This is a genomic window from Sphingobium sp. IP1 (genome assembly GCF_002708645.1).
Lineage (GTDB): Bacteria > Pseudomonadota > Alphaproteobacteria > Sphingomonadales > Sphingomonadaceae > Sphingobium > Sphingobium yanoikuyae.
In genome coordinates this window covers 1-57,671 of the sequence record NZ_NOIW01000028.1, presented here as the reverse complement: position 1 = coordinate 57,671, position 57,671 = coordinate 1, and the positions used below count along the sequence as shown (strand labels likewise).

Sequence of the window (57,671 nt, the reverse complement as noted above, 5' to 3'; positions counted from 1 at the left end):
GGATCGTCCTCGCCACGCTGCTCGCAGAAGCATCCGATGCCCTGCAACGCAGAGATTATCATGCACTGCGATGTTTGTCCGGCGTCGCGCCGATCACCAAACGCTCCGGTAAGAGCCGGATCGTCATTATGCGCCAGGCCGTTCATGTCCGCAACGGCGTCTATCATTGGGCACGCGTCGCCATTCAGCACGATCCACGCAGCCGCGCAAAATACACAGCTCTACCCGCTCGCGGGCATGGTCATGGGCGCGCCCTGCGATCTGTTGCCGACCGCCTGCTCGCCGTCGCCTGCACAATGCTGCTCAATCAGACCAGCTTCGACCCGGCGCTCGCTTCCAAGACTATCTGAGCGCACCTTCCCAAACTGCATGTCGTTGCGCAGCAGGCTGCGTAGCGTAGCCTCCGGCTGCGCGAAGCGAAGCAGCCTGCTGCGCAACGACATTGGTGCTTGCCAAATGGTGGGGAGTCCCCCCCGCCCCGCAAAAATGTCGATCGGATCATGGTCGCCCCATAATCGAGGCGCGCAACGCTTCTTAGCGCCCCCCGGCACCAGCCAGAAAGTACGAAGGAAACATGAAAAACAAGTGGATGGGTGACTCCAACGCCCAGATTCTTGGGGAACTCAGACGCGTTGAAGTCTTTGCCAGGATAGGCCAGAACATCTCGATGTCAACACGCGATTGGGCGTGGAAAAGGTGCCTCGCGCTTTGGTGTAAAGGCTGAAAGCCGCGCGAGGCCTGCAAAGGACGCTTCATACTCGATAAAGTTCCCTTCCACTCACCAGCTCCGCGCTATACTTGCCCAGTCAAATATCTACATCAAGCACGCAACGCACTCGCCGTCGATAATCAGGGCTGCCAGACGTCAGGCAAGGGACAGTTCCTGATGAGCAACCATCCGCAAACATGGCCGCAACTCGACTGATCAGACACAAGGCGCCGCCGCCCCATCAGGCCCAACGAAAAGCTCAGGATCGGCGAAGAAAGCGAGCATCGATCAATTCGTAGATTTCAGGATTGCGGTACAGATCGAACTTCCTGGCAAAAAGCTTGTCGCTCTCAGCCAGACATTCAATGTCTCGCGCCTTGAAAATGGCGGGATAAGGTGGCTCGGGCCTATCCCAGATCACTAGCCGCAGATCGTCGCCAGCAATTGCGCCGCGAAAGCGCGAATTACCCAGAAGCGTCTGGAAATAGCTTTCATCAGGCAAAAATACATTGCGGAAAAATCGCGGCAAAGCGGGATGTTTGCGCGCGACATCGGCAATAAGCTCGAGTGCCGGCCTTGTGAGCGTCCACCATTGCCCCCCTCCCCAAGGTTCATATCCAAGCGGCAGACGCCGCCGCCAGGGCGATCGCCAGGCCCTTGAACGAAAGCGAACATGAAACCAGTCTACACGCGAGGCTCCGTGATAAAGGCCTTCATGGTTGCTCCAACGATTGGGAGCATGCAGCGGAAAAGCTTCGATAAACTCGGCATCGCCCGCATTTTCGAAGAAAGCGTTGATATGCTCCTGCGACTTGATGGGATAATCCGCACCTGACAACAAGGTGGCGCGATCAAACGCCTCGCCGCTCGCGAGGGCGGAAATTATAAGCTGGTTGGTGGCCTTGACGATCCCATAGCCACTCCAGAAACAACGATGTCGCGGGACGAAATGAATATGCGCCCGCAAATAAGCAAGCTGATGAATCTCCGCATGGACAGCAGCCGAGGTTCGCGCATCAACATGGATGAAGATTGGAGAAGATGGCGGAAGAGCCATGACCAGTCGGCGTATCTGGGCCGGCTGCCCGTGACACAATATCAGATATGCAATTCTCAAGCCTGCCCCCCTGGCTACTTCTGCGTCCCCAGTCCTCGAACAACATATATCGCCACCAATGCCAGGCATGCGATCACAGGACAATCAGCCACCTACCCTGGAGTGCCGGTCCGCCACGGAGACCGAGGTATCAATTTCGCGCCGACGCAACCAGACGCTGAGTGCGCGCGTAACCGGCCGTTCAAACAATAGATAGACCATGAGCCCCGCGCACAGCGAAAGCGCAAACGCACTGACCACCGAAAAAAGGCTGAGCGGCAGCCCTAATTTTGCCAGAATCGCAGGCGGCAGCGGCGCTATCAGGGGATGGATTAGATAGAGGGAGTAGGAGGCCGCTCCCAGAAATAGAAGCCAGCCCGGCAGGCGTGGCGCGAATATCTTCTCCAGTGATACAGCCCCGAGTACTACGCAAGCTGCGAGCAACGTCACCGCCAGCGATTCCATCAGGGTGAGATCGTAAACCTTGGGATAAGGGCGAAAGAGAAGCACAAGTCCGCCAAGCAACAACATGAAGGCCAACCAGCTTGGGAGGCTTTTGCCGGTCTGAAGCCAACGCGCAATCAACATGCCAGCCAGAAAATCCAGAATGACAGGATCACAATAAAGATAGGCAGGCGCTGGCCATGCGTGAGACTTGAACTCCGAGGCAATGGTCAAAACCAGAAAGAGCGCGGGCAGAAGCCGCAGAGGGTGCATCCGCAGCGCCAGCGCAAGTGAGAATAATGCGTAGAAGAAAATCTCTATATTGAGCGTCCAGCCCACCGCCATGAGCGGCTGGACCACGCCTTCAGTATTATAGACTGGAATGAAAAGGAAGGAGCAAAGGGCAACGACCCAATCCAGCTTGGCATGCAGAACGACGGACGGCAGAGCAATCAATGCTGCCAGCTTGACTGCGGTGACAGCCCAGTAAAGCGGTACGATCCGTACAATCCGTCGAGCCGCGAAGCCGCGCCAGACATGCCGCCCTCCAGCGAGCCTGGCGGTGGAAAGCATCATGACAAGACCGCTTATCACGAAGAAAAGACGCACTCCATTGGCGCCTGCTGTATAAAGCGTGAGAGTGGGATCAAGCCGCTCAGACGTATAGAATGTGGAATGCAGCAGCACTACAGCAGCAGCGGCAACGAAGCGCAGTGCCTGTATCGTCGTAAAATGTACCGCTGCCCCCTGTGTCTGAGCCCCCAAAATTCCCCGACCCCTTGCAACATCGCCGCCTCCCGATTGACATCGGGCTTGAGCAGAATCTCACGGTGATTTCTGGCACATTCCCACGCTGCAATATAGGCAAATAATCATCACCATAAAAATCATGCGCATTGAAGATTGCTTCTTCGGTGCAAAAGTCCCGTCCTCAAGTTCAACAATGAGAAATTCTCATCGGCCCTCGTCATGTCGATGCTGCCGGTTGCACCCGAAGCCAAATTCGCAGGAAGGTTTGCAAGGGTCAGAATTGTCTATAATGGGCCTGAGCATCCGGGGCACGTGGGGGCCTACAACTTCGTCGAGGGGCGCACGCACGACGGCCGCAAGTTTCGCATCCTGACGATCATCGACGAGGCCAGCAGGGAATGTCTGGCGTTCATCGTGGCACGGCAGCTCAAGCATGAGGATGTTCCCGCGGCGTTGGCCGACCTGTTCATCTCGCGCGGCCCTGCGGCACATATACGATCCGATAACGACCTATGTTGGGAAGCAGTGGCGGGAACAGGCCAGCAGATCTTGTTTTCCCAAGTGTCATCTGCGCTGATGATTTTTATGATCCAGATGGCTTCCATCGTCAAGGAATGCGCTCTTGACCATAGCAAACACAGGATCCGGCGGCCGTGTAGGTCGTGGTCCTCATCCTTGCGCCGTGACGCGAAAAGACAAGCTGGCATGGCCGACCTCAAGCCGGGCAAGCTGTCCGACGGAATGCCAGTGAAACTGGCAATCACGATCACTCCCGATTTGCAAGCAGCCCTTCAGAGCTAAGCTGTGATCTACGCCCAGACCTATGGCGTCGAAGAGCCGGTCGACGATCTCACACGCGATGCTGGCCGCATTGCTCAAAAGCGACCGCGGGTCCGCGCGGGAACGCGATGCGCGGGGGCGGAGTGAGAAATGATCGAGCGCGCCTGGGAGCAGAAGATCGAGCCGCTGACGGTTCGCGTCTCCACCACCGTTCATATCACGGGCCTTAGCCGCTCACAAATCTATGAGCTCATTGAGTCCGGCGACCTCCAGACCATCAAGGCGGGGCGCGCGACGCTGGTGCAGTATCGCAGCCTCAAGCTGCTGACGGGCAATGTTGTCCCGGGCGCCGGCGAGACGGCCGACTTGCGTCAGAGTCCGCCGGGTACGCCATCGACATAGCCTTCGAACGCGTATTCATTGAGGAAATGGCGCCGCCAGAGAAAGGCGCGATCGACCTCGGCCAATTCTGCTTCGTCGCAGTTGCGCAGCTTTGCAATGTCAATGCTTACAAATGCCCCTCTCTGCTCGACCATGACACCTTCTCCGCGATAGCGAAGGCTCGGCACCTGTGCCGCCCCGGCCACCACAGTGTAAGCGCAGGGTCGCCCTCAGTCGCTCAGCGGAGATACGGTCTTACTTTCCTCCGGAATGAAGGTAACTAGACGGTGCGGCGGCCAGAACACGCGCCGCGGGTCACGCGCCCAGCGTCTCCAGCAGTTTTTCGGACAAGGCACGGAAGGTGAATGGCTTGGCGAGGAGGGCCACCCCCGCATCGAGCTTGCCGTCGTGGACGATCGCGTCCCTGGGGTAGCCACTCATGAACAACACCTTCAGGTCCGGCCGCAGCAGCCTTGCACGATCGGCGAGTTCCCGGCCTGATGGTCCCGGCATGATGACATCGGTCAGAAGGAGGTCGATCCGCTGTTCCTCCCGTTCCAGAATAGGCAGCGCACTCGGTGCGTCCTGGGCCTCGAGCACGGTGAAACCCTGCTCCTTGAGACATTCGACCGCATAGGAGCGAACCCCTTCGTCATCCTCGACGACGAGGATCGTCGCCGCCTTGGGCAGTTGCGAGGGCCGCACGGGCGGGGACGGGATTTCTCCGCTTGCCTGTCCAATGATCCGCGGGAGATAGATCGAAACGGTGGTACCAAGACCCACTTTTGACCTGATCGCGACGTGTCCACCGCTCTGCCGGACGAAACCATAGACCATCGAAAGTCCGAGGCCTGTTCCTTTTCCCTGCTCCTTGGTCGTGAAGAACGGCTCGAAAGCGCGCGCAAGCACCTCCGGCGGCATGCCCGCACCCGTATCGCCGACGTCGATCTTGACCCAAGTTCCCGGCGCCATGCCCGGCGCGGGCCGGGGATCGGTCTCGCCCACCAAGGCATCGCCGGCCCGGATCATGAGGCTACCGCCCGAGGGCATGGCATCGCGCGCGTTGACTGCCAAGTTGAGGAGCGCGCTCTCGAGCTGATTGGCATCGATTTCGACCATCGAAAGGTTGGTGTCGAGATCGAGAGTTACCTGGATCGTCTCGCCGATCGAGCGCTCGAGAAGATCACGCATGCCCTCGACGAGCGCACCGATGGCGACTGGCTTTGGTGCAAGCGGCTGGCGCCTCGAGAAGGCGAGCAGGCGCTGGGTGAGCGCCGCCGCCCGGTTCGCGCCGACCATTGCATTGCCGAGCATCTTGTGAAGCTTGGCGTCGGAATTGCCCGACTTCTCTAGCGCCCGCGCGGCCAACTCGACGCTGCCCATGATGATCGAGAGGAGATTGTTGAAATCGTGCGCGATCCCGCCGGTAAGCTGGCCGATCGCTTCCATCTTCTGCGCTTGCCTCAAGGCTTCCTCAGCCTCCTCTCGTTCAGCGATGGCGTGGGCGATACGCTGCTCCAGCGTGTTATTGAGATCGCGAAGCTTGCTTTCGGCGCGCACCCGGTCAGTGATATCGACCGACGCTCCGATCAGCCCGATCACAACACCATCGTCGCCACGCAGGGGCGCCTTATGCGAAAGCCATATCGCCGGCTGTCCATCCGCGAAGTGGACATGCTCGACGATCTGCTCGCCTATGCCGCTATCCATGATGCGCTGGTCGTTCGCCATGACCGCGCGGGCCTGATCTTTGTCCTCCAGATTCTCGAAATCGGTGCGGCCGACGAATTCCTCCGCTGCCAGGCCCAGGAGCTTGGCAGTGCCGGCATTGCCCATGAGCATCCGCCCCTCCCGATCCTTGGCATAGACAACGCCGGGGACAGCTTCCATAACTGTCTCGAGCAGTCGATGCGCGGCATCGCGATCCTGCTCGAGCGACCGGCGATGCTCCATGTCGAGCAGGACGCCCGGGAAGCGCAATCTGCCATCGCCTGTTCGCTCAACACGGCCGTTGGCCTCAATCCAATAATATTGCCCGTCGGTGCGTCGCACACGATATTGGTGCGCATAGGAGCCGCCCCGCGCAATCACTTCGGCAATGGCGGCCGACAGGCCTTCCTGGTCATCGGGATGGACAGTCTGCGTGATCCGCTCCAGGGGAATGCCGCTGCGGTCTGCGATCCTTTCGATACCGAAAGCTTCGGCGAACTGATCGTCGATGCTGAATTCGTCGGCTTCGATGTCCCACACCCAGGTGCCGATGATCGCACCCGCAGCCAAAGCGAGCTGTACACGTTCGCCATGAGCCAAGGCTTCCGCAGCGCTCTCCTGCGCCGCGCGCTGGATCGCCCTCTGTTGGGTTACGTCCTGGACGACGCCGACCATACGCACCGTCTTCCCGCTGGCGTCACGCTCGAGCTCGGCACGCCGCGCAATGAACCGCACCTCGCCGTCGCTCGGCCTGCAGATGCGATACTCGACATCGAGCATCATGTCCCCGCTCGCACGCCGCGTTTGATCTGAGGCGAGGGTTCTGTCCTCCGGCAGAACGAGCGCCTCAAGCTCCTCGGCCGGCAATCCGTCGGTGACCGCGATCCCGAAGATCCGGCACGCTTCGGCGGTGGGTTCGAGCCAACCGCTGGCGACATCGATCGCGAACACGCCGACATGCCCTGCTTCCTGCGCGCGGCGCAGCCGTTCCTCGGAGCGCCGGAGCGCGAACGAGGCCTCGTGCTCATCGGTCCGGTCACGCAGGACTTTCACGAAGCCGCTGATCGCGCCCTCATTGTCGAGGATCGGTCGCATTTCACCGCTTGCCCAGAAGCGTCCGCCGTCCCGGCGCAAACGCCATCCCTCGCTGAGCCCATGCCCCCTGGCCCGGGCCTGCCGCATCTCTTGCGTAAACTGATCCTTGGTCGCTTCGTCCTCGAACAGACGCTCGAGCCCTTGCCCGGCCATTTCGAGGGCAGTCCATCCCAGCAGCTTTTCCGCGCCCTGGTTCCAGAAGGTAACGGCACCATCGGTGGCGAGCGCGATGATCGCGTAGTCGGTGGCCGCGTCGATCACTTGGCGATAGAAGGCCTCGCTGCGCTCCAGGGCCTTGGCCGAGACATGGCGCGCGCTGACGTCGCTGCCTTCCACGAATATGCCTTTGACCGTCCCGTCCGCGTCCCGGATCGGCTGATACACGAAATCGAGCCATTGCGCCTGAGGCTCTTTCCCATCGCCCGTGTCGAGGAGGATCGGAACGTCGCGCGCCGAATGCGTCTCCCCGCTGGTAAAGACCAAGTCGAGAAGATCGATGAAGCCTTGCTCCACGACTTCTGGAAGGGCCTGGGCGACGGTGGTTCCTACAACTTGCCGTCCGCCGACGACCTGCCGATAAACGGCGTTAGCATATCGGAACTGGTGGCTGGGCCCCCATAGAACGGCAACAAAGGATGGGGAGTGGTCGAAAAGCTCGTGAAAGCGCAGGAGCTCGGTATCATCCGGCGTCATGACATCCCGTTTTGCGATTAGGTCTGCTTGGTACATGGCTCGCCACCTGGGGCGCTGCGCTGGCGACGAGCTTCATGCTTAATCCCCCTGATGGTTCCCCAACCCTATGGAACGCCCTCAATGCCATTTCGTTCCCGGCACGACAGATCACCCGCCGGGAGCATATCCCCGGGGCGCGAGTATTGAACCCGAAACGCGAATGGGGGTTCCCGCCTCCATGCCGATAGACGCCATGATGCCCATGAGAGCCACTGCGTGATGACCTGGTCGCTCGCTTCGCTCTATTTTGCTGCGGAGGCCTTGCATTCATGACAAGTCCGCTAGCCGCGTCCGGTTCGACGCTCTCTCTGCCCTCTTGCGTCATCGCCGTACAGGTCGCTAGGCAGGAGGCCCCGTTCTCGCGAGATCCAGTTCAGTGAAGAATTCAGCTCTAGTTTCCAGCTCACGCAGTCCAGCAGACCGGTGGTCCGTTGTCGGGCTGGTTGTCGGCTTAGTCTTCTTTCTCGTCAGCGGGGCTTCGGCCTATCTGAACATCCAGAACATTCGCGAAAGCGACGGCGCCATCCGTCATACCCACGAGGTCATACTTGCACTAGAAGGCCTCCTTTCGGCAGCCCAGGACGCCGAGACTGGCCAGCGAGGGTATTTGCTCACGGGCAATAATCGCTATCTGGAACCCTACACAGCCGCAGCCGCGAGCACCAGCCAGCGCATGAACGCCCTGGCGGCTTTGACCCGGGACAACCCGGTTCAACGCGAGAACCTGGCGGTTCTAAGACGCCACGTTGACGCAAAGCTCAGCGAACTTAGCGCGACGATAGAATTGAGGCGAGATGAGGGCTTCGCTGCGGCGCTCGCCGTGGTGGCGACCGATCGCGGCAAAACGGCGATGGACGCCATTCGGTCGCAGCTCGAGACGATGGCGCGCGAGGAATTAAGGCTGCGGACGTCGCGCATGGAAGATATGGGCTTGGCGTCCAGGACCGCGATGACAGGCGCGATCATGACCAGCCTCATCGGCAGCATCCTTACAATTGCGATTTTCGTCCTGCTGATGCGCGGCAGCCGCGCCCGCACCCGCCAGCAATGGCTGCAGACAGGGCAGGTCGGTCTCGCCAACGCCATGCGCGGCGACAAGACGATCACGGAACTCGCCGAGGCGGTTCTCGCCTTTCTCTGCGATAAGACAGGTGCCCAGGCCGGTGCGCTCTACAAAGGGGAAGCGGGCCGCTTCCACCGCAATGGCACCATAGGTGTCCCCGGCGACGCCCCGATGCCAGAGACCTTCGCGCTGAACGAGGGCCTTATGGGCCGGGTCGCAGCCGAAGGGAGGTTGATGGCTTTCAACGATGTTCCGCCAGGCTATCTCACCATTGGATCGGCGCTCGGTCGAGACGTCCCACGCCATCTCGTGATTGCACCTGCAAAAGCCGACGAGGCGGTGAATGCCGTGCTTGAACTCGGTTTCTTCGAGCCCGTGGATGACCTCGTCGTCGAATTGCTCGAACAATCGGCGGCCTCGATCGGAATTGCCCTGCGCTCGGCGCAATTCCGATCGCGGCTTCAGGACGCGCTCGAGGAAACCCAGCGTCAGGCAGGCGAACTCCAGGCGCAGAGCGAGGAACTGCGCGTATCAAACGAGGAGCTCGAGGAACAGGGCACCGCGCTCAAGGAATCGCAGGCGCGCCTAGAACTGCAACAGGTCGAACTCGAGCAGACGAATAGCCAGCTCGAGGAACAAACGCAGACGTTGGAGGCGCAGCGCGACGAACTGGAACGCGCGGGCGCTGCCTTGCAGCTGAAAGCCCGAGAGCTCGAACAGGCGAGCCAGTACAAGTCGGACTTCCTGGCCAATATGAGCCACGAGCTGCGCACGCCGCTCAACTCGCTGCTGATCCTCTCAAAGCTGCTCGGCGACAATGCCGACGGCAATCTCTCGGCCGACCAGATCAAGTTCGCCCGGACGATCGAGTCCTCGGGCAACGACCTGCTCACCTTGATCAACGACATCCTCGACCTCTCCAAAATCGAAGCGGGCCATGTCGAGATCCAGCCCGCGCCGGTCCCCCTCGACCGTATGACCGGCGACCTGCAGAAGGTTTTCCAGCCAATCGCCAACGAGCGCGGCCTTACCCTGCAAATCGACCTTCCAGGCGACCTCCCACGAACGATCGAGACCGATCGCCTGCGCCTGGAGCAGATTCTCAAGAACCTCCTGTCGAACGCGCTAAAATTCACCGAACGAGGCAGCGTGCGGCTTGCCGTTTCGCGCGTTGGCGACGACAAGCTCGCGCTGGCTGTCACGGACACCGGCATCGGGATCTCGCCGGAGCAGCAAGCCAATATTTTCGAGGCCTTCCACCAGGCCGACGGCACGATCAGCCGCAAGTACGGCGGCACCGGACTCGGCCTGTCGATTTCGCGCGAACTCGCCCGCCTGCTAGGCGGCTCCATCATGCTCGAGAGCAAGGTCGGCGAGGGAAGCCAATTCATCGTCACCATTCCCCTCGCCTATGATCCTGCGCTTGTTCCGGCACGCAAGAACGCGCCAGCGTCCGCGGCGGAAACGGTCGCGCCGGCCGCGACGTTCAGCGATCCATCCCCAAGGGTTTCGCCCTGGAGCATAGAAGATGATCGCGGCGCACTTGCGGAAGGGAAGCGGGTGCTACTGATCATCGAAGACGACGAGGTTTTCGCGTCGATCGTATGCGATCTCTCGCGCGAGATGGGCTTCCAGTGCATCGTCGCGGCCACCGGCCAGGAAGCCGTCGACCTTGCCCGCGAATTCCGTCCGAGCGCCGTCATTCTCGACCTGGGGTTGCCAGATCAGTCGGGCCTCACCGTGCTCGATCGACTGAAGCATGATGACGAAACCCGCCACATCCCGATCCACGTCATATCGGCGGCCGATCACAGCCAGACCGCCCTGGCGCTGGGAGCCGTGGGCTATCTTCTCAAGCCCGCAAAGCGCGAGCAGCTTGCCGAAGTCCTTGAAGGTCTTCAGGCCAAGCTCGCCTCGCGCATGCGCCGGATCCTGATCGTCGAGGACGACGAGGTTCAGCGCGACGCGGTCGCCAAGCTGTTGCGGACGCAGGATGTCGAAACCGTCGGTGTCGGCACCGCCGCCGAATGCCTCGAGGAGCTACGCCAGCAAACCTATGACTGCATGGTCCTGGATCTCTCGCTGCCCGACGCATCGGGCTTCTCGCTGCTCGAGACCCTGAGCGAGGATGGCGACCACAGTTTCCCGCCCGTGATCGTCTATACCGGCCGCGATCTCTCGGCGGATGAGGAACAGCGCCTTCGCCGCTATTCGAGTTCGATCATCATCAAGGGTGCCAAGTCGCCCGAGCGCCTGCTCGACGAAGTCTCCCTGTTCCTGCACCAGGTGGTTTCCGAACTGCCGCCCGAACAGCGCAAGATGATCGAGAAGGCGCGGCACCGCGACGCCGCGCTCGAAGGGCGGCGGATCCTCATCGTCGAGGACGATGTTCGCAACGTCTACTCGCTGACCAGTGTCCTCGAACCACGCGGCGCCCTCACCCAGATCGCGCGCAACGGCCAGGAGGCGCTCGATGCGCTCGAAGCCGTCGGCGACGATCCGGCCAGGACGATCGACCTCGTTCTGATGGACGTGATGATGCCCGTCATGGACGGCCTCACGGCCACCAGTAGGATCCGCAACGATGCGCGCTGGTCCAGGCTGCCGATCGTCATGCTGACCGCCAAGGCCATGCCTGACGACCAGAAGAAGTGCCTCGCAGCCGGCGCCAACGATTATATGGCCAAGCCTATCGACGTCGACAAGCTGTTGTCGCTGGTTCGCGTTTGGATGCCCCGCTGATGCGCGAAACCGTCGAGGACATCGAAATCCAGCTCCTGCTCGAAGCACTCTTCCAGCAGTACCACTACGACTTCCGGCACTATGCCCGCGCCTCGATCAAACGGCGCCTCGTCCAGGCCCGCGGGCAGCTTGGCTATGCCAGCTTCTCGGCCATGCAGGCGGATCTTCTCCACGACGAGACGATGCTTCCGCGCCTGCTCAATTATCTGACGGTGCAGGTCAGCGAGATGTTTCGCGATCCTGCCTATTTCCGGGCGCTGCGCGAGAAAGTGATCCCGCACCTGCGCACCTATCCCTCGCTCAAGGTCTGGGTGGCGGGATGTAGCAATGGCGAGGAGCTCTATTCCCTCTCCATCCTGTTTCGCGAAGAAGGGCTTGCCGACAAGACCCTGTTCTACGCGACCGACATCAATCCCGCCGCGCTCAAGGCGGCGGAGGCGGGCGTCTATCCGCTCGACCTGATCCGCACCTATACCGAAAATCACCAGAAATCGGGCGGGCACTCATCGCTCTCTGACTATTACACTGCGGACTATGGCCGCGCGGTGTTCGACAAATCGCTGCGCAGCCAGGTCGTTTTCTCTGATCATAGCCTTGTCACCGACGCCGTGTTCGGCGAGATGCACCTGATCTCCTGCCGCAATGTCCTGATCTATTTCGACCGCGTGTTGCAGGACCGGGCGGTGGGACTTTTCCGGGAGTCCCTCGCACGAAAGGGCTTCCTGGGCATCGGCGCGAAAGAGAGCCTGCGCTTTTCCGATCATGCGAGCGCCTTCAGCGAATTCGTCGCGTCCGAGAAGATCTACCAGAGGAACGAGCCATGAGCGAAAGGGCGATCGTCATCGGCACATCGGCGGGAGGCGTCCAGGCCCTTTCCCGTATCCTGCCCGGTCTGCCGGCGGGGTTGCCGATGCCGGTCCTCGTCGTCGTGCACGTGCCGCCCCGCAAGCCCAACGCGCTGGTCGAACTCTTTGCCAAGAAGTGCCCGCTCCCGGTCAAGGAGGCCGAAGACAAGGAGCCGCTCGCCAACGGCATCATCTACCTCGCCCCGCCCGATTATCATCTGCTGGTCGAGACCGAGAGCTCGCTCGCATTGTCGTCCGACGAGGTCATCAATCATTCGCGACCAGCGATCGACGCGCTGTTCGAGACCGCCGCCGACGCATTTGGGCCAGGGGTGACGGGAATCGTGCTGACCGGCGCCAATCATGACGGCGCCGCCGGGCTGAAAGCGGTCGGGCTCGCCGGCGGGACCGCGATCGTCGAAGATCCCGCCAGCGCCGAAGTGCCGACCATGCCCGCTGCCGCGCTCGCGGCATGCCCGACGGCCAAAGTCATGACACTCGACCAGATCTCCAACTTCCTGAAAGAGACCGCAGCGCAATGACGCCACCCGACCACCCTATCCGGTTCCTGCTGGTCGATGATCTCGAAGAAAACCTGCTTGCGCTGGCTTCGCTTCTCAAGCGCGACGGGCTCGACTTCCACACTGCCAAAAGCGGCGAAGAAGCGCTCGAGCTCATGCTGGTCCATGACTATGCCCTCGCACTCCTCGACGTCCAGATGCCGGGCATGGATGGCTTCGAACTTGCCGAGATCATGCGCGCGAACGACCGGTCGCGTCACATCCCGATCATCTTCGTTACCGCCAGCAATGCGGGCGTCTCGCGGCGCTTCCGTGGCTATGAAGCCGGAGCGGTCGATTTCATCCAGAAGCCGATCGAGGCCGATGTCCTGCGGTCCAAGGCCAATGTGTTCTTCGACCTCTACGACCAGCGGCGGCAAATCGTCGCGCAGCGCGATGAGCTTGCGGCACAGCGGGATGAACTCTCCGCTTTGACGGAAGCCCTTCAGAGCGCCCATCGGCAGAAGAACCGCTTCCTCGCCGTCCTCGGCCACGAACTGCGCAACCCGATCGCGGCGCTTGCCGCCGGCGTACAGCTTCTGGAGAAACGGGAGGGAACCGACGCCGCGCACAAGATCCGAACCGGCATGGATCGCAGTCTCAAGCATGTGACGCGTCTCATCGAAGACCTGCTCGATATCGCCCGCATCGACCAGGGCAAGATTTCGCTGAAGCAGGAGCGGATCCGTCTGCAGGAGGTGCTTGCTTTCGCGGTCGAGACGGCGCAGCCCGCGGTAGAGGCCGGCCGGCATTCTCTCCGACTATCCATAACGTCTGAACCGATCTGGCTGGAAGCCGACCCGGCCCGTGTTGCCCAGATCATCGGCAATCTTCTCGGCAATGCCGCGAAATACACGCCTCCCGGTGGTGAGATTGGTCTTGCGCTCCGGCAAGAGGGTGACTGGGCCATCATGGAGGTCAGCGACAATGGCATCGGCATTGCGCCCGAGCAGCAAAGCCGAATTTTCGAGATCTTCGAGCAGGTGGAACGGAGCGGCCCGGCCGGTCAGGACGGCCTGGGCATAGGTCTGGCTCTGGTCCGGCAGCTTGTGGATCTTCACGGTGGCACGATCGCGCTCACGCGCAGCGCTCCGACCGAAGGCAGCACTTTCGAGGTACGGTTGCCAACGTCTGCCTGACCCAGATTAATCAAACGTCCGGCAATTTCCTTAGGTTGCTACATTCCGCCTCGCATCCCAGCGCTGGGCCGCGTCCTTCCATGTCTTGGACGTGGGACGTTTGAAACCTGTTTGGCCGAACCTGCCGTAGACCATGTCTTCCGGCACATCGCAGTTGAAGCGCTGGGTGTTTCCTGAACTCGACAAGGCCGCCAGCGAGACTGCACCGAGAACGGCGACGGCGCTCATAAGAAGGGTCGAACCACCGTGGTTCCATCCGCAAAACAGCACTCCGGCAATACTGGCGATGGGAATCGGAGGTGGCGATAGCCACACAACTGCAGAAAAAAGACGCTGTAATGGATCCGGCTATACCAGGCTGCCAGACTGTCGCGCTTCCCAGGCAACCTTGGGTGCAGGGCCGCTAATCCATATTCAGCATCGCCCGAAGCTCATTCTCTCGGCGGTGGTGAAGCGTAAGAAGCCATTCGTGGACGGCGATCGCGGCATCGGCGCAATCTCCTGCGGGATCAAGACGGCTATAAGAGGCGATGATCTGCGCGGCTCACTCCTTAAAAAGGCCAACCGTTATGGCGCCTTGCCAGTGCCCTATGTGATCGCGGCAACGCCGCAGGAGATGCTTCGGGCGGGCGCGACCTGCTCGACGCGTTTCTTGGATCGACGGTCGGGATCTGCGCTGGACATCGCGGGGAAACGAAGGCACGTGGGAGAGCAGCCGGGACAATAACGGGATGCTGAATGGAGCTTCACTCGGATGCACCACTCTGATGGTCTTCGACCTGCCAAGTTCGCAACCTCCAATTTGTTGGTGTTGCGATGACCGGTTGAATCCGCCCAATATCTTGCGATGAACTATACCCAGCGCATGGCGGAAGCCAAGCTCGTTGCCTGGGTGGGCAGCGGCCATTCCTATCACAATACATTAGCTGAGACGATCGACAGCCTTTACAAGCCGAGGTCATCTGGCGGCGTCGGCCATGGCCAAGCGTTTCGGCCGAGGAAAATGGCAAGGCTGCGCTGGGTCGATTGGTACAACACTGATCGGCCCCTGGGCCCTATCGGGCACAACCCGCCCGCTGAGGCCGAGGACAATTACTATGCAGCCCTCGAGAACCTCTATATGGCTGCATAGCCCAATGAAAACTGCCTCCTGAAAAACCGGAGCGCTGCAACCCTTCCGCGGAGCAGGTGCGCACTTTGGTCGGCGACCGACCGACAGCTTTTTCCATCCGCGACCGATCCCAAGCCTTGAAAGAGGACGGGCAGCTATCGCGCACGGCCAGCGAAAGCTTCTCAGTCCGCGACCGATCAAACCCCGTCCTTCGCTCGTTGCCCGCAGTCACCGGTGGCTCTGGCCGCTTGGGAACCCGCCCTCGTGACAGATGAGGAAGAGTGACATCTCCCCCTGTGCCTTGGTCAAGATTAGAGCACGGCATCAGGCGCCCCGGCACGGCGCGCCTTTGCATCCACTGCACTCCCATCTCTCAACCAATCTCGATACTCCATGGTATTCGCAACCATCGTCGACTGATCAAGCAACAAAAGTCCCACCTTGCGCGCGAGGCCCGCCCCATCCTGGATGACCCGGCTTTCAAAAGTGATGCCGCACGCGCTGCGTGGCACGAAGAAGCCGCTAGGGTTGCCCCACCCAACCGTGCTGGTTGCGAAGTCAGCTCTTCTGAGGCGATCCGAAGCATCGGCACCAAGCAGCACTTCCGGAACGACGTGGTAATTCTCAACACAAGGATCCAGTGTCGGCCTGCTCGACGGAAGATTGGAAAGCAGCTTACCGAACCCCGAAACGCGCTTGCCGTCTGCACGCCAGTGAATAAACTGCTCGGCAGGCCGCCCGCCTGTGTAAAGGCGGCGATAGATTTCGAACCCGGCGGCATCGCGCGCAGCATCAAAGTAGCCGTTCGCCAGCGGCCCGGCACGATCGTCGAAGGAAATGCCCCGGTAGACACCTAACACTACAGGTTCTGAAGGCGGGTAACTCAGCCAGACTTTTACATACTCAATCGAATGAGCCGACGCGTCAGTCCGCGACGCTGTCAGCCAGATAGGCAGAGTGGCCGTTTCGAGCCAGTTGATCGTTTTGGTGTGGCGCTCAACATCATACCCCGCAGCCTGGAGAATCTTGGCGGCTTCGTCGGCTCCCAAGCCCAGATGAAGCCCCGCAACTTCAAATTCGGAGCCCGTCGCGCCCTGCGCCATGCCTCCACACAAACCGGGCAACACCACGGCGCCAAACAAAATTGCCACCTGCGCTAGCCGCGCCAATATGAGTTGTGGGAGCGAGAACCATGTGCCCATTAATGCCTCCGATGAGATTGCGCCACGGGCAATTAGGATCAACGGTGATATTTAAAATTGCAATCCCTCCATTGCCACTTGACCGGCAGCAAGCGTTGGCGGTCGAGGAAGAAACAGCTTCATTTTCAGCTCTCATCTCAACATGGCAGTTGTTTCCAGGTTCAAAATACGAAACTTCAATCATTTTATAAGAGATTATTAGGCCTACCCAGATTTGAATCAGAATGCATGCATTCTTACTGTTAAAAATTCACAGACCAATATCGGAAATGGTTTAAGAAGTGCAAAGGCGGAACTTCTTATTGGGCGATCGGCCCAGACGTCCAGCATGCTTCATCTTGCAGGCAGCAACAGTCCGCATGAACCTGCGCGATGACGACCATGCATAATTCTTTAATATCTGAGGCCTAAAAGTCTTCTGGAAACACCATCTTCAGCGGGAAAATCTGGGGGCATTATGATTCGAACAGCGGTTTACGCAGCCGTATTTGCAGCATCATCGGGCGCCTATGCCCAGACCGAGGGCGCGCTGCCCGCCAGCACGCTGATCACCGTCACGCCGAACGAAGAAATCACTTCCAAGAAGGTGGAGGTGGGAACACGGGTTCTATTTTCGGTAGTCAATGACATCGTTGAAAACGGCGTAGTTGCGATTCCGCGCGGTTCACAGGTCGCAGGAACAATTGCCTGGAAGACCGGCAAGGCCATTGGCGGCAAGTCAGGCAAGTTCGAAGTGAAGTTTGACAGCGTGAACGTTCGCGGCAGGAATTATGCGCTGCGGGGGGTACATCGCCAGGAGGGCAAGGGCAATACTGCGGCAGCGCTGCTAGGTTCAATATTAGTAAGTGGGCGATCGGCGCAGATGCTGCCGGGGCAAATGGCGAACGCCTTTACCGCTGAACCGATCCCATTCGCAGTCGCACGCTATGCGCCAGCAGGCGCAGCGCCCGCCGTCGCAGCAGCGCCTGCCGCAGAGCCCGCACGCGCCCAGGTGCGCGCTCAAGCACGCGCGACAGCCACTAAAGCCCCACGGCCAATGGTCGACAAGTCCCTGGAGATCAATCCGCGATAAATATTGTAGACGACATCACTACTGCCCCGCGACGCTCGAGCGTCGCGGGGCTTTATTGCGTTTAATCAATCATGGAGTATCGTTTCGCGCCTGCCCGCCTCCTGTTCCAAACTCGCGCTCCTCCTGCCTGATCGCGATGCGGTGCGTCCCGCCCATCTTCCTCAACCAGGAAATCAACGGACGCTCGACAAACAGGAAAATTCCGATTGTCGCAGCCAGCGTCAAGAGGATCGTAATACCTAAGGCGATCAGCGGCGGCGCATCCAGCCCAAGCTTTGCGCGAATAGCCAATATCCCCGCCAGCAAGTGCAAGTGAAATAGGTAGATGGAATAGGATGCATCTCCCAGCAAGCGCCCGATCCTGGTCAACCAGCCGTTCACACAGACCAGTCGTGCGCCCAATTCGACAAGGAGCGCGCCCCCTACCCCCATGAAAAGCACCGAAGGTAGGGTCTGGATGGCAACACCCAGATACCACCATGCTCCCACCAGCATCACAAAAAGCGTCAGCATCAGAAGGAAAGGATGGACGCGCGGCAATATAGGCGAACGGGCTCCATATTTTACCCATGCCGTGCCAATCAGAAGGCCCACGCCGAACTCTATGTTGACCGAGCTCATCACGATTGACCAGAAACTGTCGATATAGGCAGTCGTTGCCCAGAAAGATCCCAATGACGCGACGAAGGCGACGGGCGCCAGAACCCAGGCCAGGATCAACCAACGCCAGGCCGGCCACGCGATAAAACAAGTGGCAAAAAGAATGTAGAACAGGAATTCCTGACGCAATGTCCAGATTATGTCTGGCTTCACGTAAGAAAATGGCAACAGGAAAAAGGCTCTGAGATAAGCACCCACATCAATTAAATCGCGTGCGAACAACTTCTGGAGCAGAGCGTATGAAATGATGGCGATCCACATCATCGGCACGATGCGAAGGAAGCGCTTGCGCATGAAATCCCCAAGCGAAAGCGCTGGTCTGAGCCCTTCGCCCCTGAGGGCAACAACCGGCATGATGAACCCGCTGATAACGAAGAATATGTCTACGCCGAGCGATCCACTTTCCATCGCACCGCCCCAAAGGGAGAAGCCACCATATTTGGGGTCAGCCAACATGGCTGCACCATGACCGAACACCACGCCGAGCGCGCACAATCCGCGCAGAAACTGAATGCCAACCAGTTCCTCATGTTTCCTCATGATCCCCTCCCAGCGCCGCGCATCTTTCTTCCCCAGCAAGCCGTTCGTCATGGCGCCTTCCAGTCAGATCGAACGATTGATCACCAAAAAATGCGCGCGCAAGCGCAAGGCTGAACTAGCAGGGGCATGTCCATCAGATCACACCCCACCCAACTCCCACCCCGTCCCATGATGACGCAGTCATCCGCTCGATAACGGCAGGGCGGAAATCGCTAATTGATCCAATATTGACCACTATCGGATAGCCAGTCAGCCCCGCGCCTTGACTATGCGCATCAGGTCGTCCCCCGCCTGCGACCGTTTAGTCTTGCGAACGCGTCGCCCCGCCACTGATCGAGTGAAGGCCACAGTCAACAGCAGGAAAACGCCCACCATGGTATCACGTGCGAAGAGCGAACTTTCAGTGACATTATGTCCAATACAGAAAATGAGCATCGCCGCGATCAGTGCGCCTTCCTGTGGCTTGATCGTTTCATCGGCAAGGAGGGTCCACAAAGGCCAGACGACCAGCGCGAAAACTGAAAGCAGAAGCCCGGGAATGCCAACAGTCACCAGAAGGTCAAGATAGCCATTATGACCCACGGCAAGCTGGGTCAGAAAGCCCGTGCCATATTGATAGACCGGACTATAGGCCCCGATATCCCAGAATGATCCAAAGCCAGCCCCGGTCAAAGGGTGCTCGATGGCATAGCGCACCAGCATGTTCCAGATATAACCGCGTCCTGTGAACGATGAGGGGGCCAGATAATTGAAGATCAGTATATCCTTGTAGGCGCTCAAAATCATCCAGCCCAACGATGCAAGGATGACGATTGCCGGCACCGCATAATTGCGAAAACGCCTGGAGTAGAAAATGAATGTAGCGCCAGCCATGCTGGCCAGCACGACCATCCCCGCCGATGTTTTGGATTGCGAGCGAAACAGAAAATATCCGGCCAGCAAAATGACGACAAAGCGCCACGACTTCGATATCTGCTTGGCATCAAATAGAAAGATAATGATGGTTATTGCACAAATTGCACCAGCATTATTCTTATGCACAAGGAATCCGCGCCAATTCCCGATAAGGGCCGTCGACATGGACGCGTCCTTCATCATGTGAATTCCGGTCATGGGGTCGACAAATACAGTGATATAATTTGCGACCAGAGCGACGACCAGAACCCCCCGCATGATATCGAGCGTGGAGCGATAGCCCATCTGCTGGACCAGAAGAAATGCCGTCCAGACAACAAGCGTTGTAAGAAGCAGGCGTCGTACCGCAATATCTGGTGCGATCGCCCACGCAATACTTAGCCAGCACCAGCCCAGTGCAAGCAGCACAGGGATCGGCATCGCAATCAGCTTCCAGCGCGCGATGGCCGGGCGCGCGCCATAAATGGCAAGGGCAAGGACAAGCAAATAGCCGATCTGCCGTTCAGAACTGCCCTCGCCCGTCAATGGCAAGTCGCTATAGGTCAGATATGGCATGACCAGCGTCACAACCAGCAAGAGACAGGTCGCCAGATAAAGCGCCCATTCCCGGCGGCTCCTCCTGGAGATCGCGACGAAAGATGCAGGTCCATTATCCTGCAACTGATGTAAAAATGAGCGCGAAGATTGCTGTGCATCGTCCATGATCAACGGTCCTAGCCGGCTTTTTCGCCACAATCACGCATTGGATGATCCATGCAAGAATTAGTTCGCATGGCCGCTTCCGCTTTGATCATCGATATAGAAGTACTGGCCCACTTCCGCCGGCTCATCATCGAGCTTGAACCCGAACACATCCAATCTTGCGCAGCAAGAGCATGGGCAGGGACTGACTGCCCATGCTCGTGCCGCCCTCCCCCCGGACGCGACACACCCCCAACCCTGCGCCTGCACGCACCAAGGCTTCAATGGGGTAAGTCATTATGGTTCCATTATATCAAAGCCAGTCAGGCCGCGACCGACACTGCGCCAAGACCAAGTTCGGCCTTGGCGAAGTCGCGGATATGGAAGCCAATATCTTCGCGCTCCAACGCCAGGGCAAGGTTCGCCTCGACATAGCCGGCCTTGGAGCCGCAGTCGAAACGACGGCCATCAAAGGTGACACCATGGAAGGGCTGCTTGCCGATCAGCGACGCCATGGCATCGGTCAGCTGGATCTCGCCGCCCGCGCCCTTTTCCTGGGTTTCCAGAATCTTCATGACGTCGGGTTGCAGGATATAGCGGCCGGGTAGGATGAGGTTGGAAGGGGCGGTGCCAAGCTTGGGCTTTTCCACCAGGCCCTTAACTTCAGTCAGGGCGCCGTCGCGCGCGCCCGGATCGATCACGCCATAGCTGGGCGTCTGGTCCATCGGGATTTCGAGCGCGCAGACCAGATTGCCGCCGACCTTTTCATAGGCCTCGACCATCTGCTTCATGCAGCCATTGCCAGGCGCGCCCTTCATGAACTCGTCGGGCAGGATGATAGCGAACGGTTCGTCACCGACGATGTCGCGGGCACACCAGATGGCGTGGCCAAGGCCCAGCGGCTCCTGCTGACGCAGGAACACCGCGTGGCCGGGTGCCAGGCGCGTCCCTTCGAGCGCCGAAAGATCCTTGCCGCGCTCTCGCTGGGTGATCTCGCATTCGAAGGCGATGTCGAAATAATCCTCGATCGCGCCCTTGCCGCGCCCGGTGACGAAGATCATCTGCTCGATCCCGGCCTCGCGCGCCTCATCGACGGCATATTGAATCAGCGGACGATCGACCACCGGCAGCAATTCCTTGGGCACCGACTTGGTGGCGGGCAGGAAGCGCGTGCCAAGACCGGCGACGGGGAAGACAGCTTTACGGATCGGCTTGTTCGACATGATACCCCATTCTCATGAATGATCAAAGAATCACGACATGACCCAGTCACGTCATCGGCCAATAATGGCCATTCCTTTTCCGACCCGCATTTGTCCGCATCCAAGGAAGCAAACATGACGCCGATCAAAATGCATTGCGATGAACGATGACCCCGAGCGTACGAATTAGGATCGACGCATCGAGCCACAGCGACCATTGGCTCAGATATTCAAGATCTGCCGCAAGTCGGTTCTTTAGATCAAGCTCCCTGGCAGTTGCACCACGGTGACCACGTACCTGCGCCAGCCCGGTGATACCCGGCTTGCACGCATGGCGATGCCAATATGCAGGGTCCACCTCCCAGAACAACTTGTCCTGAGCGGTGGAGTGAACAGCATGGGGACGCGGCCCGACGATACTCATATCCCCCGTCAGGACGTTGATCAGCTGGGGCAGTTCATCGATACTGGTCCGACGAATCAAACGCCCCACGCGAGTGACACGATCATCATCCCGAGCGGTAGAGATTACGCCACCCGTATCGCCACGATCATCTCGCATAGAACGAAATTTATAGATTCTAAACAGCTTGTTCTGACGCCCGATACGGGGCTGACGGAAGAAGATCGGCCCCTTGCTGTCGAGCTTGATGGCGCACGCAGTGAGCAAAAGTAGCGGCAGCAAAACCAGAATCGCTGCCGATGCAAAGAGGATGTCGAACATCCTCTTGACCATCCGATCGGCCAGTCCCAGCGGACCACTGGCAACGACGAGGGTCAGTTCATCACCCACCCGGCCAATACCCAGGATCGTGCCATCATCAAGCTCAGTTGCGACAATCTCTGCATGGACATTCATGCCATTGAGAATATGGGTCCAGCGAGCCCGGCGATGGGGATGGCAGCGCACCACAGCCCGGTCAGTACTACCAACCAATTGCGCCAGCTCATGATAGCCGGCAGGATCATCGGTTTCGATATCCCAACTCAGCCGCACGGCCGGCTGGTTCTGCGAACCATAAAAAAGCACCTTCTCACCAAGGTCATCAATTTGAACGGTAGCCAGCAGCTCCCCATCGAGAGCGCGACGTGAATAGCTCACAACCGCAAAACGCCCGAACATCAAGAAGAATAAGGCAAGGAAGCCGCCTAGCCCGACCTGTACGCGCGAAACATCATCACTCTGCTGGAGGACGAAAAGCAACATGAGCAGCAGCCCCATGCCCACGGCAAAAGCAACCGACGCCAGGCGCATCGAGGTTGCTCGCTGGGTAAGTGCCACGCCCCAAAATGCCTGCAGCACCATTCCACTCAAGAAATAAAGTGGTGTTACGGCGAACGCGAAAGAAACAGGCTCAACAAATGACGCGCCAAAGCGGACAAAGCCAGCCAAAAATGCTGCAGCGAGAATCGCAGCCACGTCCGCCACCAAAAGCGCACAAGTAAGCCGCACGCGCAAATGCGATTTTGCAATTCGCGATTTTGCTCCGGGTCCCGTAATCTGAACCCCCTCGATCGCAACAACATGATTCATTAGACTCTCCGTCTAATTAACCCAACCACCCCAGCGCGACCCAAGAATAATTTGAATCGCTTATGATCATGCTGCATTACGATATCAAGCATTTTCTGCCGCTTTTCCAAGCGACAGAATATCCGACTCGCGTGATTAAATGCATGGACTCCAGTTCGTTAGAATCCGACACAATGCGCATGAAGCCAATCCGCCACGATATTTTTGCTTCATCGGGATATTTCCCGGATTGACGAAAAAATCGATCATTGCGCGCCATCGCAATATATATTCGCGATACAGCGAAAATTTCATCCGGCTCGCGACGAAGCGCGCTGGATATTTCTATCCTATTGGCCCAATGAATCTGTGACTTGGGTCACACGACAGAATTTTCGGGCACTCGATATTCATCCACAAATGCAGCCATCAGGCAGCGCATCCCTGAATCCGACCATTTCTTCAAATTAATCGCCGATAACTTTTCCCGGAACATGACCCCGACAGATTTTGCGCTGGCCAATAAATCATCTTCAGTGATAGCTGCAGCGCAACATAGTCCAAGATGAGCAGGCGCCGTCCGCCAGAGGAGCTTCATGCAAGCCATTTCCCTTAGCCGCTTCCTTATAGAACAGCAGCGACTGAAGGAGGCCCTTCCAGCAGAACTGCGGCTCTTGATCGAGACAGTTGCGCGCGCATGCAAAACCATAAGCCATGCCATATCCAAGGGCGCACTGGGCGAGGTGCTGGGCAGCCTGGGAAGCGAAAATGTCCAGGGCGAAGTGCAGAAGAAGCTCGATGTCATAGCAAATGAGCTGCTGCTCGATGCCAATGAATGGGGCGGCCATTTGGCCGCCATGGCTTCGGAGGAAATGGAAACCATCCATCGCATCCCGAACCGTTACCCTAAGGGAGAGTATCTGCTGCTGTTTGATCCGATCGACGGATCGAGCAATATCGATGTAGCTCTTAGCGTTGGCACGATTTTCTCTGTGCTCAAGGCCCCTGAGGGGAGCGCCGGCAGGGAACTGACAGAGCAGGATTTTCTGCAACCCGGCAATCGCCAGGTTGCAGCCGGTTACGCCATATATGGGCCGCAAACGTTGCTCATGCTGACCATCGGGGCTGGCGTTTACGAATTTACTCTTGATCGTGAAGTGGGATCATGGCGCATGACAGATGGCCCACTGCAAATGCCCCAGGGCAATCGTGAGTTCGCGATCAATATGGCACGTCGGCGACAATGGCCCCCAGCTATAGCAAATTATATTGAGGAACGAATTCTTGGAGCTGAGGGGCCATTGCGCAAGGATTATAATATGCGCTGGACCGCCTCGATGGTGGCCGACGTCCACCGCATCCTCAAGCGAGGTGGCATCTTCCTCTACCCAGCAGACGCGCGCAGTGGCGGCAGCGCGCGTCTTCGCCTCATGTATGAAGCAAATCCGATGGCACTGCTCATCGAGCAAGCCGGAGGCGCTGCACATGATGGAGAACAAAGGATTCTCGACATCATTCCTGCGACCCTGCATCAGAGGGTAGGCGTGATCCTGGGAGACCAAAGAGAAACCGACTTCGCCCGTACATAGAGCCACCACGCCATCGACCACCCAGAGCCAACGCCTGCCCGCCGATCGGTTCCAGGTCACACCGTATGATGGAGACAGACAGGCGCTGCTAGTCCGTGTGGGACAGCTTTCCAGGTGAGAAGTATCCAGTCCGATCAATGTGTTGCCTGCGGGGCAGTGTGACAAACGCCTACACTGCCCCACGGGCCGAACGTCCTGCTGGAGCGTGCGTCGGCGGTCGATCGGCCGATCTGAAAGTGCCTTTCGTAATCGGGACGGTCGGAAATTGGCGATGCGTCGGCGGTTGGCACTGCGGGGTCGGCTGATAGCGTTGCTCTAGCGAAACAGCGACGGAGACGAACGATGGAGTATTTCTGCGGATTGGACGTGTCGATGGACAATAGGGCGGCGTGTGTGGTCGATGACAAGGGCGAGGTGCATCTGCGCACGTCGGTCGTGACGGATGCGGAAGCGATCCGTGCCGCGCTCGAACCCTTCCTATAGCGCCTGCGCCGGGTCGGTCACGAAGCGGGCGCGTTGTCGCCGTGGCTGCATCCCGAGATGCTGCGCCTCGGCCTCCCGGCGATCTGCCTGGAAACCCAACATGCGCGCGCGGCGCTCAAAGCGCAGCGCAACAAGACGGACGCGGCCGACGCGCTCGGCCTGGCGCATATCATGCGCACCGGCTGGTTCCGGCAGGCGCATATCAAGAGTGAGGGCTGCTACCGGATGCTGATCCACCGGCGCAACCTCAAGCGCAAGTTCCTCGACCTCGAAAACGTCATTCGCCTCTCGTTGAAGGCGTTCGGGATCAAGCTGGCGGGCACGTCGCGCGGCAAGTTCGCTGCCGTCGTGCGCGAAATGGTGGCCGACGATCCGCTGACCAGCGAACTGATGGACGCGATGCTGAAAGCCCGCGCGGCGCTGTGGAAGGAATATTGCCCGCTGCACGACATGGTGGTGAAAGCCGTCGCCGGCAGAGAACTGTGCCGGCGCTTCCTGCAAATCCCCGGTATCGGCCCCGTCACCGCGCTGAACTTCATGACCGCGATCGAGGATCCGTCGCGCTTCCGCCGCTCGCGCGACGTCGCCGCCTACTTCGGCCTGACGTCCCGGCGCTGGCAGTCGGGCACATCGATCGACGTGCAGGGCCGCATCAGCAAGACCGGCGATCCGGACGTGCGGCGTTCGCTGTACGAGGCGGTGCAGGCGCTGATGACCCGATACCGGGCAAGGACAAGGTTCGCGCATGGGGCATGTCGATCGCCAAACGGTCGAGCCAGCGCAAGGCGATCGTCGCGGTCGCGCGCAAGCTGGCGGTCATCATGTACGCCATGTGGACCGATGGAACCTTCTATGTCGGCGATCCCGATGCCGACGCGAAGGACACCGTGACGCGGGCCGCGCGCAAGGATCGCAAGCTTCTGGGCGCGCACGCATGAGTATGCTCGGATCAACTCAAATGCCGCTGCTCGTCATGGTGACGGACGCCTGTTGGGCAAAGGAGCTCCGCTTCGGCGGATGAGGACTGGTGCAGACCAAGGACACGGGACGCACGATATCTTGCCTGTGGCCGACACCCTTCGGGGCCCGTCGGACCACGCCCGAGTGCCTGTGATGTGGCCCCGTGAATCCGATCAGAGGATGCGCCGCGACGGTTCGGACGCTGCCTGCGGGCTGGCGATAAACCCCGTCGATAAGCGCGGAAGAGTGTACGGCGCACCAGAACTCGAACGCCCGTATGTGGAGCATATCCTGGCGTGGATCAGGCGGCTGCGAAGGTGTATGGAGGAGAAACGAAGATGGCGAAGACAGCCGAGAAGAAGACCCCCATTAAGAGGACAAGATAAAGGACGACAATCATCCGGTTCATCCAGGCCATGCTGGGACACGCCGAACTCTCCACCGCGCAGATCTACACCCAGATCAACATCCGGATGCTGAAGCAGATCCACAGCGCCACTCACCCAGGACGCCCGATCGCCACCGCCTGCCAGCATGGCGACACGGGCGAGGCTCATGCCCTCCTGGCCGCCCTCGATGCCGAAGCTGACGACGACAAAGAGTGAGAGTGCCATCCGCACCCTCGCCAAATGGCGAAAAACCGCCGTTCCGACTCACGCGCATCCCATGACGGTCCAGATAGCATCCACTCAAACCCGCAGAAAAGCGTCATGCACCCGTGCGTGAGGTGTGCTGTGAATAGACAGCATTTTCGTTAATTGGAGGGTCGTGCGGATCGGCTTCGATCCGGCCCGGATTATCGTTTCCAGTGAGACGGTTGCGCGCGTCTGACTTCGCGCAGAAGACCGCATCAGCCCTTGTTGCGGCCGCCTTCTATTCCCGATTTGTGCCGAATTGGGGACCAAATAGCCATCATCGATAGACCATCTCGGCGAGGCTATTCATCCATCAAGCCTTTCTCGATCAGTCGGCGAATTGCCTCCGGTCGGCTCGGTTGGCCGAAAGCGTTTTCGCGCCATTTGTCGATCCGCTCGACGAGCTCGATACCCATGGTGAGATGCTGCGCGACGGCCTTCTTTTCTCCGTTTGTCTTAGTGCCTGACTCAGAAGTTTCTCAAGCGTAGCAATACCTTGCAGTTCTGCGGGTGAGCATGCGGATGGAGGCTATCGTTATCCATGCCGTGGAGGATTCGATGGTAGTTTCCCAATCCTTGGCGAGGTGGCGGCATCGGCCAAGCCATGCGAAGGTGCGTTCGACGACCCACCGCCGCGGGAGAACCTGGAAGCCCTTCGCCTTGTCCGAACGCTTTATGATCTCGATCGTCCAAGCCCCTGATCCGGCAAGGGCAGTACGGAGCTTGTTGCCGGCATAGCCCCCATCGGCAAAAACATGCCGCAGCCACGGGAAGCGTTTCCGCACGGCCTTTAGGACATCGACGGCACCGTCGCGGTCCTGGATGTCGGCGGTGTGGACGAGGATAAAGATGAGAAAGCCGCAGGTGTCGGTCAGGATATGCCGCTTGCGGCCCTTGATCTTCTTGCCCGCGTCATACCCGCAAGGGCCGCCGCTTTCGGTGGTTTTAACTGACTGGCTGTCGATCACACCGGCGCTCGGCGAGGCTTCGCGCCCTTCGATCTCGCGCAGGTTCAACACCAGCATCGTGTTCATGGCTTCGAGCAAACCGGTGTTGCGCCAAGCGTAGAAATAGCGCTGCACAGTCGAGACCGGCGGAAAGCATTTGGGCAGAAGCCGCCAAGCGCAGCCGCTGGCTGCTATGTAAAGCAAGGCATTCACTACTTCGCGCATATCTGTCGTCCGACGACGACCTCCGCGCTTGGCTGGCGGGATGAACGGTGCCGCCAATTCCCACTCCCGGTCCGTCATGTCGCTGGAATAGCGCAATCCTTTCCGGCTATGCTCCTGCCGGGCAGTACCAGTCCATGTCATTGATCACTCCATCTCTCGCAGGACGGACTGAATCACAACATACTGGTATTGCTCAACAACTTTTGGGGCAGGCTCTTAGGGGTCATTTGTCGAGTCATTCAGGGTGGAGGTTGCACGACGAGCATACCAAAAACCGGCGGCGCCGGTCGCGTGAAATGGCGGTTTTGATATCAATGGAATGAGGGTGCGGCTGCGGGGCTATTGGGTAGCTCGCGGTTTACGAAAACCCCACAGCCGCGATGGCATTCATAGGCCAGATCGTGGCGATCCGATAGACCCTTTACAGGAGTTTACATCCTGACCCCTCGCAACAGCCATAATCGAATACTAGGGGTCGCAACGCGGCCCGGTCTCTTCAGTCCCCCCGCAGAGCCGGGCCTACTTTTCCGTTTCTGTCCGCGTTTCACAGTCGCACTTTCAGGTGGGCGCATTCCAGAAAGCAGCCTTGCGACCATGCCGCGCCTTGAGATAGGCAAGGTACGTTTCGTGATCGGAATGCCCGCCAAACGAGGTGATTTTGCCGGCAAGGTGTGCGCATGATTGAAGATGGCGCGCAGCATGGGGATACCGCTTTGACCGGCCCATTTCGAGCGCGAAGTCGATCATCGAGCGCAACAGCAAAGTCGCTGCCAATGGGTGACACTTCTCCAGTGCATCGGCGGCCTGATTTGAGAACCAGTAATGGTCGCCGTTCAGTTCTTCGTGCCGGGCCATGACCATCTCAGCGGCCTTGTCGAGCGCGGGCCATTCGATGAGAACTGACAACCCCTGATGGAAATCGGGGAATTGCGATGCGTGGAGCAGAGCTTTCTCCTCGGCCTCGATGTCATCGAAGTCCGGCAGACGTTTGAGGTACGCCTTCAGGTATTCCGGCTGTAGGCTCTGATCGAATGCCTGCCACCTTTAACGCTGGGCATCCTCAGTCATCCCCGCCGCCTCCAGCGCTTCGATCCACACCCGCTCCCATTCCGGCCACCGGCTCCCGTCTCGCATTTCGGGGTTGGCCCGCTTCAGAGCCTCCAGTGCCTCTGAGGATCGGCCCGCTTCCAGCAACCGCTCTGCAATTGCTGCCGCCACGGCAGGGTTCGCCTGTTCTGCCTCGGGGTATAGTGCTGCATAGCCGTCGACATCGCCCATCGCGTCCGCGATTTCGGCCAGGGCAATCTGCACTCGTCGGTTACGATACCTGGCTGCATAATCGTCGTAGACCGGGCCGCGCGTGCTGATGGCGATAACCTTGCGATCAGTTGAGGGCTGGCTTTGAGAAGATTGCTCCAGCTTCGCTTTCAGCAGTGCCAAACCGTCCGATCCCAAGGCCTTCGCCATCACCGGAATCAGATCGTCAAATTGACCGTAGTCATTCGCGAACACAGCATCATAAATGTGGTCTGCCATGCGGGTTGCACTGACGCGTGCCTGAGGAGCGATCTCACCCATATCCTCGATGGCTTGCCCGAAAATGACGCCTACCGTTCCGCTACTATCGTCACACCTCGCGTGGATCGACGACGCGAGGCCTAGAAACCGCCACAGCAACTCATACGCCTCTGCGGGCTGCGACGGCGCGACGTGGCTGATGATTGCCTTACGCTAAGCATCCAGATCCTTCGCAACCGCTTTCACTTTATGCCAATCGATGAAGGATTTCGATTTGGCGATGGTGGCTATGCGCTTGCGGATTTCAGCGGCGGCATCCGCCCCGCCGGACTGGCCGGCTAACTCCAATCTCAGGCGTCGTTTCATTGCCGCGTCGCCCTGCGCCAGTTCCATAATCAATTCTGCCAAACGCTCAGCGCCCAGCGCTGAGAGGTTCTTCGCATTCAGGGTCTTTGAACTGGCCATACCGCTCCTTCGCCAGACCCGGTAAAGCGGTCAATGACAAAAGACGGCCAGTCTGGCAGACTGACCCGAGAATTGCCGGGCCGGGCGCCAATACGACGACCAATTTACGGCTGCAGACAGAATGGCAAGCTCTGGCAACGATCACGGAAAACCTACGTCAGCACGCGACCATTTGCGACCGTTAGTGACTCGCCCGCTAAACGGCAGGTGTTATCGAAAGCTGCCAGTTGGCCTAGGTGCCGTGCAGCGCACTGCGATCGCGAGCCGAGAGGCCGTGGCTGCCGTGGCTCTGGGGAAATACGACAACAGGCGCGCCGCCTGCTGATACTGCCGTTGGATGGTGGTGCAGAAATGCCGCCGCCAAATGAGCCTTTGCGGGAGGTCGTTTGGCCCGGGGCCAGCCAAGCACGATATCGCATAGATCACGGTGCAATGACCCCTGACAATCCGGGCGCCGCGACCGCCAAGTCATGCGCGACGATGGCGGCGATCCTGCGCGCCCCGCCATCTCCAAGATGCGTTGGATCATCGCGAAGGTCGAAACGATACAGCGGCCCCGGCTCCCCGGTCGCTGTCGGCGGTGTCGGAGGGGTTTCCCCAGGGCGAAGCTGCGCAAGATAAGGCGCTCCATCCGGACCGAGCGACGAGACCAAGGCCGCGCTGGCCCGATTGAGATCGATCACCGGAACCTGCATTTCATCTGCGACCGCACGCATCTTCCCGGCCCAGATCGCAAGAATGTTGTCGAGCGCACCGTCCTTGAAAAGGCGCCGCACCATTGGCGTCACCAGAACCGGTATCGCCCCGCGCACACGGGCCTCTCGCACGAACCCTCGGAGATTTTCCGGGTATTCCGTGTCGATGTCGGTCCACACCTTCATTCCGTGGTTCTGGTCGTTGTGCCCGAACTGGATCAACACATAGGTGGCCGCGTATCCGGAGACCGACATCTCCGCGAGCGCCACGTCCCATGATCCTTCCTCGCGGTAGCTGCGTGAAGACCGCCCGCCACGTGCGAGGTTCACGCAGGCCACATGAGCCGCCACATGATAGGCGCAAAAAGCCCCTCCCCATCCACTGACCGGCGCGACGGTCGAATCCCCCACGAGGATGATCTTGCGCATCGTCAGAGGTGCCGCCTTTGCCCGTGGGGTGTCGCCCGCGATGATCGAATGGCTCCCGGTCGTCTGCGCGGTGTTCTTGGGCGTTTGGCCCGCCGCCGCCCCGGCACCGGACAGGAACAGCACTGCCGCCGCCATGGCGCCCAATTGTCTGCATCCGCGCATCATGGGTTCATCGGGTCCGTGGCCTCGCGGTGGAGGGATTTCAGGGTCGGAATAAATTCCAGCGTGGTGAAATCCACGCGCTTCAGCAGTGTCCACGGCAGATAGCCCTGATCGCGGATGAACCTGTCCTCCAATTCCTTCGAGCCGATGTACCGACCCTCGCTGATGTAGAGTGACTTGCTGCCGAGCGGCGCGCCGGTACGGAAAATCATCCGGCCATTGTCGCGCACTTCCGTCGTCGTATGGCGTGAGAGCGGATTGATAAGGATGCGGTCGGCAGGAATGCCGAGATCCTTGACCAGATAGGCCTTCATTTCGAAAGCTTCGGTCCACTCCGTTCCCCGGGGCCGTAACCGGGCGCCGGACACGATGATGAGCGGCGCACGACCAGCGCGAAACAGGCCGGCAGCCGTTCGCAAAGCAATTTTGCGTCCCGGATTCAATGGCTCATAGGCGATCTCGGGCGACCAGCCGGGAACGACGATGGTGGCGTTGGGATAATCGGCCCAGCGGATGGAGGCAGCTGCGGTGAACGTCGCGGCGTTCTCGCTCTCCTGAAGCCGCAATTGCCGAACGGCATCGTCGCGCCGGTTGATCTCCATCAGCGCCAGCGCGTAATCGAGAGCGATCCGATAAGGCGGTGCGGCGTTGTCCGCCTGTCGGCTGACGTCCCATATGGTGAGGGTCAGCAGCTTTCGGTAATAGTCCCCCTTCTGTGGGTAGATGATGGAGTCGATGTCCGCATAACGCGGTTTCTCGTCGAGGGCGTAGACGCGAATGATACGGTCCACCGCATCCTGCGCCTGCGTCCAGGCCCTTGCCAGCAAGGCACGGTCGTCCAGAGAGACGTCGCGCTGGAACCTGCCGGACGGCCGCATATGCTCCGTGACCAGACGCCGAACGGCGAGCGAGCGATCATATAGGCGCCCGATCGCTTCGGCCGATTTCTGCCGCTCTGCATCGGTCCAGCGCATGGCCTCAGGCGTGCAGGCCGCCTGCCGCTCGGGGTTGCTGTCCTGCGCCTGATAATCCGCCTGACAGGCAATCGACGCAGCCTTTGCGCGTGCCAGAGCCGCTGCCCCTATGACCTTGAGGTCAGGGTCGGCGGTCAGGGCGTGCAAGGCCTCCGGCACCTGCTCGAACAAGGTCAGCAGGTAGAAGTTCTCGTCCTGAAGCAACGAACGCCCCACCAGAGGACGGTAGCCCAGATCCACGCCCTCGACGTGAGCATGGTTCAGGCCGGGGCGCGCCGCCAGATCGGCGGGCGGAAGATCCCTTCCGGGCCGGTTTGCCCAGCCGGACTGGGCGCTGGCCATGGTCACGGCGAACGGTGGGGTAAGCGCGGTTGTCACGCCGACCAGACAGGCGAGAATTCTCCATTCCATGGATCGATGGCCTTTACATACAGGGGAAGACTGGGAGAAGGATGAGGACGGAAGCGGAGCAGGTTCGCGCGCCCGTTTCCGTCCGCCATCCCGTTGCGATTTCACAGTTTGAACGACGCACCCACCCAGAATGCACGGCCTGTATAGTTATAGTCGCGCACCAGCTGGTCCGAGAGGCCCTGATAGTTGACCCGCGTTGCGTCGGTCAGGTTGCGCGCCTCACCGATCAGTTCCAGCCGGCTGTTGGCCTTGATGCGGACCTGAAGATCAAGCTGGTCATAGGGCCGGTCGAAGCGATCGAGCCTTGCGCCGTTCTTATCGAGATTGATGGTCGTCATGTACCTGGCCTTGTGGGCATATGTGGCACGGGCCTGGAATGGTCCAATCTTGTAGAAGACGGACATGTTCATTAGATCGCGCGGCTGCTCGGTCATATAGTCGAGCTGGCGGGTGGAGCCGTCCGCCATGATGACCCCGGATTTGCCGCGCATATGCGTCCAGTTGGCGGAGATGCCCAGGTTCTTCAGCGGTCCAGGCAGGAAGTTCAGGTGGGTCTTGACGAGGTTCAGCTCGATGCCGTCGACCGTCGCCTTCGTCATGTTCTGGGGCTGGACGAAATCGACTTCCTCGCCGTTGAACTCGCCCTTGGTGCGCCCGGTGAAGATATCGTTCTTCACTTCCTTGCGGAACAGGGCGGCGGAAATCACGCCTTCGTTGCCGGGAAAGTAATATTCGATGGCGGCGCTGTAGCTGTTGGCGGAACGCGGCTTCAGGTTCGGATTGCCGCGCGAGACGGTGGCAACCTCGCCGTCCTCACCCACGGAATAGCGTTCGCCGGCTGCCAGCTGGTTGGGATTGGGGCGGCCCACGCCCTTGAAATAGGATGCGCGCAGGCGCAACTGCGGCGCCAGATCGTAAAAGCCGGTGATCGACGGCAGCCAGTTGGTGTAGCCACCCTTGCGGGTGACGGTGCTCACCGCCCCTTGCGCATCGATCGACGAGCGGACGACTTCGGTATCGGTTTTCTCGCCGCGCAGGCCGAAGATCACCGACAGGCCATCCTGCTTGTAACTGCCCGCGATATAGGCCGCCGCGACATCCTCGCGCATCGCATAGTCGCTCGTATCCGCCGGGACCGTGCCCACGAAGTTCTGCGGGTTGGCCTGGAAATACTCGTAGAATTTCTGGATATCGATGGCGGGCGTCGCCATCGTCGTGTTCATGATCGAATAGGTTCCTCCGAAAAAGTCCTGCATGTTCAACTTCACGCCCGATGCCAGCGTGTAATTCACCTGATCGTGATCGTAGACCCGATCGGTCCTGCGGAACTTGCCACCCACGCGTACGCCGAAACCCGTATCGCCCTTGCCCACGTTATAGCCGTAGTTCACTTCGGCTTCCTTCACCGTGTCGACATTGTCGTCCACCTGCGGCTGATAGTAGCTGAAGTTGTAATTGGCCGGATTGGCGTAGTAGCCCGGATTGTTGATCGACAGGACCGGCGTATCGCCGGACACGTCCACGCTCGACCCCAGGTTGGTGTTGTTGGTGGTGGTGACGAAGCGCAGCGCATTGGTCGGCTCGTAGAACTTGGCGCGCGACCATGATGCACGGGCGTCGACGGTCGAAACGTCGCTCGGCGCCCAGCGCACCACGCCGTTGATCGTCGTCATGGGCTTGTCGTCCGGGAAATCGTTGAAGCTGGCGTAGGCCTGCCCGGCGGACGACTTCGAAATGCCGTCGGCATCCGTGGTGATCGTGCCGCGTGCATAGTAATTGCCCTGATAACGGTATTCGCGCTCGTTCTGCTCGAACCGGGCATATGTGATCGCGGCATAGAGATGGTCGTCGGGTTTGTATTCCAGCTTGCCGAATGCGCTCCAGCGCTCCGAACTCAGCGGATAGCCCAGAAGGCCGTAGCTGGCCGGGACGTAATAGTCGCCGCGCTCGGTCCAGCTGGACGGCTGGTAGCGGTTCTGGTCGCGCTGGCGGCGCAGGAAGCTGCCCGATGCGACGATGCCGAAGACGTCGCCGCTGCCGAAGCGGGTCGAAAACGTTCCCGCCGCGCGCATGGACATGCCGTTGGAACCGGGCGCATGGTTCTTGCCGAAATAGCCCGGCGTATCGCCATAGACCGGGATCGACGTGGAATCATACGTGCCGACATAGGCATTGCCGACCAGATAGGTCCCCCGGCTGTCGAAAGCGGAGCGGGTGGTCAGGTCGATCGCGCCGCCGATGGCGCTGCCCTCCATGTCCGGCGTGCGCGATTTGCGCACTTCGGAACGCTTGATCGCGGTGGTCGGGATCGCTTCCATGTTGAGGCGGCGGTTGTTGCGCTCGGAAGAGGCAAGCCCCGCCCCGTCCAGCGAACCATAGGTGTAATCGGGATTGAGGCCGCGAATGGCGACGTATCGCCCTTCGTCCTCGTCGAACACGGTGTCCACGCCGGGGAGGCGGCGCAGGCTGTCGGCCACGTTGAAGTCAGGTTGCTGGCCGGTTTCGTCGTTGCTGAGGAAGTCGGCTTCATAGTCGCGCTCGCGCTTTTCCTCGATCGACTGCGCATTCTGGCGCTGATAGCCGGTGACGATGATTTCGCTCGTCTGGCCAATAGCTTGCGCAAGCGCCGGACCTGCGGTCAGCGCGGTGGTGGAAAGAAGTATGACGGAATGAATGATCGACGATCTGAAAGCCACGGCGTGTCCTCCTTGAAGCTGGTGAAGGGGCAGTTATTCACCTATGGTGAAATAAATATGACGCTGCGCCGCCTGCATGCACTTTGTCCCTTTGCCACTTCGCGCAACCGTCTTAGGGTGCCGCCGAAATGCCGAACCACCACACCGCCACCCGAACATGAACGGTCTGCCAGTCGGGCCTTTGCCCGCCCATTTCCTGCGCGAAGACGGTCGCCGCTCGGCAACCGCGACCGAACGGCGGATTCTTTCGCTGCTACGGGACGAAGGTCCGCTGTCGCGTTCGGATCTTGCGCGTCGCAGCGATCTCTCGGCCCAGTCGCTCATGCGCATTGCCGACGCACTGCTCGCCCGCCAACTGATCAGCGAGGGCAAGCCGGTATCATCAGGCCCCGGCAAGCCCGCCACGCCTCTCTCGATCGTTGCCGACGCCGCCTTCGGCATTGGATTTTCAGTGATGACCGATACGCTGTCGCTGGCGATTCTCGATCTGGCTGGAACCATCCGTTTCACGGGCAGCGCCCCGCTGGAGGACAAGGCGATACAACCAGCCGTGCTCCAGATGCGCGCCATGATGCATTCCGCTCTCGCGGAGACGAGGATATCCGAAGACCGCATCGTCGGCGCAGGGGTCGGCGTCACGGGATATTTCATCGACGCAACCGCGCGGGTGAACCCGCCCAGTCTGCTGGAACCCTGGGCGCTGATCCCACTCGACACGATCCTTTCCGAGGGGCTGGGTATCCCGGTCAGGGTCGATAACGACGGCAATGTCGCCGCCATCGGCGAAGCGATGCTGGGCGCAGGGCGGGAAGCGGGCCGTTTCGCCTATCTCTACTTCTCCGCCGGTTTCGGTGGCGGCGTCATCCTCGACGGACATCATTATCGTGGCCGATTCGGCAATGCGGGCGAATTCGCCTCGCTGATCCCACCCGGCTGGCCGCAGCCCAACCTTGAAAGACTGCGCCTTGCGGTCAACGCGGCAGGAGGAACGTTCTCCGACCTCCATGGCCTACTCGCCGATTTCGATCCCTCCCTTCCCGGCGTCGCGGAATGGGTCGAGGAGATCGTGCCTTCGCTGGATCTCGTGATTTCCGGAATCTCCGGCATTCTGGATCCTGACGCCATCATCTTTGGCGGCCGTATGCCCAGAAAGCTAGCGGAACGGATATTGCCGCGCCTTTCCCTCTTCAACGAACCGAGACGCGGCAAACCGCGGCCGGCGCCGCTCCTCGACATTTCGCGGATCGAACATGATGCCGCGGCTCTGGGCGCAGCATCGATGCCCTTGCGCGCGGCCTTTTTCGAACAGGAATAGCCCCAAAGGCTCCACGGCGCAGGACAATGGTCATCAGCCTGTCGCTAAATCGCAATATCCGCTCGTCATGGCATCCGTTTCCGACAAGGCATTCAGCAGCCATTCACGGGACGCCCGTTCCTTCGCGCTGCGATATGGCGGGGCGCATTTTGGCAAAAGCCTGTTCTGGCATGGCAGCGAGATGCTCTACGCTTTTTTCCTCACAGAAATAGCCGGGGCATCGGGTCGCGACATGGCCATCACGGTTGCCGGCGGCCTGATCGCAAGCGCAGCCATAGACATCTGGTTGGGCCGATGGCTGAACGCCCGGCATATGTCCTTGCGACATGCGGCCGGCCTGCAATGGATCGGCGCAATCGCCAGCGTGGCGACAGTGGCTTTGATCGCGATGACCGGAATGTTGCCGCCATCGCTAAGGCTAGCCTATGGGCTTGCATCAGGACTGATGTTCCGTTTCGCTTACGGGCTCTATGACATTTCTCAAAATTCGATGCTCGCACTCGCAACGAATAGCGCGTCCGAACGCGCTGGGCTGTCGGCCCTCCGTATTTGCGCCAGTGGCTGCGCCTCGCTCGTTATCGCAGGCGGCACAACGTTCGCACTCATGCGGGCGGTCGGTCGCGAGCAGATGGGGCTGGCCGGACTTACAGTTTTTGCCGCATTATGTGCGACAGGCTCTTCCCTGCTTCTGTCCCGCATTTCCGTCCCTTCACCAGCGCGCGCAACCATCGCCCCAGCGGAAAAAGCCTGCAACGCAAAGGTGAAGCTTTGGCCGCTTTACATGGCCATGCTCCTGACATCGCTTGCCATTTCCAGCTTTGTCAGGCTGGAGCCCTATTATCTTGCCAGCCTGCCGACCAGAACAGCCTCCGGCGGTACCTTCATAATGGCAACTGCGGTGGGGCTCATTCTATCGCAGCCCTTATGGTATCGTGCCGTCCACAGATACGGAAGCGATTGCACGCTCCTCATCGCAGCAATCCTTTTGCTTTGCGTATTTTGCGCATTTTACGGTATTTTCGCGTTTGCCCCGACCATGGCACCCGTCATCGCCCTGCTGTTCGGGCTCGCCAATGGCGGCGTCGGCATGACGATCTGGACCGGTTTCTCTCAACGCGTTGCGCGCAGCGGGCAAGAGGTTCGTGCCTTTGGACAACTGACAGCATTCTCGAAAATCGGACTGGCACTCGCGGCAGGACTGGTCGGCGGATGGCTGTCCTCTGAGAGATCGGCAGACAGTTGGGCCACGTCATTAGCCATCCCCATGGCACTGATTCCCGCAATGAGTGTTATACTTACCATCATTTGCCTATTGTTTTTGATCGCAGTCCCTCGCCGTTCTGATTGCATATCGACGGCGTAACTGTGTTGGTAGCCAATATCTCAACATTTGTTCACAAAATCCTCCCAGCGCGAAATAACCAATTCTGGGTTCATCATGAGCCGACATTGGCGTTACGAATTGGGAACGACTGAGATGGCCGAAAGCCGAAGGGGTTTGAACTATAAATATTCGTTCATCCCAATGTTGAAACGGTGACTCCGAAGTCGGCCAGATTTTGCACGTCCAGCAGCCGGTCTTCACACAGCCGCGAACAGCCGTTTTGACGGAAACCCGCCGCCAATGAAAATACTGACGCGGGGCAGCAGAATGAGCAGCGCGACGTGACGGGGGCGTCACATAAAACGGGCACCGATATACGCTCTCATGACTGCCATCCGAGATACTGCCCGAGTTTACCCCTTCGCTGGCCGCAAGACCAGCGTTCGCATTGACCTTGGCGGGTGTGCCGCGGACGCCTGATCGACGACGATTGATCACGCTCTCATCCGCGGGTTGATTACCGCACTACCCGTATCCGTCGCTGGGCCTATCCTCCGTATAAGTTCGGGCGTCGGACGAACCTGCCCCACCGTACACCGTGGATTGCCCATCACAGTCGGGTGCCCGCGGCACGTCGGCCAAGGCTATGCAGTTGGTGCGCTGGCGCCTCCTCTCGTTAATGTCGTGGGTGGATCAGCCGGCTATCGCCGGCGACACCCGACGGGCGATGTCCCAGGCATAGCCGAACAGTTCACGCGCGATCGCGGTGGTCACCTTGGGCTGAGGCTTGCCCGTGGCCGCCAGGCGACGGTAGCGCTGGCACAGGCGAACCTGCGCTTTCCACCCGATCGCCTGGATGTCCTCGGACAAGTCGATGACCCGCTCACGGTAGCGTCGTTCCTCGCGAGCGGGCAGTCGATACGACCAGCCCGCCTCAATCAGCATGGTTCGTGCCTGCGCGTTGCCCGCGCGGGTGATCCGGCCCCGTTTGGTCCGAGCGCCGCTGGAGTGCTCGGACGGCACCAAGCCGACATACGCCATCAGTTGCTTGGGATTGTCGAAGCGGGTGAGATCGCCTACTTCAGCGACCAGCGTCGCAGCGCTGACCAGCCTGATACCGCGCAGGACCTGTAGATTGCGGACCAGCGGCGCAAAACACCATGCGTCCACCGCTTCAGTCAGCGCCGCTTCTAAGCGCCCAACCCGTGTCTGCGCCTCCAGCACCCGCTTCTGCATTTCCTCGAATGCCAGCTGTTGGTGGGGAAAATCGAACCGCTGCTCGGACAACCACCGCCAGTACATTTTCGTCCAGGCCGCCTTGCCGCCGAAACGACGATCATGACGCAACAGGAAGCTGCGCACTGTCTGCTTGGCTCCGATGGCATCATCTTGCGCGCTGCGTCGCGCGCGGATGAGATCGCGTACCGCCTCGTGCGCTTCGTCCGGTATCCAGATTGCGGTGAGTTCGCCAGCGCGTAGCAGCCGCGCCAGGGTCATCGCGTCACGCCGGTCCGTCTTTACATGGTCACCCGTGTCATCGGTCCTGCAATTCTCCGCAAAAGTGGGCTTTGAAAATTCCCTAGTTGGTGGCCCCTTCATCTCATTCTGCCGGGGCTAGCCCCGGCAGAATGAGATGAGCCGACATCGTCCTCATCTCCTTTGCAGACGCGGAGACGGGGCCGATGGCTGACCTCGTTGTCCGCGTGACCGTCATCGACGAGACGCCTGTCCGCGACCCTGACGTGGTCGATGGCGATCCCGACTACCTCACCCAAGCCGTGGCGGCCGCCGACGACGGCCGGACGGGCCGTCCGGGAAATTCGGCTCCTCGCCCCGCCCACCCCCGATCCCGGCCCCCCCGGGCCCGGCCTAGCGCCGGGCTCTTTTCGTTTCAGGAGCCCGATATGCCCGCCTATCTCACCCGCTTTTCCTGCCTGCTCGACGTCGGCACGGTCGCCAATGTCGTGCGGGCCTTCGACATCTACACCGCGCTCATGGCTGACAACGCTCGCGAGGACCCGCCCGCCGAGCCATTCCTCCTCTCGCTGACGCCCGAGCACGGCGCGACGCGCCTCTGGCTTCGCGAACCCGGTACCGCCGATCCGCAATTGCTGATCACCTTTGTCACGCGCTGCGCCAAGACGTTCGCGCTCACCGGCACATGGGGTTTCAGTGGGCCGGCACCGCCTCTGAGCTTGTCGTCGACGGCTTTTCCGGCGGCGCTCATCTGCTGGATCTCGGCACAGGCCGCACGATTGAATGGATGAGCACCATCCGCTGGCTCGCAGAGGGAGGTGCGCGATGATCCCCGATCATGCCCGCACCAATTTCCAGACCCTGCTGCGCGCCGCGGGAAGCGGCGATCTGGCGCTGATGGAATGCGCGGACGCCGCGACCGGCGAAACGCGCTACGTCATCTTCGCAGTCGGTCGTGATGGCGCAGAATATATCTTCACGCCGTTCGGCCATCTGACCAACGGCAATCCATACGATGCTTACCTTGCGCCCACCGATCAGGCGTCGAGGTCATCTTGACCACAGCGTTGCACCCTGATGGCCCGGCCTCGAAGGAGCGCCGGGCTATCTTCGTTTCAGCTTTGCCGGTCCAACCTCAATCTTCCCAGCCTGAGTGCATTGCCGATGACGCTGACCGAGGACAGCGCCATGGCGGCGGCGGCGATGATCGGCAAGAGCAGTATCCCGAAGGCCAGGTACAACAGACCCTCTCATCCTGATTGTCGCGCGGCACACCGATAACCCCGACAAGCCCGGCCACACTCGCCGAAACCAGGAATTGCCTTCTTCCAATCGTCGATATCTCCAAAAGGAAAAGTTAGATCGGTTAACAATCGGCCGCGCCGGGACCTAATCATGGGGAGGAGGGCCGCCGCCGTTTTGGCGAGATGTTCTCGCCCTTGGTGCTTTCAAGAACATTCAACATTCTTAAGAAGTGGGGAGCAAGCCTCCAGACACAGGCCTTCTGGACGCGTTCCTAGAGCAACCGGCTCCCATCATCAGCTTCACGACTGGATACGGCCGCTTCCGTCAGATCGAGACGCTCCCGGAAGAAGCGACATCTTGGTGTAGAAGCTCCCACTAGGCACCTTCCAATCAATACCTTACGCTAATTCATGACGTTATCGATCGAGATCGAATCTATCACAGCCTCATTAACCGGTCCGGACCGTCCGCCCGGCCCGATGTATGTCACGTTGGAGCGTAGATCGCTCATATTGAAGAAGTCATCTAGCTGCAGCGTGAAGTTTCCCGGCTCGAGATCAAAGACGATGTTCATCGACCGCCGCCACGGCATTGATGCGCCATCGGGACGAATATGAGGCATCTGAAGGATCGCAGATCGTTTTACCCCGCTCTGGCTCGTGAGCGTCAACCGCTTCACCGCATTCGTTATGCCCGTATTGTGGTCGTAAATGGTGTTGCTGTAGCGGATGCTGAATGCATAACGCCCCGCTGCCGGTATGCGGAGGTCACGGACAGTGAGGGATGTTCCGCGCCCGATTGCGAGAGGGGCGGCACTTTCGCTGTCGCGAGGCGGGTTGGTCGTCAGGCGCGGGTCGGCGCTGGTAATGCTCTGAGCGCCCTCTCCCCTTAGACAATAAGGCTGCGAGGGCTGCGAGGAGAGTCGGCTCGTCTTGTCCGTCCCGACGACCGAGTAGCATACCGAAAATGTGGCGGCCAGCGGCGCAGTATCGATCAAAGCCTCGCCCGCTCGCTGCCCCGGAACGATCTTTCCATCACGATATAGCGCAAGATCCAGGGCGGTCGCGACTGTGTCAGCAATCATGATGCTGACCTGATTGCCCTGCCGCGTCGCTGACCCGATCTGGGGCGTCGGCGGCATGAATGCACGGGCGTCGTCGTGACTGCGCGCCGGGATTATGGGCACCTCCGTCAGTGTATCCGCTCCCGGCTTGGCCGGCGCGAAGGTGATGACGACCTTATTCGTGCCTTGCCTGAGCATTGCAGCGGTAATCGGCTGCGACAAAGGCTTACCATTGAGCCGGATTTCCTTGACAGCATGCAAACCGCCGGGTTGTCCAATCGGCGGCAGGGCGAGTTCGATCTGAACCGGGCGGCCCAAATATTGCACACCTGTCAGGACCGCCTTGCTACTTTCACCGAGTTGGGCCCGGATGGCACTCGTCAGGAACGGCTTGACATGTATACCGTCGAACTCAGGCTGCCAGCCGAAGATGGTGCCAATCGCGAATCCCAGATATCCTCCGACGGACCATAGCTGTCGGCGCGAGTTGATCTGCGGGCCATCGTCGAACTGACCAAGGCCGGTCAGCCACTCGAGGTTTTCCATGTTCGACAGGTTGAGAGCAGCGCCGCGCATAAGGGCGGACGCGGCCCGATCGGCTGCCATGACATGACCCGCCCTGGAAGCAGCCTTGAGCGCGTAGGCCGTGACAAAGGGCCACTGCGCCCGATTATGATAGACGAACATGTTTGGGGCCTGCGGCCAGACGACGGGCGGTCCGAAGGGTGCAACAGGATATTGCGACAGGATCTGCCGTGCCCGCTGATCGTCGGCGAGACCGGAGACGATAGCGAGGGCGTTCCCGAGCAGGTCGAACTTCTGCACACGTCGCGGGTTGAGGTCGGCGGTTAGATAGGTCGCGTACAGGCCGGCACCCGGATCCCAGAACGCTGTGTCGATAGCGCGGGCGAGATCGTCCGCCCATCCGCCATATCGCTTCGCCGCGACCTCGTCGCCAGCCTCCAGAGCGAGGCGTTCCGCGAGCCGCATTGCCCTGTAGTGCGTGACATTGGTCGACAGAGCCTTGCTCTGGGCCATGGCGGAAAGATTGTCCGTGATCCATGCCGCATAGGTCTGTTCACGCCAGTCGAGAAAGCTGTGTTCGCCGCCGTAGAGCCCATCCCGCGCGTCGAAGGCGGCGATGCGGTCGGCCTCGAGCGTTCCCTTCAATGCCGCCAGTGCCTTGGTCGCGAACTGGCTGCGCTGCGCACCGTCGAGATTGGCCAATGTCCGCTCTGCGCCCAAGGCCCAGCTCGTCCGGTCGGTGCTGACCGGCCAGCTCCCTCCCGAGCCCGTATCCTGGATGATCTGCAAGCTGTCCGCCGGGATCCCTGTAGGAACGGCAACCCCGGGCCGGAAGTCGCTCGTCTTGAAGAGGAGACTTGTGGCCGCCCGCTCGGGGTCAAACCCCGCCAAGCCGAGATCCAGCGCATAGGAGAGATCGCGCGTCCAGACATAATGCCATTTCTCGCCGGTCTCGAAGCAGGCACAGACGATCGGTTGTGTCCCATAGGCCTCGTCCTGGATGGCGCTGACACTGTTCGTGCGCGCTTCCGCTACCGCCTGAGCGAAGAGAGCATCGAACAAGGGATTAGCGGTGGCGACTCGCGGTAACGTCTCCGATTCCGTGATCGTCCGCGAGGACGGGCCATTCTCGCGCTGCGGTGCTGTCGAATGCAGCTCGAATGTTCGCGATCCCGGTTGACCCGTTTTGCGTACGGAAACACTCCAGTCTACGCCGGTCCCGCTATCAGGATAGGCAGGGAATGTGACAACCGTTTCATCGACCTTCGCCGTCGCGGTGGGCGGCAACACGGCAACGGAGACCAACGTCATGACGGTGCGGCCAGCGCGCGACCGGAAGCAGCGGCTTGTCAGCCATTGAGACGCCTTCATGAATCCCCTCTCTTCTGTGTGCCGAGAGGATAGACGGTCAGCCGATGCTTTGCAATTGCACTATTAAAGATGCAATTTGCACCTATGCGCCGCAGGTTTCCCGTACGATGAGATCGGCGGTCAGTTGTTCGGACATCGCTTGTCCACCATCGAGAAGGCCAAGCAATTTGCCGACGAGGACGCGCCCGGCCTTGATCGGGTCCTGCCGGATCGTCGTCAGCGCAGGGTGCGTATGCGCGGCAAGCTCGATGTCGTCGTACCCGACTAGGGCCACATCGGTGGGAACAGACAGACCGCGGCGCATCAGCGCTCGCATGGCTCCGAGTGCCACCAGGTCACTGGCGCAAACAAGCGCGTCGAAGGCCGCACCCTGGTCGAGCAGGCCGTCCACTGCTTCCACGGCCGAGTCGGGCTCGAGCCAGCAGGAGCGATGCAGGGCGGGGTCCACTTCAAGCCCTGCTTCGTCAAGCGCTGCAAGATATCCCTCGTGGCGCTGTTGAAGCTCAAGCGTGTCGAGATGGCCAAGAAAGCCGATCTTCCGCCTTCCCAATCTAACGAGATGGCTGGTCGCGCGCTGGCCACCTTTCCGATTATCGCTGCCTACCGCGCAATAAGCCTGATTGGGAACGGCCGCTCCCCACACTACAAACTTCCGCCCCGTCTCGGCCAGCTTGTTAAAACTTTCATGGAGCGGGCTCTGACCGAGGAATATGATACCGTCGTGGGGAAATTCCTGTGCGAAGCGCGTCAGAGCCCGGCTGTCATCAGGAACCAGATGACTGATCGAGAGATCGAGCCTGCGCGGCAGCAAGGCTGAGACGATCCCGCCGACAAGACCCAGACTGAATGTGTCGATCACAGGACGCGTGCGATGGTGGGAGGGCGCGAGGACCACGGTGATGGTCGGCGCACCTGTCCCCCGGCTCAGCCTGGAACGGCGCGCGGGAACGTCATAGTCGCTGCTTTCAGCCAGTTCCTGGATGCGTCGGCGCGTCTCGCTGTTTACCGCACCACCGCCATTGAGGGCACGTGAGACCGTAGACACCGAGACGCCTGCCTGTCGGGCCAAATCCTCCAGGCGGAGCGTTCTGCGGGGTGCGTCAGTCATTTTCACCTCAACCAAAAGACAATCGATATCGTTAGAAGCAACAGCGCCACAGCCCACAGGGACACATCGAGGCGAGGCCTTTCCCAGACGAACCAACCCACCCCTTGCCTGTCTCTGCCAGATCCTGCAATTGCAGAGCGATCGGCCATGAGCACGCTGCCGATGATGAGGGCAGCGCTGGAGACCAGGAGCAGGAGCGCGGCGGCGTGAAGGAAATGGAAGTCCCAAACCCCTGCAACCGCTGCTCCAAAAAGGCACAGTCCGACGAGATTTCCCGCGATGAGCGCGGCGATTGCACCACGTGATGACGCACCTCGCCACATCAAGCCTACCAGGAACAGCGCTACGACGGGCGGAGTGACATAGGCCAGCACCGCTTGAAGATATTGCCACAGGGAGGGAAAGCGAGCGATCTGCGGCGCCCAGAATACAGAGAAGATCATGCTCGCGAGCGTTCCTGCTCTTCCCCATCGCACCAACATGACCTCATCTGTCGTGGACTTCACCACGCGAACCACATCCATCGCGAGCAAGGTACCGGTGGTGATGTAGGCAGTCGATAACTGGGCGAGGAGCGCCCCGGCGAAGGCGGCAAGCACAAAGCCCAGCAGCCCCGTCGGGAGCAGTTCAAACATCATGGCGGGATAGGCGCCATCGGGCCGCTCAAGTTCAGGGAAGAGGAGAATGGCGGCAATTCCCGGCAACACAATGACTGGAAGGATCAGCAGCTTGAGAACGCCGGCGAACAGCGCGCCGAGTTGGGCGTCGCGCAAGGAGCGTGCCGCGAGCATGCGCTGGACCATCGACTGGTTCGTGCACCAGAAATAGAAGCTGAGGACAGGAGCGCCCAGAAGCAGTCCCGTCCATGGCATGGCGGGATCACTTGCCGGTCGGATTAGGGACAGCTTGTGTGGGTCGGCAGTCTCAAGCACATGAGCGAGGCCGCCAGCACGATCAAAGACGATCAAGGATACCATGCAGGCAGCCGCGAGCACCGCAATTGCCTGCACGCTCTGGGTGTACATCACGGATTTCAGGCCGCCCGATACCGCATACCCGCCGGCAAGGATCGCCAGGATCGCTACGGCGGATTGCACTGAGACCGCCGGAACCGCGCGGCACAGTACCAGCGCCCCGCCGTATAGGCCCGCCGCATCAAGGAGCATGCCCAGCAGCAGGCTCATTGCGGCAAACCAAAGTCGGGTGGGGCGACCGAAGCGCCGTTCCAGAAACTCGGGCACGGTGAAGACGCGCGCGCGTATGATGGTGGGAAGGAATGCAATTGCAAAAAGGATGAGTACCAGACTGGCTACCCATTCATAGTTGAAGACGGAGATGCCCAGCCCGTAGGCCGAGCCTGTAATCCCGATCAACGCGGTGGGCGAAATGGTGGACGCCAGCAGCGCAAGCCCGATGATCGGCCACGTGACACCGTGGGACGCCAGAAAATAGGATTCAGCCCCTGATTGGCGCCTTGAGACAAGAAGGCCGAAGGTTACCAGGCCGGCCAGGTAAGCGACAATGACGCCAATATCCGCCGCGTTCATTCCTGCCATTCGCATCATCCTCCGCCAAATTCCGCTTCGCCGAGCGGCCCCGTCCCACCATGCACGAAACCGGCGGAATGGCAGCTGCAATCTTTTTTCAGCAAAATCTATGCAATTGCATTGCAAGCCGGCTCTGCCGGCGCTAAGCCTGATTCGTCAAGCGCAGAACCCGATCAACGGGCGCGATTCAAACGGAGGGGATTTCATGACTTATACCCGCACTCTCGCTTTCCTTCTGTCGAGCTGCGCCATCGCCCCGGCAGCGCTCGCCCAAACCACCAGTTCACAAAGCCCGCAGGGCGTGTCCGAGGCCTCGCCGCCAAGCGAAGATGCTGTGGATGATATCATTGTAACGGGCATCCGCCGGAGTCTTTCCACCGCCAATGACGTAAAGCGCGACGCGCCTTACATCGTCGATGCCATCGCGGCGGAGGATCTGGGCAAGTTTCCCGACCAGAATGTTGCCGAGTCGCTGCAACGCATTACGGGCGTAGCCATCACTCGAACCGTCGGCGGCGAAGGCCAGTCCGTATCGGTGCGCGGCCTTGGACCGCAGTTCAATGTCACCACCGTCAACGGCCGCGTCCTTGCGACGTCGAACGGCGGACGCGACTTCAGCTTCGATGTCCTCCCATCCGAGGTGATCTCCGGCGCCCAGGTCTACAAGACCACGATGGCCTCCCTGGAAGAGGGCAGCATCGGCGGCACTGTCAATATGTCGACCGCCCGCCCGCTGGCCCGTCCAGGCTTCCATGCAGCCGTTTCCGCAGGCGGCCTGTATGACGAAATTTCCAAGAGCCTGACGCCCCAGGCTTCCGGCTTCATCAGCCAGACTTTCGCTGATGATACCATCGGGGTTCTGATCGGCGGCGCCTATACGAAGCGCAACATCCGCTCCGACTTTTCTTCGTCCATTTCCCGGGGCCAGGTCGATTTCGACGCAAACGGCGACGGCGCTATTGCCGGGGACGGCTCGGAGAGATTTGCATTTCCGAATATCACCGCCTTCGGCATTCGACAGACCAAGCGCGAGCGTATCGGCGCGACAGGCGCGCTACAGTGGAAGCCGGACGACAGCCTCGAGATGACGCTCGATGGTCTCTATTCTTATTACAGCACGCCGGAGACGACCTACCAGCAAAACAACAATTTCACCACCAACCTGGGTAGCCTTCACAATGTCGGCATCACCAATGGCGCGATCACGTCGTTCGACATTGACAACGTTGCCTATGAGGTTGCGACTAACCCCGCCTTCCGAAAAGTAAAAACCTGGCAGGCCGGCTACAATATCAAGTGGCGCCCGACCGATCGGCTGAGCCTGACGGGCGATGCCGCCTATTCGCAGGCCTCGTCGGATCAGGGCGGTAAGAACCGCTTTTATGTCGCCGGCATTCCGGGCGCCAATATCCGCTACGAAGCCGGTTCGAAAATCCCGACCACGATCATCACCCTCCCATCGCTCACGCCGGGCGGGCCGCGACGCGACGCATCGGAGTTCACTCCCGGCGAGGTCAGCCCCTCCTTCGCGCAGGTCAATGGTTCCGACATCTCGGACAAGGTCTTCCAGGCTCGTCTCGACGGCGAGTGGAAGTTCGATGGTGGGGTCCTGTCCTCACTCACGTTCGGCGCGGAATATGTCAGCCGGATCAAGGATAACCGTGCCTTCGACACGGCCAATGCATGCGCCTTCTGCGGCTTTCCCTTCAGCTTCGGTCAGACCGGCGTGGACGTGCTCAATTCCTTCCCCGGTGGCAGCTTCATGGGGGGCAAGGCAGGCGATTTCCCGCATGTCTGGCCCGCGGTTGACGTAGACAAGTTCCTGGCGGCAGTGCAGGCTGCCGAGGGTCGTCTCGTCAACCCGTCTACGGGCCAGGTCTATCCGGTCGGCTACACTGCCGACCAGCTACGCGCCGTCTTCCTGCCGCGCAATTCGAGCAAGATCGACGAGAAGAGTTATGCGGGCTATGTCCAGGCGAACTTCGAGACGGGTGCACTGTCGGGCAATGTGGGCGTGCGCGTCATTCACACCGAGCTGACCTCTTCTGGCGCCACGCAGGAACTCCTGTCGCTGACGCCGATCCCCAATACCTCCAACTTCAATGCCGTCTTCAGCGACGTGCTTCCGGTCAGCGAGACGGGCAAGTACACCAAGGCGCTGCCGTCCCTCAACCTGACCTATAAGCTCGAAGAGAATCTGCTGTTACGCGCCGCGGCTTCGAAATCGATCGCACGGCCCAACATCAATCAACTCGGCGTCAACGTGAATTACGAGGTGAACAGCACCCCGCCATCGTTGACAGAGGCCGGCAACGCCGCGCTGAAACCGATCCGCTCGACCAACCTCGATGCGTCGATCGAATATTATCCTACCCGTTCCAGCATCCTGTCGCTCGGCGTCTTCTACAAGGACATCAAGGGCTTTGTCTCGCCCGTGACCGTCACGGAGACAATCGCAGGTTACGCCATGCAGGTGACGCGCCCCGTCAATGGCGACGATGCCTATATTCTTGGCGTGGAGGGCAATGTCTCATACCTCTTCGACAACGGTCTCGGCTTCCAGCTCAATGGAACGCTCAACAAGAGCAAGGCGGATTACAGCTCGACGCTGGCTGGACGTGTCACGACCCTCGAAGGCTTGTCCAAATATTCTTTCAATGCCGTCGCCCTCTATGAGAAACACGGCATCTCTGCCCGTCTTGCCTATAGCTACCGCCGTAAATATGTATCCGCTTCGATCGGGCAGGCATCTGATCCTGAATATACCGACGGTCAGGGCTTTCTCGATGGCAGCATCAGCTATGACCTCACGCCCAATTACACGGTCTATGTGCAGGGCCAGAACCTGCTCAAGGAAGATGTGTTTACCTATTCCGTCGATAAGTATCGCCCGATCTATTATGAGCGGATCGCGCGCCGGGTAGAGTTCGGCGTGCGCGCACGGTTCTGACGGCGTGATCCAGACAATGGCTCCCGCTTCGACATATCCGATCCGGCGCAAGCGCCTCGCCCGCTTGCAGCTCTCGCTTTCCTGTCTTCTCGTGGCGGGCGTGTCTGCGTACACGCCCGCCACCGCGGCGCCGGCACCTGAAGATCAGGTGCCGCGCGCCGCGCACAGCCTTCGCCTTACCCTCCATACCGATGGCATGGACGTCCGGGTCAAAGGCGGCGTGATGAGGCTCACCGCCCTGACCGATGCGATCGTGCGCGTGCGTATCGCCCGTGATGGCGCGTTTCCCGAAGACGCGAGCTGGGCCGCGCTTCCCGCGATGCGAGCCAAGAGTGTCGTTGTAACGCCGTTACAGGATGGCTTCGCCACAAAGTCACTCCGAGTACGGTTCGCCGGCGATCGGCTGATCATCGAGGATTTGGCCGGTAAGCCGATCCTGGCCGATGCAGCCGCCCCAATCGCGCTGGACGGCACGGCCTACGCGCTGCGCAAGGAGATGCCGCAGGCCGAGCATTATTTCGCGCTCGGCGACAAAACCGGGGGCCTCGACCGGCGCGGCAAAAGCTTCGTGAACTGGAACACGGATGCCTTCGGCTTCACCGACAGCACGGACCCTATCTACAAGTCGATTCCCTTCTTCGTGGGCGTGGGTGGTGAGGGCGGCAGCTACGGCCTCTTCATGGACAATAGCTGGCGCAGCTGGTTCGACTTCGGGCACAAGGAAGAGAATATTCTCTCCTTCGGCGCGTCGGACGGGCCAATCGATTATTATGTGATCCATGGCCCAACCACTGCCGATGTCGTTCGCCGCTATACCGATCTGACGGGCAAGCCTGCGCTCCCCCCGCGCTGGGCGCTTGGGTATCAGCAATCTCGCTACAGCTACATGTCGGCGGAGGAACTGCGCACCATTGCGGACCGGCTGCGGTCGGACCGGATCCCGACCGACGTCCTATGGCTCGACATCGATTTCCAGGATCGCAACCGCCCGTTCACGATCAATTCGCAGACATTTCCCCGCTTCAAGGAGCTCGTCGGCGATCTCGGCAAGGACGGGTTCAAGGTTGTCACGATCACGGATCTGCACATCGCGGAGGCGCCTGGCGAAAGCTACGCGCCTTATGACAGCGGCATGGGCGAGGATCGTTTCGTGCGAAGGGCCGATGGCTCGGTCTATGTGGCGCCGGTCTGGCCCGGCCCCTCCCTGTTTCCCGATTTCACGCAAGCGGACACGCGCGCCTGGTGGGGGAAGCTATTTGCTCCCCAGGTCGCGGACGGTGTGGCGGGGTCGTGGAACGACATGAACGAACCGGCGATCTTTAACACACCTACCAAGACCATGCCCGAGGACGTCCGGCATCGCATAGCGGGGAGCGGCTTTGCCGATCGGATCGCTTCCCATGCCGAGATCCACAATGTCTACGGAATGGAGAACAGCCGCGCCACCTATGAGGGCTTGCGCGCGCTCGCGCCCGATAAGCGAGCCTTCGTGATGACCCGCGCGAGCTATGCCGGCGGGCAGCGTTACGCCGTCACGTGGACCGGCGATAATCGCGCGACCTGGGATCATCTCAAGCTCTCGGTGCATCAGATCATCAATCTGGGGCTTTCCGGTTTCGCTTATAGCGGTGCCGACGTGAGCGGATTTACGGGTGGGCCCAGCCCCGAGCTGCTGACGCGCTGGTTCGAAATCGGCGCCTTCTATCCAATCTTCCGCGACCATAGCGCCAAGGACACGCCGCGCGTAGAGCCCTGGGTCGATGGTCCCGAACATCTGGCGATCCGGCGCCGCTTCGTCGAGGAACGCTACAAGCTCCTTCCTTATTTCTACGCGCTTGCCGATCAGAATGCGCGCAGTGGCGACCCGCTCCTGCGGCCGGTATTCTATGACTATCCAACAGCGCTCAACATGTCGTGCGACCAGTCGTTCGCCTTTACGCTCGGCCGCTCGCTCCTTGTGGCTCCCCCGCCCAGTCCGGAATCACCGCAGGATTATGATGTCTGCCTTCCGGCCGGCGGATGGTTCGATTATTGGACCGGTCTTCCGGCGGGTAAGCGCCAGGAGGCTCTGTCTGGCCAGATCCAGTCGGCCACGCAGGCCACAGGCGTCAGGGTCGAGGCCGGCGATATCGTCAGGGAAACGCCGCGACTGGACCATCTTCCGGTCTTCGTTCGCAGTGGAACGATCCTTCCGCGCCAGCCAATCGTTCAAAATACATCGCAGGTTCCGCAAGGCGCGCTCCAGCTCGATGTGTATCCGGGCGACGACTGCCGCGGAGAACTCTATGCCGATGACGGCGAGAGCATGGCTTACGAGCGCGGTGCCTATCTGCGTCAGACGCTGCGTTGCCAGAGCCACAACGGGGATCTGCGTCTCGAACTCGGCGAGCGGGAGGGCAGCTACAAGCCTTGGTGGCGCGACATCCATGTCACCATCCATGGCTGGCAGAACGAGAGCCGCATCGTGCTCGGCCGCAAGTCTCTCAAGGGTCGTACCGACGTCGGCCTCCAAACGCTGACATTCAGCATGCCTGACAATGGCCGTAGCGCGCAGGTTCTGATCGGACCCGCGAGATGATGCACGAGTGACGCGGCGCCAAGCTAAGCGGAGCGCGTCGAGTAACAAGCGGGGAGATACGAGTTCATGCTGGCCACCACTATGTCGGATCGTGCGCCGGACGCCGAAGTCGCCCCTGGCGGCTATGACGCGCCGGACCTGCGTGTCTTCGTTTTCGCCCTGTTCTTCGTCTTCGGCGGTATCACCAGCTTGAATGACGTTATCATTCCGAAGCTGAAGGATCTGTTCACGCTCGGTTACGCCCAGGCATTGCTCGTCCAATCCGCTTTTTTCGCCGCCTACGCCATCGTCTCCTTCCCTGCCTCCGCGATCGTCCGGCGCCTGGGCTATATGCGCTCGGCGGCGCTGGGCCTCCTGACCATGATGGCCGGCTGCCTTCTCTTTATTCCGGCGTCCGCCTCGGCAACATTCTCCGTCTTTCTGATCGCGCTGTTCGTGCTGGCGGCAGGCGTCACGATGGTCCAGGTCGTCGCAAACCCGCTCATCTCACTGCTCGGCCCTGCACATTCGAGCGCCAGTCGACTGACCTTTGCCCAGGCTTTCAACTCGCTCGGGACGACAATCTTCCCGTATGTGGGCTCCATCATCATCCTGGGCAGCCTTGCCAGCGTCGATGCATCGGCCCTGACCGGCGCAGCGCTTGGGGCATACCGTGCGGCTGAAACCAAGGTGATCGTCTACACCTATTTGGGCCTCGCCGCGGCGCTGGCTGTCGTAGCCTTCTTCGTCTGGATACGCCGCAACCGGCTCGCTGAGACCCCGCCGGAAAGCGTACGCCCTTCCCATGCGCTCGGCCTTCTCAAGCACAGGCGCTTCGGTTTCGGCGCATGCTGCATCTTCCTCTACGTCGGCGCCGAGGTCTCGATCGGCTCGTTCATCGTCAACTATCTGATGCAACCGGGCGTCATGGGTCTCGCTGAGCAGGACGCCGGAAAGCATGTTCCGCTTTATTGGGGCGGCGCGATGGTCGGTCGCTTCATCGGCTCAGCGTTGTTGCGCCTGATTTCACCGGCCAAGGTGCTTGCCGCTGCGGCCACCGGAGCGGTCGCGCTGCTCCTCATCTCCGGCAATAGCGTGGGTCCTGCCTCGGGATGGGCGCTGCTCGCGATCGGCCTGATGAATGCGATCATGTTCCCGACAATCTTCAGTCTCGCCTGCGAAGGCCTGGGCAAGCGAGCACCCGAAGGATCAGGCATCATTTGCATGGCGATTGTGGGGGGAGCTATCATTCCACCGCTCACTGGCCACATGGCCGATCTTGTTGGCCTCCATGCGGCTCTGACGGTACCTGCCCTGTGCTATGTCCTGATCGGGTTTTATGGCGCTCTTGCGCGCTACCTGCCTGGTTTTCGCGGATGAACATTCCGATGGCTTCTTTCCGAACAGCCAGGACGCCGGTCGAGCGTCCGGCTGCCGCTCGCGCCGCCAAACTGCTCCTGTTCGGGGCAACCGGCGATCTGTCGCAGCGCATGCTGCTGCCATCGCTCTATGGTCTCGATGCGGATGAGCTCCTCGCCGATGGCTTTAGAATTCTCGCCACTGGCCGTGAGCCGATGGACGTCTCTGCCTTCCGCGCGAAGACAGAGGCGGCCTTGCAGCACTTCGTAGAGGCCGCGCGTATGGAGTCGGCGGCGCTCGCCCGCTTTCTCGCGCGTCTGGACTACGTGGCTGTGGACATCGCGCGAGACGAGGACTTTTCCGTTCTGGCGGACGCCGCGCGTTTTGCGCAGGATCAGCCGAGCGCCGTCTTCCTCTCGACGGCGCCCTCCCTGTTCGCGTCGGCGGTCGAAGGCCTCGGGCGTGCCGGACTTGCAGGAAAGCAGGCCCGCCTCGCGCTGGAAAAGCCGCTTGGCTCCGATCTTGAATCGAGCCGGAAGATCAACGACATTGTCGCTGCCCGGTTTCCCGAAGATCGCACCTTCAGGATCGATCATTATCTGGGCAAGGAGACGGTTCAGAACCTGATCGCGCTTCGCTTCGCGAACGCCTTGTTCGAACCCCTGTGGAACGCACAGGGAATCGAGCATGTGCAGATCACGGTCGCCGAGACGGTAGGGCTGGAAGGGCGCGTCGATTATTTCGATGGGGCCGGATCCCTGCGGGATATGGTCCAGAACCACATGCTGCAGTTGCTCGCACTTGTGGCGATGGAGCCGCCGCAATCGTTCGGGGCGACTGCCATACGCGATGAGAAGGTGAAGGTACTGCAGTCCCTGCGGCCGATCGGTGGTCCAGGGATCCGAGCGCAATGTGTGACGGGACAATATGGTCCGGGGGCGATCGCCGGTCACGCAGTACCTGGATATACCGGAGAACTGGATCGTGCATCCGGCACCGAGACCTTTGTTGCTCTCAAGGCCCATATTGACAACTGGCGGTGGAAGGGGGTTCCGTTCTATCTCCGGACGGGCAAGCGGCTGCCGGTGCGCAAATCCGAGATCGTGATCCAGTTCAAGCCGGTACCCCACTCCATCTTTGCGGACGCAGTGCCGCTCCAGGCCAACAAGCTCGTCATCCGACTACAACCCGAGGAGACGATCCGGCTGCTGGTCATGGCCAGGGAGCCTGGTCTCGATCGCGACGGGTTCGGCTTGCGCGAGGTGCCGCTCGACCTCAGCGCGAGCGCGTTTGGGCAGACGAAGCGGCGGATTGCCTATGAACGGCTGTTGCTGGACCTGATCGATGGGCAGTCGACCCTCTTTGTGCGCAATGACGAAGTCGAGGCGCAGTGGGAATGGATTGACGGGATCCGCGCTGCACTCGCCGAAAATGACATGGTCCCCGGCGACTATACGGCGGGCTCCTGGGGTCCGTCCGCTGCCATAGCGCTTGCCGAGCGTGACGGCGCTTCCTGGCACGATTGAAAGCTGCAATGACGAACCTCCATTCCACCGTCGCTGCGGTTACGGCCCGCATTTCCCAACGGTCGCGGGCATCGCGTCGGGCCTATCTCGACCTGATCGCCCGCCAGCAGGACGGGGGCACCAATCGCCGTCGTCTCGCATGCGGTAACCTTGCGCATGGCTTCGCCGCGTCCGGCGAGGACAAACCCATCATCCGAGCAGCAACGGCGATGAATATGGGTATCGTCACGGCCTATAACGACATGCTCTCGGCTCACCAGCCTTACGCACGCTACCCCGAGCGTATCAAGATCGCCGCGCGCCAGGTCGGCGCGACGGCGCAGGTCGCCGGCGGCGTCCCCGCAATGTGCGACGGCGTGACCCAAGGCCTGCCCGGCATGGAACTCTCGCTATTCTCGCGTGACACCATCGCGCTCTCGACAGCCGTCGCGCTCAGCCACGGCATGTTCGAGGGCGCGCTTCTCCTGGGCATTTGCGATAAGATCGTGCCGGGCCTGCTGATCGGCGCGCTGAGCTTCGGGCATCTGCCGACGATCCTGGTCCCGGCGGGTCCGATGCCCTCAGGACTCCCCAACAAGGAAAAGCAGCGCATCCGCCAACTCTACGCCGTGGGCAAGGTCGGGCGCGAGGAACTGCTGGAAAGCGAAAGCGCATCCTATCACGGGGCGGGCACCTGTACTTTTTATGGCACGGCCAACTCCAATCAAATGATGATGGAGGTGATGGGCCTTCATATGCCGGGTGCAGCCTTTATCAACCCGGGCACGCGGCTGCGCGACGCGCTGACTATGGCAGCGACTCATCGGCTCGCCAATATCGGCTGGGACGGCGACGATTATCGACCGCTCGGTCGCTGCGTGGACGAGAAGGCGATCGTCAACGCCATCGTCGGCCTGCTGGCGACGGGCGGCTCGACCAATCACGTCATCCATCTTCCCGCCATCGCGCGCGCGGCGGGCATTGTGATCGACTGGGAAGATATCGACCGGCTGTCCGCCGTGACCCCGCTAATCGCCCGGGTCTATCCCAACGGCGAGGGTGATGTGAACCATTTCCAGGCGGCGGGCGGCATGGCCTTTGTAATCCATGCACTGCTCGACAGCGGCCATCTCCATCGCGACATCCTGACTGTGGCCGGGGATGATCTGGGCGACTATGCCCGGGAACCGCAGCTAGAGGCCGATGAGGTGGTCTGGCACGATGGCATACATCGATCGCTGGACGAGACGATGCTGAGGCCGCCGGCTCATCCCTTTCAAGCCGACGGGGGCATGCGTCTGGTGCAGGGCAATCTCGGCCGGGCCACTTTCAAAACATCGGCCGTCGCCCCCGAGCGCTGGAACATTGAGGCTCCCGCGCGCTTATTCTCCCACCAGGACGAGGTGCTGGCTGCGTTCCGCGCCGGTGAACTCGAACGCGATGTCGTTGTCGTGGTCCGCTTCCAGGGCCCACGCGCCAATGGCATGCCCGAACTGCACAAGCTCACGCCGGCGCTTGGTGTCCTGCAGGACCGCGGCTTCAAGGTGGCTCTCGTGACTGATGGACGCATGTCGGGCGCGTCGGGCAAGGTGCCGGCCGCGATCCATCTGTCACCTGAAGCGCTCGCCGACGGGCCCATCGCGAAATTACGGGACGGCGACATCATTCGGCTTTCGGCCACAGATGGTGTGCTCAATGCCCTGGTGGATCCCGTCGAATGGGCGAGGCGCACAGCCATTCCCGCCCCGCCTTCCGGGCAGGATACGGGCCGCGGTCTTTTCGCCTTTATGCGTCATGGCGCGTCCCATGCCGAGGAAGGCGCTTCAGCGATGCTTGCTCAACTGGAGGTCTGAAGATGAACATTGTTGTGGCGGACATCGGCGGTACCCATGCACGCTTTGCGCAGGCCTCGCTCGATCAAGGCGTACCGACGCTAGGACCGGTGCGCAAGTACAAGGTTGCAAGCCACCCCAGTCTCGAAGCCTGCTGGGCCGCCTTTGCGGCCGACGAACCGACGCCCCTACCCTCACACGCTTCGATCGCCTTTGCGACGGCGATCGGGGGCGAGACGGTCAAGCTCACCAATAGCAGCTGGATCATCCATCGCAGTACTCTGGCGGACGAACTTGGGCTTGAACACGTTCGCCTCGTCAATGATTTCGAAGCCGTTGCCCATGCCGTGACAAAACTCCCCCCTTCAGGTTTCGAGACAATTTTCGGACCCGACGTTCCGCTTCCCCGAAACGGTTCGGTGACGGTACTCGGACCGGGGACCGGCCTGGGCGTCGGGCTGATTGCCTTCGAGGAGGGCGAGCCGCGTGTCGTTGCAACCGAGGGCGGGCATCTCGATTTCGCACCCCTCGACGCGCTGGAAGGGAGGATCGTCGACTACCTGCGAGACAAGTTCCTTCGAGTCTCGAGCGAGCGGATCGTGTCGGGTCCGGGCCTCAACAATCTCTACAAGGCCATGGCGACACTGGGGCACGAGCGCGTGATGCTTATGGAGGACGCCGAGCTCTGGCAGGCCGCGATCGAAAGTAGCGATCCGTTCGCCGCCACCGTCCTCGAACGCTTCTGTCTTTGCTATGGCTCGGTCGCAGGCGATCTCGCGCTCGCCCACGGACCGCGTCACGTCGTGCTCGCCGGTGGCCTGACCCAGAGGATGCGCAGCATCTTGAAGACAAGCGGGTTCCACGACCGCTTTGTCGCGAAGGGCCGCTTTGAGAACCTGATGCGATCAATACCGATACAGATCGCGCAACATGAGGAAATCGGCTTGTTCGGAGCGGCTGCAGCCTACCGGAAAGAATTGCAATTCGCATGACCGTGGACGACGCCCAAATCATTGTTGTCCATAATCAGTCGTTCGAACAGCACTGACGATTCCTCGGCGCGCGTGATCTGCCCCCCCGCTGAGTGGCCCAGAGACTATGAGAGTCTGGACCACGAAAGGGACATTGAATGCCGATCAAGAAGCACAAGCCGGAAGAGATCATCGGTAAGCTGCGTGAAGTTGAGATTGTGCTGGCGCAGGGAGCCTCGACCGCTGAGGCGTGCCGTCGGATCGCGGTCAGCGAGCAGACCTATTATCTCTATGGACGGCTCTCCCTTTGCAAGCGGCATTGAAACGTTCTGCGTGGATCAGTTGCAAACATCTATCCGGCGTCAGCTGGTTGTCCAGAGCGCCCAAATGGG

The 57,671-nt window shown here is 60.4% G+C and carries 42 protein-coding genes and 4 pseudogenes (1 of these 46 running past the window's edge); 26 read left to right on the top strand and 20 right to left on the bottom strand.

The window, feature by feature from the left end; all coding sequences use genetic code 11:
* Positions 1-350: the 3' portion of a transposase gene (locus tag CG471_RS12215; protein ID WP_206379301.1), read on the top strand. 34 nt of this gene lie to the left of the window's left edge; only the last 350 of its 384 coding nucleotides appear in the window; the start codon falls outside the window, past its left edge; it ends in the stop codon at positions 348-350.
* A 618-nt stretch (positions 351-968) separates the two neighbouring features.
* Here CG471_RS12215 and CG471_RS12205 read toward each other — a convergent pair.
* Entirely contained in the window at positions 969-1,826 is an 858-nt protein-coding gene (locus CG471_RS12205; RefSeq protein WP_180275697.1) for a beta-1,6-N-acetylglucosaminyltransferase, read from the bottom strand.
* An 84-nt stretch (positions 1,827-1,910) separates the two neighbouring features.
* Positions 1,911-3,014: an acyltransferase gene (locus CG471_RS12200; RefSeq protein ID WP_170828791.1), complete on the bottom strand. Its 1,104-nt coding sequence runs from the start codon at positions 3,012-3,014 to the stop codon at positions 1,911-1,913.
* A gap of 279 nt (positions 3,015-3,293) precedes the next feature.
* Between CG471_RS12200 and CG471_RS12195 the strand changes: the two are divergent.
* Positions 3,294-3,506 (top strand): annotated as a pseudogene (locus tag CG471_RS12195) (DDE-type integrase/transposase/recombinase); the annotation flags it as partial.
* 423 nt (positions 3,507-3,929) lie between these two features.
* The gene (locus CG471_RS12185; RefSeq protein WP_234792529.1) at positions 3,930-4,181 is read left to right on the top strand and encodes an AlpA family phage regulatory protein; all 252 of its coding nucleotides are present in this window, start codon (positions 3,930-3,932) and stop codon (positions 4,179-4,181) included.
* On the opposite strand, the gene CG471_RS30645 is transcribed toward CG471_RS12185, so the two are convergent.
* Together CG471_RS30645 and CG471_RS12180 are read right to left on the bottom strand one after the other, a co-directional pair.
* A complete protein-coding gene (locus CG471_RS30645) occupies positions 4,151-4,315 on the bottom strand; it encodes a hypothetical protein (protein ID WP_180275688.1) in 165 nt (54 codons plus the stop codon). The genes CG471_RS12185 and CG471_RS30645 overlap by 31 nt on opposite strands.
* Before the next feature lie 160 nt (positions 4,316-4,475).
* Positions 4,476-7,658 carry a PAS domain-containing protein gene (locus CG471_RS12180; protein WP_180275695.1) on the bottom strand — a complete coding sequence of 1,061 codons (3,183 nt, stop codon included), beginning with the start codon at positions 7,656-7,658 and terminating at the stop codon, positions 4,476-4,478.
* A gap of 415 nt (positions 7,659-8,073) precedes the next feature.
* On the opposite strand from CG471_RS12180, the gene CG471_RS12175 reads away from it, so the two are divergent.
* The 6 genes and pseudogenes from CG471_RS12175 to CG471_RS12145 all read left to right on the top strand — a co-directional run.
* Positions 8,074-11,502: a response regulator gene (locus CG471_RS12175; RefSeq protein ID WP_180275694.1), complete on the top strand. Its 3,429-nt coding sequence runs from the start codon at positions 8,074-8,076 to the stop codon at positions 11,500-11,502.
* On the top strand, positions 11,502-12,326 hold the full coding sequence (locus tag CG471_RS12170; RefSeq protein ID WP_069337937.1) for a protein-glutamate O-methyltransferase CheR: 825 nt from the start codon (positions 11,502-11,504) through the stop codon (positions 12,324-12,326). Before CG471_RS12175 ends, CG471_RS12170 begins: the two co-directional genes overlap by 1 nt.
* Positions 12,323-12,889 (top strand): chemotaxis protein CheB, encoded by a 567-nt coding sequence (locus CG471_RS12165; protein ID WP_069337935.1) that lies wholly within the window; start codon positions 12,323-12,325, stop codon positions 12,887-12,889. Before CG471_RS12170 ends, CG471_RS12165 begins: the two co-directional genes overlap by 4 nt.
* Positions 12,886-14,046 carry a hybrid sensor histidine kinase/response regulator gene (locus tag CG471_RS12160; RefSeq protein WP_099232040.1) on the top strand — a complete coding sequence of 387 codons (1,161 nt, stop codon included), beginning with the start codon at positions 12,886-12,888 and terminating at the stop codon, positions 14,044-14,046. The genes CG471_RS12165 and CG471_RS12160 overlap by 4 nt, the downstream gene beginning before the upstream one ends.
* A gap of 133 nt (positions 14,047-14,179) precedes the next feature.
* Positions 14,180-14,773 carry a hypothetical protein gene (locus CG471_RS30175; RefSeq protein ID WP_143560199.1) on the top strand — a complete coding sequence of 198 codons (594 nt, stop codon included), beginning with the start codon at positions 14,180-14,182 and terminating at the stop codon, positions 14,771-14,773.
* Between the two features lie 108 nt (positions 14,774-14,881).
* Positions 14,882-15,178 (top strand): annotated as a pseudogene (locus CG471_RS12145) (IS3 family transposase); the annotation flags it as partial.
* Between the two features lie 290 nt (positions 15,179-15,468).
* On the opposite strand, the gene CG471_RS12140 reads toward CG471_RS12145, so the two are convergent.
* The gene (locus CG471_RS12140; protein WP_069338829.1) at positions 15,469-16,359 is read right to left on the bottom strand and encodes a hypothetical protein; all 891 of its coding nucleotides are present in this window, start codon (positions 16,357-16,359) and stop codon (positions 15,469-15,471) included.
* A gap of 457 nt (positions 16,360-16,816) precedes the next feature.
* Here CG471_RS12140 and CG471_RS12135 point away from each other — a divergent pair, with 457 nt between their 5' ends.
* Entirely contained in the window at positions 16,817-17,431 is a 615-nt protein-coding gene (locus CG471_RS12135; protein WP_099232037.1) for a hypothetical protein, read from the top strand.
* A gap of 69 nt (positions 17,432-17,500) precedes the next feature.
* Here the strand turns inward: CG471_RS12135 and CG471_RS12130 are convergent, their stop codons facing one another.
* The 4 genes from CG471_RS12130 to CG471_RS12115 form a co-directional block, all read right to left on the bottom strand.
* Positions 17,501-18,682: an acyltransferase gene (locus tag CG471_RS12130; protein WP_099232036.1), complete on the bottom strand. Its 1,182-nt coding sequence runs from the start codon at positions 18,680-18,682 to the stop codon at positions 17,501-17,503.
* A gap of 198 nt (positions 18,683-18,880) precedes the next feature.
* Positions 18,881-20,248 (bottom strand): O-antigen ligase, encoded by a 1,368-nt coding sequence (locus CG471_RS12125; RefSeq protein ID WP_143560196.1) that lies wholly within the window; start codon positions 20,246-20,248, stop codon positions 18,881-18,883.
* A gap of 302 nt (positions 20,249-20,550) precedes the next feature.
* Positions 20,551-21,450 (bottom strand): UTP--glucose-1-phosphate uridylyltransferase, encoded by a 900-nt coding sequence (locus CG471_RS12120; RefSeq protein WP_099232034.1) that lies wholly within the window; start codon positions 21,448-21,450, stop codon positions 20,551-20,553.
* Between the two features lie 124 nt (positions 21,451-21,574).
* On the bottom strand, positions 21,575-22,963 hold the full coding sequence (locus CG471_RS12115; RefSeq protein WP_099232033.1) for an exopolysaccharide biosynthesis polyprenyl glycosylphosphotransferase: 1,389 nt from the start codon (positions 22,961-22,963) through the stop codon (positions 21,575-21,577).
* 62 nt (positions 22,964-23,025) lie between these two features.
* Here CG471_RS12115 and CG471_RS30640 point away from each other — a divergent pair, with 62 nt between their 5' ends.
* Positions 23,026-23,196, top strand: coding sequence for a hypothetical protein (locus tag CG471_RS30640; protein WP_180275693.1), 171 nt, complete (start codon positions 23,026-23,028; stop codon positions 23,194-23,196).
* 125 nt (positions 23,197-23,321) lie between these two features.
* Here the strand turns inward: CG471_RS30640 and CG471_RS30165 are convergent, their stop codons facing one another.
* Positions 23,322-23,540: a hypothetical protein gene (locus CG471_RS30165; RefSeq protein WP_139149926.1), complete on the bottom strand. Its 219-nt coding sequence runs from the start codon at positions 23,538-23,540 to the stop codon at positions 23,322-23,324.
* On the opposite strand from CG471_RS30165, the gene CG471_RS12110 reads away from it, so the two are divergent.
* The 4 genes from CG471_RS12110 to CG471_RS30635 all read left to right on the top strand — a co-directional run bounded on the left by CG471_RS12110 (position 23,539) and on the right by CG471_RS30635 (position 26,579).
* Positions 23,539-24,531: a class 1 fructose-bisphosphatase gene (locus tag CG471_RS12110; protein ID WP_099232032.1), complete on the top strand. Its 993-nt coding sequence runs from the start codon at positions 23,539-23,541 to the stop codon at positions 24,529-24,531. The two genes, CG471_RS30165 and CG471_RS12110, sit on opposite strands and share 2 nt — an antisense overlap.
* A gap of 342 nt (positions 24,532-24,873) precedes the next feature.
* Positions 24,874-25,014 (top strand): IS110 family transposase, encoded by a 141-nt coding sequence (locus CG471_RS31265; RefSeq protein WP_234791933.1) that lies wholly within the window; start codon positions 24,874-24,876, stop codon positions 25,012-25,014.
* A 57-nt stretch (positions 25,015-25,071) separates the two neighbouring features.
* Positions 25,072-25,905, top strand: a complete 834-nt coding sequence (locus CG471_RS12105; protein WP_257211517.1) for a transposase — start codon at positions 25,072-25,074, stop codon at positions 25,903-25,905.
* A gap of 485 nt (positions 25,906-26,390) precedes the next feature.
* On the top strand, positions 26,391-26,579 hold the full coding sequence (locus tag CG471_RS30635; RefSeq protein ID WP_069335911.1) for a hypothetical protein: 189 nt from the start codon (positions 26,391-26,393) through the stop codon (positions 26,577-26,579).
* Between the two features lie 509 nt (positions 26,580-27,088).
* Here CG471_RS30635 and CG471_RS12095 read toward each other — a convergent pair.
* The 5 genes and pseudogenes from CG471_RS12095 to CG471_RS12075 all read right to left on the bottom strand — a co-directional run bounded on the left by CG471_RS12095 (position 27,089) and on the right by CG471_RS12075 (position 35,131).
* Positions 27,089-27,922, bottom strand: a complete 834-nt coding sequence (locus CG471_RS12095) for an IS5 family transposase (protein WP_099232031.1) — start codon at positions 27,920-27,922, stop codon at positions 27,089-27,091.
* A 417-nt stretch (positions 27,923-28,339) separates the two neighbouring features.
* Positions 28,340-29,764, bottom strand: a pseudogene (locus CG471_RS31775) (DUF6880 family protein).
* Between the two features lie 422 nt (positions 29,765-30,186).
* On the bottom strand, positions 30,187-31,011 hold the full coding sequence (locus CG471_RS12085) for a rhamnogalacturonan acetylesterase (RefSeq protein WP_180275692.1): 825 nt from the start codon (positions 31,009-31,011) through the stop codon (positions 30,187-30,189).
* A 38-nt stretch (positions 31,012-31,049) separates the two neighbouring features.
* Positions 31,050-32,435, bottom strand: a complete 1,386-nt coding sequence (locus CG471_RS12080; protein ID WP_099232029.1) for a YdcF family protein — start codon at positions 32,433-32,435, stop codon at positions 31,050-31,052.
* 101 nt (positions 32,436-32,536) lie between these two features.
* The gene (locus CG471_RS12075) at positions 32,537-35,131 is read right to left on the bottom strand and encodes a TonB-dependent receptor (RefSeq protein WP_180275691.1); all 2,595 of its coding nucleotides are present in this window, start codon (positions 35,129-35,131) and stop codon (positions 32,537-32,539) included.
* Positions 35,132-35,288: 157 nt separating this feature from the next.
* Here CG471_RS12075 and CG471_RS12070 point away from each other — a divergent pair, with 157 nt between their 5' ends.
* Positions 35,289-36,446 carry an ROK family transcriptional regulator gene (locus tag CG471_RS12070; protein ID WP_099232027.1) on the top strand — a complete coding sequence of 386 codons (1,158 nt, stop codon included), beginning with the start codon at positions 35,289-35,291 and terminating at the stop codon, positions 36,444-36,446.
* Positions 36,382-37,809, top strand: coding sequence for an MFS transporter (locus CG471_RS12065; protein WP_099232026.1), 1,428 nt, complete (start codon positions 36,382-36,384; stop codon positions 37,807-37,809). The genes CG471_RS12070 and CG471_RS12065 overlap by 65 nt, the downstream gene beginning before the upstream one ends.
* Positions 37,810-38,463: 654 nt before the next feature.
* Here the strand turns inward: CG471_RS12065 and CG471_RS12060 are convergent.
* A complete protein-coding gene (locus tag CG471_RS12060) occupies positions 38,464-39,369 on the bottom strand; it encodes an IS110 family transposase (protein WP_257211516.1) in 906 nt (301 codons plus the stop codon).
* Positions 39,370-39,452: 83 nt separating this feature from the next.
* Between CG471_RS12060 and CG471_RS31660 the strand changes: the two genes are divergently transcribed.
* Both CG471_RS31660 and CG471_RS12045 read left to right on the top strand, forming a co-directional pair.
* Positions 39,453-40,037 (top strand): hypothetical protein, encoded by a 585-nt coding sequence (locus CG471_RS31660; protein WP_306552742.1) that lies wholly within the window; start codon positions 39,453-39,455, stop codon positions 40,035-40,037.
* Between the two features lie 34 nt (positions 40,038-40,071).
* Positions 40,072-40,305, top strand: coding sequence for a DUF6117 family protein (locus CG471_RS12045; RefSeq protein ID WP_099232025.1), 234 nt, complete (start codon positions 40,072-40,074; stop codon positions 40,303-40,305).
* 56 nt (positions 40,306-40,361) lie between these two features.
* Here CG471_RS12045 and CG471_RS31260 read toward each other — a convergent pair whose 3' ends face one another.
* The 4 genes from CG471_RS31260 to CG471_RS12030 all read right to left on the bottom strand — a co-directional run bounded on the left by CG471_RS31260 (position 40,362) and on the right by CG471_RS12030 (position 46,114).
* Positions 40,362-40,487 carry a hypothetical protein gene (locus CG471_RS31260; RefSeq protein ID WP_257211515.1) on the bottom strand — a complete coding sequence of 42 codons (126 nt, stop codon included), beginning with the start codon at positions 40,485-40,487 and terminating at the stop codon, positions 40,362-40,364.
* Between the two features lie 407 nt (positions 40,488-40,894).
* Positions 40,895-43,450, bottom strand: coding sequence for an esterase (locus tag CG471_RS12040; protein WP_099232024.1), 2,556 nt, complete (start codon positions 43,448-43,450; stop codon positions 40,895-40,897).
* Between the two features lie 82 nt (positions 43,451-43,532).
* A complete protein-coding gene (locus CG471_RS12035; protein ID WP_099232045.1) occupies positions 43,533-44,558 on the bottom strand; it encodes a LacI family DNA-binding transcriptional regulator in 1,026 nt (341 codons plus the stop codon).
* A gap of 2 nt (positions 44,559-44,560) precedes the next feature.
* Positions 44,561-46,114 carry an SLC5 family protein gene (locus CG471_RS12030; RefSeq protein ID WP_180275690.1) on the bottom strand — a complete coding sequence of 518 codons (1,554 nt, stop codon included), beginning with the start codon at positions 46,112-46,114 and terminating at the stop codon, positions 44,561-44,563.
* Between the two features lie 196 nt (positions 46,115-46,310).
* Here CG471_RS12030 and CG471_RS12025 point away from each other — a divergent pair, with 196 nt between their 5' ends.
* The 7 genes and pseudogenes from CG471_RS12025 to CG471_RS11995 all read left to right on the top strand — a co-directional run.
* Complete coding sequence (locus CG471_RS12025) at positions 46,311-49,055, top strand: TonB-dependent receptor (RefSeq protein ID WP_180275689.1); 2,745 nt, start codon at positions 46,311-46,313, stop codon at positions 49,053-49,055.
* A 223-nt stretch (positions 49,056-49,278) separates the two neighbouring features.
* Entirely contained in the window at positions 49,279-51,633 is a 2,355-nt protein-coding gene (locus CG471_RS12020; RefSeq protein WP_257211514.1) for a TIM-barrel domain-containing protein, read from the top strand.
* A gap of 66 nt (positions 51,634-51,699) precedes the next feature.
* Positions 51,700-52,992 (top strand): sugar MFS transporter, encoded by a 1,293-nt coding sequence (locus CG471_RS12015; RefSeq protein ID WP_099232021.1) that lies wholly within the window; start codon positions 51,700-51,702, stop codon positions 52,990-52,992.
* A gap of 8 nt (positions 52,993-53,000) precedes the next feature.
* Positions 53,001-54,497 carry a glucose-6-phosphate dehydrogenase gene (zwf, locus tag CG471_RS12010; protein ID WP_099232020.1) on the top strand — a complete coding sequence of 499 codons (1,497 nt, stop codon included), beginning with the start codon at positions 53,001-53,003 and terminating at the stop codon, positions 54,495-54,497.
* Between the two features lie 8 nt (positions 54,498-54,505).
* Complete coding sequence (gene edd / locus CG471_RS12005) at positions 54,506-56,329, top strand: phosphogluconate dehydratase (RefSeq protein WP_099232019.1); 1,824 nt, start codon at positions 54,506-54,508, stop codon at positions 56,327-56,329.
* A 2-nt stretch (positions 56,330-56,331) separates the two neighbouring features.
* Positions 56,332-57,300, top strand: a complete 969-nt coding sequence (glk, locus tag CG471_RS12000; protein ID WP_099232018.1) for a glucokinase — start codon at positions 56,332-56,334, stop codon at positions 57,298-57,300.
* 137 nt (positions 57,301-57,437) lie between these two features.
* Positions 57,438-57,566, top strand: a pseudogene (locus CG471_RS11995) (IS3 family transposase); the annotation flags it as partial.
* Positions 57,567-57,671 lie beyond the last annotated feature (105 nt).

What these genes read in the sequence shown, in the direction of transcription:
- CG471_RS12065 (WP_099232026.1), top strand. Translation starts at nt 36,382, where the DNA reads ATGATGCCGCGGCTCTGGGCGCAGCATCGATGCCCTTGCGCGCGGCCT.
- zwf (WP_099232020.1), top strand. Translation starts at nt 53,001, where the DNA reads ATGGCTTCTTTCCGAACAGCCAGGACGCCGGTCGAGCGTCCGGCTGCC.
- CG471_RS12080 (WP_099232029.1), bottom strand. Translation starts at nt 32,435, where the DNA reads ATGGAATGGAGAATTCTCGCCTGTCTGGTCGGCGTGACAACCGCGCTT.
- CG471_RS12130 (WP_099232036.1), bottom strand. Translation starts at nt 18,682, where the DNA reads ATGACGAACGGCTTGCTGGGGAAGAAAGATGCGCGGCGCTGGGAGGGG.
- CG471_RS12115 (WP_099232033.1), bottom strand. Translation starts at nt 22,963, where the DNA reads ATGAATCATGTTGTTGCGATCGAGGGGGTTCAGATTACGGGACCCGGA.
- CG471_RS12135 (WP_099232037.1), top strand. Translation starts at nt 16,817, where the DNA reads ATGATTCGAACAGCGGTTTACGCAGCCGTATTTGCAGCATCATCGGGC.
- CG471_RS31265 (WP_234791933.1), top strand. Translation starts at nt 24,874, where the DNA reads ATGGAGTATTTCTGCGGATTGGACGTGTCGATGGACAATAGGGCGGCG.
- CG471_RS12045 (WP_099232025.1), top strand. Translation starts at nt 40,072, where the DNA reads ATGATCCCCGATCATGCCCGCACCAATTTCCAGACCCTGCTGCGCGCC.
- CG471_RS12030 (WP_180275690.1), bottom strand. Translation starts at nt 46,114, where the DNA reads ATGGCAGGAATGAACGCGGCGGATATTGGCGTCATTGTCGCTTACCTG.
- CG471_RS30635 (WP_069335911.1), top strand. Translation starts at nt 26,391, where the DNA reads ATGCTGGGACACGCCGAACTCTCCACCGCGCAGATCTACACCCAGATC.
- CG471_RS12180 (WP_180275695.1), bottom strand. Translation starts at nt 7,658, where the DNA reads ATGACGCCGGATGATACCGAGCTCCTGCGCTTTCACGAGCTTTTCGAC.
- CG471_RS12125 (WP_143560196.1), bottom strand. Translation starts at nt 20,248, where the DNA reads ATGGACGATGCACAGCAATCTTCGCGCTCATTTTTACATCAGTTGCAG.
- CG471_RS12035 (WP_099232045.1), bottom strand. Translation starts at nt 44,558, where the DNA reads ATGACTGACGCACCCCGCAGAACGCTCCGCCTGGAGGATTTGGCCCGA.
- CG471_RS12110 (WP_099232032.1), top strand. Translation starts at nt 23,539, where the DNA reads ATGCAAGCCATTTCCCTTAGCCGCTTCCTTATAGAACAGCAGCGACTG.
- CG471_RS30175 (WP_143560199.1), top strand. Translation starts at nt 14,180, where the DNA reads ATGTCTTCCGGCACATCGCAGTTGAAGCGCTGGGTGTTTCCTGAACTC.
- CG471_RS12105 (WP_257211517.1), top strand. Translation starts at nt 25,072, where the DNA reads ATGCTGCGCCTCGGCCTCCCGGCGATCTGCCTGGAAACCCAACATGCG.
- CG471_RS12165 (WP_069337935.1), top strand. Translation starts at nt 12,323, where the DNA reads ATGAGCGAAAGGGCGATCGTCATCGGCACATCGGCGGGAGGCGTCCAG.
- CG471_RS30645 (WP_180275688.1), bottom strand. Translation starts at nt 4,315, where the DNA reads ATGGTCGAGCAGAGAGGGGCATTTGTAAGCATTGACATTGCAAAGCTG.
- CG471_RS12070 (WP_099232027.1), top strand. Translation starts at nt 35,289, where the DNA reads ATGAACGGTCTGCCAGTCGGGCCTTTGCCCGCCCATTTCCTGCGCGAA.
- CG471_RS12025 (WP_180275689.1), top strand. Translation starts at nt 46,311, where the DNA reads ATGACTTATACCCGCACTCTCGCTTTCCTTCTGTCGAGCTGCGCCATC.
- CG471_RS31660 (WP_306552742.1), top strand. Translation starts at nt 39,453, where the DNA reads ATGGCTGACCTCGTTGTCCGCGTGACCGTCATCGACGAGACGCCTGTC.
- glk (WP_099232018.1), top strand. Translation starts at nt 56,332, where the DNA reads ATGAACATTGTTGTGGCGGACATCGGCGGTACCCATGCACGCTTTGCG.
- CG471_RS12015 (WP_099232021.1), top strand. Translation starts at nt 51,700, where the DNA reads ATGCTGGCCACCACTATGTCGGATCGTGCGCCGGACGCCGAAGTCGCC.
- CG471_RS30640 (WP_180275693.1), top strand. Translation starts at nt 23,026, where the DNA reads ATGATCATGCTGCATTACGATATCAAGCATTTTCTGCCGCTTTTCCAA.
- CG471_RS12095 (WP_099232031.1), bottom strand. Translation starts at nt 27,922, where the DNA reads ATGACATGGACTGGTACTGCCCGGCAGGAGCATAGCCGGAAAGGATTG.
- CG471_RS12060 (WP_257211516.1), bottom strand. Translation starts at nt 39,369, where the DNA reads ATGAAGGGGCCACCAACTAGGGAATTTTCAAAGCCCACTTTTGCGGAG.
- CG471_RS12040 (WP_099232024.1), bottom strand. Translation starts at nt 43,450, where the DNA reads ATGAAGGCGTCTCAATGGCTGACAAGCCGCTGCTTCCGGTCGCGCGCT.
- CG471_RS12020 (WP_257211514.1), top strand. Translation starts at nt 49,279, where the DNA reads ATGAGGCTCACCGCCCTGACCGATGCGATCGTGCGCGTGCGTATCGCC.
- CG471_RS12170 (WP_069337937.1), top strand. Translation starts at nt 11,502, where the DNA reads ATGCGCGAAACCGTCGAGGACATCGAAATCCAGCTCCTGCTCGAAGCA.
- CG471_RS12140 (WP_069338829.1), bottom strand. Translation starts at nt 16,359, where the DNA reads ATGGGCACATGGTTCTCGCTCCCACAACTCATATTGGCGCGGCTAGCG.
- CG471_RS12160 (WP_099232040.1), top strand. Translation starts at nt 12,886, where the DNA reads ATGACGCCACCCGACCACCCTATCCGGTTCCTGCTGGTCGATGATCTC.
- CG471_RS30165 (WP_139149926.1), bottom strand. Translation starts at nt 23,540, where the DNA reads ATGAAGCTCCTCTGGCGGACGGCGCCTGCTCATCTTGGACTATGTTGC.
- CG471_RS12185 (WP_234792529.1), top strand. Translation starts at nt 3,930, where the DNA reads ATGATCGAGCGCGCCTGGGAGCAGAAGATCGAGCCGCTGACGGTTCGC.
- edd (WP_099232019.1), top strand. Translation starts at nt 54,506, where the DNA reads ATGACGAACCTCCATTCCACCGTCGCTGCGGTTACGGCCCGCATTTCC.
- CG471_RS12120 (WP_099232034.1), bottom strand. Translation starts at nt 21,450, where the DNA reads ATGTCGAACAAGCCGATCCGTAAAGCTGTCTTCCCCGTCGCCGGTCTT.